Raw genomic sequence first — 57,671 nt, 5'->3', positions numbered from 1 at the left:
TAACAGTATTCTGGAAACCGCCGACGGTACGCTGTGGCTTGGTACTTTGGCGCACGGTGTTTACCGCATTAATTTACCGGCACAATGGCAAGGCGGTAACTCGGTGCCATTGGCAGTAAAACGTTTCAGTAAAACGGAAGGTTTACCCAGCAATAACCGTAATTCTGTGCATTGGTACAAACAACAACTGCTGTTAGCGACAGTAAATGGTTTTTTTCGTTTTGACGAGGCCGGCCAGCAGTTCAAGCTGGACCCGCAGCTGGCAGCGGCCTTTAGCGGAACCCAACCCTGGGTACGTTATCCGCAAACCGACCATGAAAATAATTTGTGGTTGTTAACCTGGGATAATGACAGCGGCAGTCGTCAGGCCGGCGTTTTATTTGCAGATAACAACGGCCATTATCGCTGGCAAGCATCCGCATTGCAGCCACTGCAGGATATTCCGCTGGATACCTTGCTGATTGATCAGCAAAATGTAATCTGGTTCGGCGGCGCCGAAGGGATCTTTCGTTTTGCTATTAATGAGCATCGTCATTTACCGCCTAAACTGCCGTTGATACGTCAACTCAGAACGGCAAACGACAAGGTGTTATACAGCGGCGGCAGCATACCGCCGCGGTTGCAATTGGATGCCGCCAGCACCGCATTACGGTTTGACTATGCCAGCCCGAACTACAGCCACTTATTCTTACCACAATTTCAGGTAAAGCTGCAGGGGCACGACAAAACCTGGTCCGGCTGGAGCAATGAGCTGTATCGGGATTACACCAACCTGCCGGGCGGCGACTATCAATTTATGGTTCGCAGCCGCGATCACCTCGGTGAGTCGCAATTATCCGCCGCATTAAACATCCATATCGCTCACCCCTGGTATGCCGGAACTGCCGCCTGGTTCAGCTATATCCTGCTGACGTTGTTGTTGCTGTATTTATTGCTTAAATGGCGCACCAGACATCTGCTAAAAGAAAAACAACAACTGACCGTTATGATTGAACAACGCACGGCACACTTGCAGCACACCATGGCGCAACTGCAACATGCCAAGCAAGCGGCCGAGTCGGCTACCGTTGCTAAAAGTGAGTTTCTCGCCAATATGAGCCATGAGCTGCGCACGCCGCTTAATGCTGTGCTCGGCTTTGCCGAATTGGCGCAACAAAATGATGACTTCAGCACGCAACAAACTTATCTGGAAAAAATTCGCGCGTCAGGCCGTATTTTGCTCAGCATCATTAATGATGTGCTGGATTTTTCCAAAATTGAAGCCGGCAAACTTACGCTGGAGCACGCCCCCTTTGCGCTAAGTAGCACAGTCAACCGGGTGGTAGATATGTTCAGTGCGCAATTGGCCGAAAAAAATCTGCAGTTTACGCTACAGCAAGCTCCGGATTTACCGCAATATTTACGCGGTGATGACCTGCGCCTGAGCCAGGTATTAATTAATTTGTTGAGTAATGCGGTTAAATTTACCGACAAAGGTGAAATAATATTAAGCATCCAACCCTTAACAGCGCCTGCGGCCGGCGGTCATCTGCTGCACTTTGCGATCAGCGATACCGGTATTGGTATTTCCGAACAACAGCAGCGGCAACTGTTTACCGCCTTTAACCAGGCCGACAGCTCTATCAGCCGCAAGTTCGGCGGCACCGGGCTGGGCCTTACTATTTGTCAACGCCTGGTCAACCTGATGGGCGGTGAGATACAGCTGAATAGTCACCGCGGTATCGGCAGCACCTTTAGTTTTACCGCCCGTTTTGCCCACTGCGGGCCCGATGAACTGCCGGTTACGACTGAGCCGAAAACCAGCGCAGCAGCAAAGCCCGGCGACGCCTTAGTACACAAGGTACTGTTGGTTGAAGACAACTATTTTAATCAGGCATTGGCACAGATTATTTTGCAAAAACTGGGCTACGAGGTACTGACCGCAACAGACGGCCATCAGGCACTGCAGCTGTTAGCACAGCAAGATGTGGCGCTGGTATTAATGGACATTGAAATGCCGGGATTAAATGGCTACGACACCACCATACGGTTGCGTCAATTGCCAGGCGGCGAACGCACGCCGGTTATTGCCATGACAGCACATCACTCTGATGAAGTGCGTCAGCGCTGCACTGAGGCCGGTATGAATGATTTAATCAGCAAGCCGATAGACAGCGCCGTGTTGGCCCGTTGCATCAAGCAATGGCTGCCATCAGCAGGCCCGGGGCATTAAACATCGCCGCTTATTCGCAATAGTACTTATTCGGCAGTTGCTGATTCACCTGCATAAAGTACTTTAGTTGCAACTGCTGATACCAGGCATCCAGCGTGACACTGAGCAAGGCGCGGTCAAAGTCACGCTGCATAACCGGGTCACGAAAGGCCGCACGATAGAGGGTGGAGCTGAACAGTTCATGCATAACAACAGCGGCGGGAGCGTTGCTGTTTTGCTGGTGAAAGGTAAAAATATTCCGATCCAACACTATCGCTTGCACGCGGTTGTTAAATAACATATCAACTTGCGCCCGCTGATCAACCGTTTCACTATACTGCTGATTTAACCGGACTGCATCACGATAATCCGGCCCCAGCACTTTATTCGCTCCCTGAAACGCGACCACGCTCTTGCCGGCTAAATCGGCGGGGTGCTGCAACGTTAACTCCTCATTGCTGCGGGTAATCACCACATTTTGATAACGGATATAGGGTTGGGAGAAAAACAAGCCGGTTTCATCGGCAAGGTTTGGCTGCAGGCTGGCAATATCACCATTGCCACTTTCTAACAAAGACCGGATACGGGCATTGGGCACAAAAATAAACACCGCTTCATGTCCCATGCGCCGCACCACTTCACGCAGTAATTCTATTTCATAACCGCTTACTGCTTCCAGCCGGATATAAGGCGGTTTATTTTGCCCCACCAAAACATTTACCGGAGCCGACAACGCTTGGGCGCAACATAATAAACTGATACATAACACCAGCCACTTGATCATCCGGTACTCCTGCCACGCTTTTATTTAGTGTAGACGTTTTTACCTGACTGCAATGAACAAATGCAAGCTATTTGCTATAGCGGGAACAGTCATAGCCTGAGTGATAACAAACACTTAGCTCAGGCTGTGCGCTGTGTATAGCTAACGCAAATTCGGCGCCAGCCAGCTTTGCGCCACATCCGTGCTCCAGCCTTTTTTCGCCGCGTACTCATTAAGCTGATCAACGTCGATTTTACTGACGGCAAAATATTTACTGTCCGGGTGAGCAAAGTACCAGCCACTTACCGCTGCGCCCGGCCACATAGCATAGCTTTCGGTCAGTACGATGCCGGTTTGCGCTTCCACATCCAGCAGCTGCCACAAGGTGCCCTTTTCGCTATGCTCCGGGCAGGCCGGATAGCCAGGTGCCGGCCTGATGCCCTGATATAACTCACGAATAAGCTGCTCGTTATCAAGCGTTTCATCAGCGGCATAGCCCCAATATTCACGCCGCACTTTTAAATGCAGGTATTCGGCTAAGGCTTCGGCTAAGCGGTCCGCTAAGGCTTTAACCATGATGCTGTTGTAATCATCATGTTCGGCGGCAAACTTAGCGGCAAACTCATCTGCACCAAAGCCGGTGCTCACCGCAAAGCCGCCGATATAATCTTTTATGTCGCTGTCCACCGGCGCGATAAAATCGGCCAGGCTGCAATTGGGCGCATTGTTTCTCAGCTGTAGCTGCTGGCGCAGGTTATACAACCGGGCTTTTTCGGTCGTTCGGCTCTCGTCGGTGTACACCACTATGTCTTCACCGTCACTATTGGCCGGGAATAAACCAAAAACCGCCTTGCCTTTGACATAGCCGCCATTAATCATGGTATCAAGCATGGCATTGGCATCTTTAAACAGCTTACGCGCCTCTATACCGACTTCAGCGTGGTTTAAAATGGCCGGGTATTTACCGGACAGCTGCCAGGTTAAAAAGAACGGTGTCCAGTCGATATAATCGCGCAGAATGTTGAGATCAACCTCCTGCCATAAGTGCACGCCGGGCTGCTTCGGTGCCGGTGCAACCTTGGTTAAATCAAGCTGGAATTTATTCGCCCGGGCATCTGCAAAACTAAGCAGCTTTTCACCAGGGCGCGAGCGGGCATGTTGCTCACGCGCCACCACATATTCGTTTTTAATCCGGCTTAAATAATCAGCTTTGCTATCGGGCGTAATTAACGACTGCACCACCGACACACTGCGCGACGCATTGGGCACATACACCACGCCATTGGCATAATTCGGCTCAATTTTTACCGCAGTATGGGCTTTAGATGTAGTGGCACCGCCAATCAGCAGCGGTTGGGTAAAGCCCAGGCGCGTCATTTCTTTGGCGACATGCACCATTTCATCCAAAGACGGCGTGATAAGGCCAGATAAGCCTATTACATCGACATCGCGCTCTTTCGCTACCCTGAGCAGCTCAGCGCAAGGCACCATGACGCCAAGGTCAATCACTTCAAAGTTATTGCACTGCAGCACCACGCCGACAATATTTTTGCCGATATCGTGCACATCGCCTTTTACTGTGGCCAGCAGCACCTTGCCCTGGGCGCGGCCACCTTCTTTTTCCTGCTCAATAAAGGGCTGTAAATAGGCCACGGCTTTTTTCATTACCCGGGCTGATTTCACCACCTGCGGCAAAAACATTTTGCCCTCGCCAAATAAATCCCCTACTACGTTCATGCCGTCCATCAGCGGCCCTTCAATCACATGCAGCGGTTTTTCCGCTTGTTGCCGGGCTTCTTCGGTGTCGAGATCAATAAAGTCGGTAATGCCCTTAACCAGCGCATGTTCCAACCGCTTATTCACCGGCAGGCTGCGCCAGGCATCATCAATTTTTTCTGCCACACTGCCATCGCCTTTAAACTGGGCGGCAATTTCCAGTAAACGCTCGGTAGCATCGTCACGCCGGTTGAGGATCACATCCTCTACCCGCTCTTTTAACAGCTCAGGAATATCGTCATACACGGTAAGCTGGCCGGCATTAACAATGCCCATATCCATACCGGCGCCGATTGCATGGTATAAAAATACTGAGTGAATGGCCTCACGCACCGCGTCATTACCGCGGAACGAGAACGACACATTGGATACGCCGCCAGAGATTTTCGCATGCGGGCACAAGCGTTTAATCTCGCGGGTGGCTTCAATAAAGTCGACCGCGTAGTTATTGTGCTCTTCAATGCCGGTGGCAACGGCAAAGATATTCGGGTCAAAAATAATGTCTTCTGGCGGAAAGCCGATTTGCTCAGTCAGAATTTTATATGCGCGCTGGCAAATTTCGACTTTGCGCGCTTTGGTGTCGGCCTGACCTTGCTCGTCAAACGCCATTACCACCACGGCCGCACCATAGCGGCGCAGTAACCTTGCCTGGTGTAAAAACGGCGCTTCGCCTTCTTTTAGCGAAATAGAGTTAACAACCGCCTTGCCCTGAATGCATTTCAGCGCGGCTTCGATAACCTCCCACTTCGACGAGTCGACCATAATCGGCACCCGCGAAATATCCGGCTCGGACGCTAATAACTGCAGGTAACGCACCATGGCGGCTTTGCTGTCGAGCATCGCCTCATCCATATTGATATCGATAATTTGCGCGCCGTTTTCTACCTGCTGCCGCGCCACATCGAGTGCGGCTTCAAAATCACCATTTAAAATCAGCTTTTTAAACTTTGCCGAGCCGGTAACGTTTGTCCGCTCGCCAACGTTGATAAATCGGGCCTGTTGTCGCATTACCACTCCAGAGAAAAGGCTTCAAGGCCGGCTAAATTAAAACTATGGTTAGGTGCTTTCGGTTGGCGTGCTGGTGCATCTTTTACGGCATCAGCGATGGCTTTTATATGCTCCGGCGTGGTGCCACAGCAGCCACCAACAATATTGAGAAAACCCTGTTTGGCCCAATCAGCAATTTCAGCGGCCATCTCTACAGCGCCTAAATCATATTCGCCAAACTCATTCGGTAAACCGGCATTAGGATGCACCGACACATAAGCTTCTGACACGCCGGACAGCGTTTCGACATAAGGCCGCAGTAAATCCGGCCCCAGCGCGCAGTTAAGGCCAAAACAGACCGGCTCGACATGGGCCAGGCTGTGATAAAAGGCTTCGGTGGTCTGGCCGGACAAAGTACGGCCGGAGGCATCGGTAATAGTACCGGAGATCATCACCGGTAGTTTGAAACCGACTTCATCAAATACCTTTAACACGGCAAAAGCGGCTGCCTTGGCGTTTAGCGTATCAAAGATGGTTTCCAGCATAATAATGTCGGCGCCACCTTCAATTAGCGCGTGGGTTGATTCAGTGTAAGCATTTACTAACTCATCAAAGCTGACATTGCGAAAACCAGGATCGTTTACATCCGGTGATATCGATGCGGTGCGGTTAGTGGGCCCCAGCACGCCGGCAACAAAGCGCGGTTTATGCGGCTCCAGAGCGGTTATTTCATCACAGACTTTACGTGCCAGTGCCGCCGCTTCACGGTTAATCCGTGCTGACAGCCCTTCCATTTGGTAATCCGCCATCGCGATAGTCGTCGCGTTAAAGCTGTTGGTTTCAACAATATCGGCGCCGGCCAACAGGTACTGGCGGTGAATATCAGCAATTAAATCCGGCTGGGTCAGCACCAGTAAGTCGTTATTGCCCTTTACATCGCTGGGCCAATCGGCAAATTCGCTGCCGCGATAATCGGCTTCTTCCAGGCGGTGCTGCTGGATCATGGTGCCCATGGCGCCATCGAGAATAAAAATGCGCTGTGAGAGTAGCTGACGAAAATGCTCAGGCGTTAGTCTTGCTGTCATAAAATGCTCTTTGTAATGCTAAGTCGTTAAAAACTAAACCAGCTTAAACGCCGCGGCCAATCTGGCTTAGCTCAAACGGCGTCGCCTGATACACATAATAGTTCAGCCAGTTGCTGAACAGTAAAAAGGCATGGCTTTGCCACAGTTTCTGCGGGCCCTGCAGCGGGTCGTTATTACGGTAATAGTTTTCCGGCAGCTTCGGCGCGGCATCTGCCGCTAAGTCGCGCTGATATTCTTCATCCAGCGTAGTTAAATCATATTCCGGGTGGCCGGTAACAAATACCCGGCTGCCACTGCTGTTTTGCAATAAATAAGCGCCGGTAACATCGGCTTCGGCCAGTATATGTAAATCATCGTGCTGCTGGTACTTTTGCTTCGGCACCTGGGCATAGCGCGAGTGTGGCACTAAAAACGTATCATCAAAACCACGTACCAATGGGCACAGCGGCTGGCTTACCTGTTGCCAGTATACGCCGGACAATTTCTCGCCGCGGATTTCGCGCTGTAAACCATAGTATTGATACAAGGCGGCATGCGCAGCCCAACATAAAAACAAGGTCGAGGTGACGTTGTTATCGGCCCAGCGCAGAATATCGCCAAACTGCGCCCAGTAGGTCACGTCTTCATAGTCAACCAAGCCCAGCGGTGCGCCGGTAATAATCAAGCCATCGTACTTTTGCTGCTGTACTTCAGAGAAATAACGGTAAAAGCAGTTTAAATGGCTTGGCGGTGTGTTTTTACTGACATGATCATCAATGCGCAGTAAATCGATATCCACCTGCAACGGGCTGTTAGCCAGCAAACGCAATAGCTGAATTTCGGTGGCAATTTTATTTGGCATCAAATTTAAAATAGCAATTTTCAGCGGCCGGATATCCTGCGACTGCGCCCGGCTTTCGGTCATTACAAACACATTTTCTGCCGACAGCGCTTCTACCGCCGGCAACTGATCGATCACTTTAATAGGCATAGCCACACCCGGTTAACTGACATAAGCGCTACTTTGCGCAAAACACACGGCAAAGTCAACTTCTATACGTTTAGATGGCCAAATTGCGAATCATTATTGTCAGTTTAATCATACAGCCTTGCTGGCAATTTTGTCCGCAACAGCTAGGCTTAGCAGGCACTTAAACAACGACACCATATTGATATGCCAGAAAAAACCAGCTCCCGCCTGATACGGAATTTCCGTTTTTACCTGTTGTTAAGTGCTGTCAGTTCCATAATAGGCGTTATTGCCATTGCCGCTATGTGGTATTTAGCCGATAAAGCCTTCACACCGACCGAACATCAATTATTAACTATGAGCATGGCGCGGGAAAACCTGAAAGCCAAACTGGCACTGGCCGGTAAAGACAGTGTGCCGGAATGTGCTCAGGTTGCCACCGGCGTGTATCTGCAATCACTGAATTTCCATTCGGCTAACGATGTGCATATCAGCGGTTATATCTGGCAAAAAGTGCCGATAGCAGCCGATTGCCCGGTGCAGGCCAAAGCCGGCTTTTATTTTCCGGAAGCGGTAGAAGGTGCTAATGAGCTGCGCAAAAAGTATGAATATGTGCAGGGCAATGAAACGCTGCACGGTTGGATTTTTGAAACCACAGTGCGCCAGCCGTTTGATTACAGTAAATATCCGCTGGACCATCAAACGGTGTGGCTGCGCATCTTATCCAATGACTTCGATGGTTACAGCACGCTGATCCCGGATCTTGATGCCTATCCCGACACCGGCGTTAAAAGCTACTTTGGCCTCGACAGCGATATAGTGCTGGGCGATTGGCTGATAGACGAGACCTTTTTCGATTTTAAAACCGCCACCTATCACACTAACTTTGGTTATCAAACTGCCACCACTGAGCTGAATCCGGAGCTGCATTTTAACGTGGTACTAAAGCGTAAATTTGTTAATGCCTTTGTGGTTAACCTTATCCCCATGCTTACCGTCGCCGCTCTGTTGTTTGCCGTGCTGATGATCATCAGCCGCAAGCGCAGCACCCTGGCGTTTAATGGCTTTTCCATCATGTCGGTTATCGGCACTATTTCGGCGCTGTTTTTTGTGGTGATTTTATCGCACGTTAATACCCGCACTAAGTTTCCGGCGCAGAGTATTGTTTATATCGAGTATTTTTATCTGCTGCTGTATATCGCCATGATTTTAGTGGTGCTGTGCAGCTTTATCTTTAATGCCCCGCTAAACGTGCAGCGCAAACTGGTAATGCACGATTTTATGCTACCCAAGCTAATCTACTGGCCCAGCCTGCTACTGGCGATGGTGCTAATAAGCTATTGGGCGCTGTTTTGATGGCGGTTAAATAGCTGACTGGGCTTTGTTAGACGGGTTAACCCGTATTTGTCAGTGGCACAACTATCAGCTGTACCTATAAGTTATTGTCAGTTTTAAAAAAGCGGTGTAGTGTTCTGTACATTAAATTTACAAAAACGGGTTAACCCACGTTTAAGTGTGAGTCGCCCCGCCGAATAAGCGTTATTTTTTCCCAAGGTATTGAATTTTGGTTTATTTCAAATATATGAGTTCACCGAGATCAATTTTCGAAGATGGATTCATTCGTCTAACACAAAGATCAGCCCTAAACGATCCGTTTGAGGCCGTTTATTGTAAGGATGGTCTTGATGATCTAGTAAGTAATTTTGATTACCAAACTGCTTATGATTTTGAATATAAGGAAGTTAGCTTTCATCAATATATTGAAAAATACATTGATAAAGTTGGAGTTATTTGTCTTTCTGAATCTAAAGATAACTTACTAATGTGGGCGCATTATGCTAACGAGCATAAAGGGGTGGTTGTTGGGATTTTTGATTTCGGACCTCAGAATATTTTCGACAACCTCTTCTTGCCCAGTTTGCTAACTTCAAGGTCATTAATCGCTTACAATCCTTTTGATGGTGTAATTAGACCAATAATGTATAGAAAAGGATTGAGGTACAGAAATGACAGATTTGATTTTGACTACTCGAATGTTTGTTCAGAAGGTGGTGCTAGAGTATTAAGTGAGATATTTTTGCAGAAAAGTGAAGAGTGGATATATGAGAAGGAGCATAGAATTATTCTTAGGCTTGAGCAAGCAGATAAAGCCGTAATTTACAACCTTGATGAATTAAAAAATGAGAAAATCAAAAGTGATATTGTTTCTGCTGAATGGACTAATTTCGATAAGGTCAGTAACAGCTATGAGATTTTACTTAACAAAATAAAAGACGAAATTCTGCGTTACGTTGTGTCCTCATCCTTGGCTGATTTGAGTGGAAACAGTAAGAATGTCTATTTAATGAAGTTAGGTTCAGGTGCCGCAAGACACTGTCTATTTGGTTTGAATTGTAGCTTAGAAAAAAGCCAACTTGCGACGGAACAAGCCCAGTCATTCGGGCATTTAGAGTTCTGGAGAGCATTGAAAAACAATGATTATTATTGCCTTGAATTTGAACAAATATAACAAGGCGCAGCACTCGCGGCCTGCGGCCGCTGGGACGCCAAACCCGCGGACGCGTTTTTGTCGCCCATGTCCGCGCGTTAGCTTATTCAACACGAGATCGTATATGAATTGGAATAAAAAACTAGACTTTTCAAGCAAGTCGGAAATTCAAGAATTTGAAATAGATTTAGAAGAATTTCAGAAAAGAGAAGGAGGCCCGCCATTCCACTGGTTAAAACTTTCCGATCTTTGGTGTGAAGATAGTCCAACAGATCATGATAAGCGCATTTTTGCATGTGTTTTGGACTTACGGTTAAACGTGTCATGCCTAGAAGTAAATCTCAGTAAAATTGTAGAGTCGGCAAATAATTCTAATTTAGATACAAAAGAAAATATTTATGAAGCATTTAGGTGCTTTGAACTAAATACATCATATATAACACGATACAGATCCATTTTTGACAAAATTATGGGATTGCTAGTCCTTATAATCAGACCTGAAATGTACGATAGCTTCTCAGTCGCAAAAAAAAAGAAAAATAAATTTGTGAACATAATGAGTCTGATAGATGATGATCATAAGCACTTTGCTACGAAACTTTCAGAGTCTATCGCTTTATTTGATAACAAATATCGAACTGCAGAAGTACATGGGTCTGGCAGTGTGCGAAAATGGAACTTCGAGATGATTTATGGCCCCTCTGGCAACCAGGCTGACATGTTTTGGTCTTGGAATACATTACACCCATTGTTAACGGCACTTGGAAAATATTAAATTTACGTAGTCAAGCTAACAAACAAATACAGTCGACGCGATAAACGCGCAGCTGTTTGCGAGAGGCTGTTCACTATTCTGTGTCAGCCTGGTCACAGGTCGATATGAGCGTCTAAACGCCCCTCGAAGTGTATCGACAGCTGTGACAGTGTCAGATTCCAGTTTTGAACCGGGTGTATCCAACGCTCCGGAAAAAAGGGGCAGGGGGTCGGAGACAATTTAAGTTAATTTTAACTAATTCGTTATATTTCAGTAATTTGTGTAAGATATAGTGATTGTTAGCTCCGACCCTTTTTCTGAACAACAAATAGTTGGCTTTGTTCCGTATCGCTCCACATTATTGCCAACTATTTTTGTCCGTTTAAGCGTGCCAACACCTATCGTTCACGTCATTTCAGCTGCTAAGGCACAAGCAGCATTTCTTCTATTTTTTACTCAAATAATCTGTAATAGTTTTTACGAATGCTTCCTTTGCACGTTTTTTTGCAGATGAGTCTTTCTTAGATAAGTCTGATTTACTTGGCACTTTTGGGTAATCCGTTATCAAACAAGCTACACCAAAGTTAATGTCATCAACTGTTCTTGGACCTTTCGAACCTGTATCAGGATTTCCCATAATGCCGGCAGCAACATACCCAAATTCCATATCCACTGTCTTTATACCAAACTGAGACAATCCCTCCAATACGTTGGGGGTTTCAGATAAAGCGGATACTACACTTGAGTGCATAGATCCTTTTACAGTACTTTCACCAAACCCATGCAAAGCATTCGGGACAAAATAACCATCTGGGCGTAGTATGGATTCAGGTGTGTATATCACGTTTGATTCAAGTGCTTCTTCAGATTGTGAGTCATTCGACTTCTCAGGAAGAAGTGAGCCCGCCGACCCGCCTATAAGTATATCTTTTATGTTATTTCCAAACTCTGAGCTCAGCAGTCTTTTTATATTTTCAGCCAGTATTTCAACATGATATGAAGATACAAGATCGGAATCAAATACTGCAAAATGCAATTTACTCGATTCATGAAAATACAGGGTTCCCACCCAACCATGACCTGAAACACTATATTTGACATTCACACCATCAACGTTTTCAAAAGCACTTGCATAACCAAAAACCAGAGTTTTTGCTTCTTTAAAATTGTTATAATAGCTTTCAAAGAAAGATTTTAAGCGTTCATAATTACCCAGAACCTCACTGGTTTCCTCAAAATTTGTAGCAACTTTAATTTCTGCCCCCAATTTATTCTTTGCATAAAGCTGTAAAGCAAGAGCAAATTGCTTCATTAACCCATGCCCCTTTATATTACATATAATTAATTCCTTACCATCCTCCCCACTATATACTTTAGAATAATTACGTATAGATAGTCCGGGTCTCCTTCCTGCAGTTACCTCAGGATCAATAACTTGTTTCGTCAAATGCTGGCTAGGATTAGATCCAGTTGTTAAGAACACTGACTCAATACCAGCCATAATTTTTTCCATACCATTTAACATTTTAATCGCATATCCTAACGCCCCTTCTCCTCCCTCTTCACCAAAAGTTACCTCTTCAGGCTTATCAAATAGTTGCTCGTCAATGTTTATAGTTTTTAGAATATCTTCAGACAGTATTTCCGCATCACCTAATGGATCCGCTCCGCGCAACTTAACCCACTCCCCCCTGGTTCTTTCATTTTTCTTACCGGCATAAGCAGTATAATTTTTATTATCAACTGTAACTTTGCCTTCAAATTCAAAATACATCAAATTTGAATCTTTTATATAATACCACTGCACACTATCTAACAGCTCCCCCCACTTTAATAAGTTATCATCAACTCTCACCCAATCCCAAACAGCCTGAATAGCACTATCACTACTTGCTACTCGATTGCTAATTACTTTAATTCCACCGGAATTTTTCCCTATATTTAAGGATCTCGCCCCCATTACATCGGCTTCATGCTCTAAACCAGGATCGTCATTGATTGCTTCGCCTTTAAGCTGCGTAGTAGCCTTTACCCTACCCTGCTTTTGCTGCACTACATGCCAGGCTTCGTGTGGTAAGTGTTGCTCCTGCCCGGGTGCAAGGTGAATATCTGTGCCCTGCGCATAGGCATGCGCTTGCATTTGTGCCGGTTTGGCTGAGTTGTAATGCACTTTTACATCGTCCATGGCGTAGCCGGATAAGCTTTCAATGCCGCTTTTCAGCTGATCCGGCATACCGGTGTTGTTGCTGCTGGCTTCGGCCTGACGCTGACTAACAGCGGCAGGCTCAAACTTTCCCTGTATGGGTTCTTCTTCGTCAAGCGCCGCTTGTTGCAGTACAGCAAACTTACCCTGCAGCGGTTCCTCTTCTTCCAATGCGGCTTGTTGTACTACAGCAAACTTACCCTGCAGCGGTTCCTCTTCTTCCCACGCTGCTTGCTGCATTAGCGCAAACTTACCCTGCAGCGGGTCCTCTTCTTCCAATGCGGCTTGTTGTACTACAGCAAACTTACCCTGCAGCGGTTCCTCTTCTTCCAACGCTGCTTGCTGCATTAGCGCAAACTTACCCTGCATTGGCTCTTCTTCTTCCACGCTCATTTGCTGGCTTACTGTGCCTTGCAGCAGTTTGCGTTGCAGCAACTGCAGCGGGCTCTGCTTTATGGCACTTAGTTGCTGCGCCTGCTGCTGTTGCAACAGGCTTTGTTGCAGTACGCTACTTGCCACACCGGCCTGCACCTGCTGTACCTGGCGTTGTGACTCTTTGGTACGACCCTGAGCAAATTTCATCTTAACCATCCTTTTGCGGTGCCAAAACTGCGGCAGGAGTTTAGTGTTGCTAAGCATTTAGCCTAAAGTGTAGACCTTATTGCTACAGGCTACGGATAATGTTCACGCCGGCGTTGCTGTTGGCGAAAATACCACTGCAATGCCAGGGTAATGAGCAATGCCAGTACCAGTACCAACTCTTGGTACGGATGCCAGAACGGGTCACACCACAGGATCAGTAACAGCAAAAATGGCTGCAATAATAAAAAGTTAATAAATAAGCGCTGCTGGTACAGCACTCTTAGTTCAAATACCACTAACGATATGACACCGTACAGCGCCAACAACAGCACCACACTGAACAGCAATAAACGCGCTTGCCAGCGATTGGGGCAGATCAGATCACACAAGGCTGCAGAGGCGGTTAAATAACCGCGATAAAACTGATTATCGGTATTGGGCAGCGGCTTAAATGCGGCATTCAGTTTGCCGTACTGTACGTCAGTAAGCGGTAAGCTCCACAATGCAGCACCGCTGAAGTTCCAGTTAGCGTAGGTAAGCTCGTTAGCAAAACTGTCGGCGTCAGCAAAGTGCGACATATGAAACACCGGCAGCATTTTTTCTAATAAACGGTTGGCGTCAGCCGTTTTTTCCATAGTATCAATGGCGGTTTTCAGCTGTTTCATGCCCTGGCGAAAGCCGGACAGCCGGCTGCTGAAGGCTGGCAGCTGCATAGCGTTACTGCCGGTGCTTAGCTGAGCTTTATCATCAAAACGGATCAGCATTAAGTTGACGTACGGCGCTATGGCCAACAAATTATCCAGCGTATAAAAGCCCAGTTCCGATTCTGTTGTCAGCGCTTTGCCATCAGCCTGGCTTTGACGTAACAGCGCCGTTACCGGCACCGTCAGGTTAACAAAGTAGCTGTCAGTGTTGCTGGTTGCCCGGCCGTTGTTCAGTTGCTGCTTTAAGGTCTTGATAAAGCTGATCACACTGCCGTGTTGCTCCGGCGGCAGATTACGTAAATCCAGGTCCAGTGTAATGCCGTCGGCCACCGTGCGGCGTTCACTCAGGCCAAAGGTAACCAGTGGTTGCAGGTTATTCAGCCAAAAGCCGCGCAGTGGCTCGGTGATCAATGCCTGCATCTGTTCAATTAACGCCTCGCTGGCAACCACGTTTTGCCATAACGCATTGCTGTCGCTGCGCACCACAATATCAAGATAAGTGTCATGTGCCTGCGCCAGATTAACAAAGTCATTGTAAGGCCGCCGGTTTTGCCAGTTAGGTGGCGGCTGCAGTTTAAAGGCGCCGTCGATGCTAAAGGCATACAAGCCGATACGGTGCACACTGCCGAAATTGAGCTGTTGCGGTGTATTCAGCCAGTAAGGTTGTAAGGCGTAACTAAAGTTAACAAAGCTAGCCTGCGACGGTATGGTAGGCGCACAACCGCAACCGGCAGCAGCCTGCCAGCTAAGCGGCTGCATCGTAGCAGCCCGGCCTTGTTTAAAACTAAGCTGATATACCAGCAGCCGCTCGGGTGACGGCAGCTGAGCCGGCGCTTCGGTGTTAAAACCGGTTAAGTCCAGGGCGGTATCCAGTATGGCCTGACGGCGAAATACCGCATCTTGTAATGTCTGCAATTGCGCAAGCTGCGGCTCTGTTAACAGCACAAACTCCGGTTGCTGTTGCAGCTTTGCCAGCGCCTCAGCAGTTACCACAAAGCCCGCCGCACTATCACTGCCTTGTTGCATCGCTGCATCGCTAACCACAGCAGCGCTAACCGGGCGGACCAGCGCACTAACATAATGCTCATGGTCATGCACCAGCGGCCGCAGCAGTTGCCGCACCTCATTATCCAGCAGGTATTGCTGCGGATAAACAATATCCTGCAAAGCCAACAACTTTGCCAATTGTGCCTGGCGCTCGCCAAGCCGGCTGATATCAGCAGCGGTCAATTGATAATAACCTGACTCGCGGCTATCCAGCGGTTGCCAGACACCGGTCGTTTCGGCGCCAAGCCAGGCCGGACATAACACTATAACCATCAGCAGCCAGCGCTTCATACCATCATGCCCTCTTTGCGCCGCTCACGGCTGATGCCCTGCAGCAAATCGGCCTGGGTGAGTGCCCTGTCGTGGCGTAATACGGCGGCGATAGCGGCATAACGCACTACATTGGTGATGGCGCCGCCGGCCAGTTCAAATTCATGCGCCAGATAATGCAGATCAACATCATCGCTAAGCGCCACATGCTTACCCAAAATATGCTGCCACAGCTGGTGCCGCTCCGATACATCCGGCAGCGGGAAGTACAGCATCGACTGAAAACGCCGCGCGAAAGCTTCGTCAATATTGGCTTTAAGGTTACTGGCCAGCAGCACAACACCCGGGAAGTCTTCAATCCGTTGCAACAGGTAAGATACCTGCTGATTAGCATATCTGTCGTTACTGCTGCTGGTTTGGCTGCGTTTACCAAATAACGCATCGGCTTCGTCAAAAAATAAGATCCACTGCCTGGCTTGCGCCTGGTCAAACACGGTAGCGAGGTTTTTCTCGGTTTCGCCGATATATTTGGATACCACGGCGGATAAATCTATCCGGTATACATCGGCTCCGGTTTGCCGGCCAATTAAGGTGGCGGTCAGGGTTTTACCGGTGCCGGGCGGGCCGTAAAATAATGCGCGGTAACCGGGTTTGATACTGCGGCTCAATTGCCACTGTTGCATCACGGTGTCCTGATGCTCTGCCCAGCCGATAATATGCTGCACCTCTGCCATTACTGCCGCCGGCAATACCAAATCCTGCCAGGTTAACGGGGTAGTAAGCAGCTTGGCCGGAAAGTGAATATTGTAATCCGGCTTTTGTCTGGTACCACTGCAAAACAGCTGCAAATACTCCGCACTTACCGTTAGCTGTGCGCTTAAAAACGGCTCTTCAGCCACGTCGTGGCGCAAGTGGATAATATTATCGCGGCACAGCAGTTGGTCCGGTTGCAGCAGTTGTATAACCTGCAACCGGACTGATAAATCATTTGCGGCCAGTAAAAAAGCCGCCGTTTGCGCTGAAGGCAAAAAGCCCTGATGCTGTTTGCTGCTGCAGCCGCCAAACTCGGTAAAATTACGCGCCAGATTATCATTACGCACAAAAAAAGTGTCCAGCAGCTGTGGCTGTAAATGCGGTGCCAACGCCAGCAATAAAATCAGCCGCTGTGTTGTGGTTAACTGCTGCTTACGCACAAAGGCGGCATAGCTGCCCTGTGCGGCAGTCAGATCCGGCGCCGCAGCTTGCTGCAACAGGTCAAGCGGCTGCTGCTGAAAATAGCTGTGTAGCCTCAGCTCAATGCAACGGGCCAGCCAGTCCAGCTCGTGTTGCAGGCAAGCAGCGTTATCCGGTGTTACCTCGTCTTTCAGCCTAACCGCGCCAGTGAACATACACTTCTCCTTGCATCCAGGGGTAACGGATCAGCGAGTAAGACCAGGGCAAGCCATCCAGCAACATATCGTAAGGACCGCTGTCGGGCTGTAATTGCCAACCGCTGCCGTTGCCACTGCGCTCCAGGGTGCCGCCGCGCTGCAAAAAGCACTCGCGTAGCGTCGTTATTGAGCTGTTGGCCAACTTTGGCCATTGCGCCAATATGCCGGCTAACAAGCTATCCGCCATCGTCAGAGTGTCAGCATTCAGTTGTGGCCTGAATTCAACCGGACAAGGCGGCTGCACCCCGCTTAGCAACATTGGCAATAACCATTGCTGGCGGTAGTCTGCCGGCAATTCCGCCTGCCGCTGCCCGCTGGCCATATAGTGCAGTAACGCGCACGCCTGCCACGCATGCGCCGTGCTGATAAAGCGCTGTGCTGCTACCCACCCCAGCCGTTGCAGCAACAGCGGTATATATGGCGCTGCCAGCACGATACCGGCATTAGCAACCCGTTGCACTTGTGCCGGGTGCTCGTGCGGCTCTGCAGCGCTATGCTGATGTCTGGCATCGGCTACGGCAGCTGATGCCACACCAATCTCTGCGGCTTTTAGCCTGGCAGTTAACGCCTGTGACCTCTGCTGCTGTGGCGCGGTAGCAGAGGCGGTTAGCAGTTGCATATTTAATTGCTGCAACAGTTCGGGTTTGCGGCCTTGTGCCGCATTACCGCTGTATTGCGCCAGCTGCTGCGACAGCTGTTGCAACAGCGCCAGGCTGGCGGCACTGCCGGTTTCAGCTGCCAGCCACAGTTGTAGCTGGCGGATTAACAATGCCAATGTCAGTGGCTGGCGCTGCAAACTGGATTGCAACAGCGGTTGCCAGCGCAACTGGCGATACAACGGCAAAGGCAGGCTGATACCGCCTAAGCCCCACTGCAGTAAACCGATATAAGGTTGGATGCCGGCAAAACTGGCGGGCTGCAATTGTTGAAACAACTGCTGTAAATGCTCCTCTGCGGCATAGTCAACCAAGCGCGCCAATAAGCCTGCTGCAGACAACTGCTGGCGCAAACCGTCCAGCCACAATGTACCGGGCTGCTGCAATAACTGCCGCAGCAGCAGGTTAAACTGTCGTTGCTGCGCCAGCGTCAGTTGGCCCGCCAACAATAACTGCTGCCATTGGCGCCAGCGCCCGGCCTGATGCTGCAACGCACTGCGCTGTATCGGCCGCGCCGGCGCCAGCTGAGGTAAGGTACTTACCGGCCGGGTCAGGCGGTAGCTGAAATAGCCGGGTAAGGCCGTAAAGTTGCCGGCCAGCTCATTTGCCGGAACAGGGGCAGGCGGCGCCATGCCGGCCAGTAACTCTGTCAGTTGCAGCAGTAACGGGCTATGCCAGGCAAATAACTGACGGCTACGCTGCAAAACCAACTGCATATGCTGCACCAGGCTTTGTACAGACAGGTTGTCGTGCGCGGCCATTTGTCGCAGCAAATAATGCAGGTAACTGCGCCGGTTAAACTGGCTGCCGCGCTCAACCAGCAAATAACTCAGGCTAAGTTGCCATAAATGCCGCTGCCGTTGTTGCAAGGCCGGTGGCGGCAACGCTGATGCGATAGCTTGCGGCTGGTTTTTTGTATTAGCGGCCACCGCACTGAATAACTGCGGCTGAGCGATCAGTTGCAGCATAAAGCGCTGCTCTGACGGTGCCAGCAGTTGCAGCAGTTGCGCCTGCAGCTCAGTGCTTAAACCAAAGGCTAACACGCGGCATACGTCGCTGCTGCCGGCCAGATAACGCAATATGCTCAGCAATTCAGCCGCGTGCTGCAAATACAGTGGCCAGTGTTGCTGCAGCACGACACTGTTTGCCTGACGTAACGCCAGCGTAAGTTGCCGGCGCTGTGCTGCGCTCAGTCCATGCTGCAGGGCTTCTGCCAGCACCGTACTGTCAGGCGAAGGCAGCACTGACGCCGTGTCGGCAATGCCGGACAGCAACTCTGTCAGTTGCAGCAAAAGCGGGCTGTGTCCGGCAAACAGCTGACGGCTGTGCTGCAATGTCAGCAGCATATGCTGCACCAGGCTTTGCACGGATAAATTGTCATGAGCGGCCATTTTTCGCAGCAAATAATGCAGGTAACTGCGCCGGTTAAACCGGCTGCCACGCTCAACCAGCAGATAGCTCAGGCTAAATTGCCATAAATGCCGCTGCCGTTGCTGCAAGGCCGGCGGTGGTAAAGGCTGCGAAATGGCATAAGACCGGCTTTTGGTGTTGTGTTGCCGCACGCTGAACAGCTGCGGTTGTGCTATCAGTTGCTGTATAAAGCGCTGCTCTGACGGTGCCAGAAATTGCAGCAGTTGCACCAGCATGTCAGTGCTTAAACCAAACGCCAGCACCCGGCACAAATCACTGTTGCCGGCCAGATATTTCAGCAGGCTGAGCAATTCAGCGGCATGCTGCAAATACAGTGGCCAGTGTTGCTGCAAGGCGTTACTGTCAGCTTGCTGTAACGCACTGATCAGTTGCTGTTGTTGCACGGCAGTTAAGCCCGGCGCTTTAGCCGGCTGCGGGGCTGTCTGTTGCGGGGCTCTCTGTTGCGGGGCAGTCTGTTTCAGGGCTGTCTGCTGCGACACATCAGTTGGTGCGGTAGCGGATGGCAATAACAACCATAATTGCCGGCGCAGCGCTTCGCGAAAACAATGCTGCAGCACATAGCGATCAGCCGGTAAATGCAGTGGCGGCAGTTGCAGCTGAATTTCGTCCAGCCTTATGGCAATACCGCTGTCAAACTCGTCCAATACCTGCTGCGCTACCGGCAACAGCTCTTCAACAAACAGCCGCTCGCCACCGGCGTTAAACCACTGCGCCATGCTGGTTGAAGCGCACTGAAAATCCAGCTCAACCTGCTTTAGCTGATGCATCGGCAGCCTCCGCCGGTTGCTGCAGACGGTAAATAAACTGCGCCAGTGCACGGCGCTCGGTGTCAGCACTGTGTCGATCAGCTTTCAGTGCGGAACGCCAATATTTAAATAAGCGTTCAAACCGGTTCATTTGGGCAAAATCGAGAAAAAATACCCGGCAACATAAATGTGCCGGGCAATTCATCTGCAGTGTTTCAGTAACCAGTTGCTGAAAGCCGGCATCGGCAAAGCGTGCGGTCCAGCCCGGGCATAAGATGCTGATATGGCCGGAGTAAAAGCCAGCAGGCAGTTCGGCTGCCGTGCTTTGCTCCGGCATTAGCAGCAGATGCTCTATTACATGCAGCCCTTCTGAGGCGCGGCTGACATGAGATAAAAACAGCACCAGGCTGTTAGCCATAATCAGCGCCCGGCGATAATATCGGTAACTGCCGACCAGCCACCATTCGTCCTGCTTGCTGTGCGGTACTTTAAGCAGCACCTGATAACGGTTTTGCTGCAACAAAATGCGGTAATTACTCAGCTGAATACCGGTTTGTAACAGGATTTCCGGCAAACAGTTGCCGTCAAAACAACAGGCATCCTCCAGTTTATGCCGCAGTAACCGGCTGTCGGCGGCATAACGGATACGCAGTGGCGGTACTTGCTGCAACAACACGCCATTGCTGCTGGTTTCGTCCAGATAAAGCTGTTGCAGCTGATCGGTGTCACTGCGCAGCCGCAACTTATGCTGTAGCACCGCCGTAGTTAAAGACTGAGCCGTTTGCGCTAAGTCCAGCAGCAATGCCTGTTTGCGGACAAAGCCTCCGACGGCATCACGCCACAGCGGCGCGTAATGATCGGGCGCGGCGATACGATCTTTTGTCATAACAACAATTTGCTGCAAATAACTGACTTTTTGCTGCAACCGCCTGAGCAGCGCAGATTGAGCACTATGATAATAATCAAAGTGCTGCAGGCTGTGCTGGTGCAAGCTTTCACCATACAATGCCAGTAAATAATCCAGCAGCCGGTGTTTACGCTGCAGCACGTCGTCTAACTGTTGATACAGCTTGGCCTGAGTAGTGTTCATATCCTGATACAGCAACGCGTCCACATCACGGCTCCCGGCGTCCTGCAACGACTGATAATAGTAACTCTGCGTAAGATGTTGCGGCGAAAACAACGCCGGCAACTGCTGTAATTGGGCAAGAAAGTTTGCCAGTAATTGTTCAAACAGCAGCAAGTAGCCTTTCAGTTGTAATTGACGGGGCGAGCTTTGCGCCAGCGGCCGCTGCATGCCGTAGTTTTGCGGCAGCAAGGCCTGCACAGAGTGATAGCGGCCCGAAGCCCGGTAACGGCCGGCCGGTGGCGGGCACAATGCAGCTATATCTGTTTGCCAGCGGCTGTATTGCTGAAAACGCTTTTGCTGATAACGCTGCACAACGGCAGGCCAGTCAATGTTGATGGTCTTATTGCCCATGCTCAACCGCACCTTTGGCGGCTGCGTGGCATCCGGCAGAGCTAAATAATATACCGGCAAGCCTTGCTGCAACGGCAAATTATCGTAACAAGGCTGACCAGCGCAGCGCAGATGAAACTGCCGCAGTTGTATTACACCGTCAATATGCTGCAATGGCTGGAAAAAATCGGTGATATGCAATTGGCGCTGTTCACTTTCGCTGTGCTCCAGTACGCCACCCGGCGTCAGCGGCCCGGTAAACAACTGTTCATAATCTGCGCCTTGCGCCAACAGGTCGCTGTAACTGCGTCGGGCGCTGCTGCGTTGCAACAGTTGCCGGCAACAGCAGTAAAACTCCGCTAACAGCTCTACTGCATCGGCAGATGACTGCACATCCAGCTCCGCCACCGGCTCACAGTGCAGCGGCGCAATAATATCTATTTGGCCCAGTTGCTCCCCGAGGTTGCGCTGTGCGCTGTAGCAGCGCCGGATAGCCGCAATAAGCGGCGCCGTTGGCTGGTCCGGCTGCGTCGCCACAGCAACGGCACGGTATAAGCCCGACACGGCGCACGGCAACAGATAGATGTCTGCCAGCTGCGGCAATTGATCCAGCAGATAACGGCGGTAATCCGCAGCAGTGGTCGGCCTGCAGCTGAGAATTTGCTCCGGCGACACTAAACCCAGTGCAGCAAAATCTATTGTGCCATCCGGACTGCTGAGCAAATCCGCCATGCTGAAGTCGCAACGATACTGCAACTCTGTCAGGCTGAAACATAATTGCTCCAGCAAGGTAATGCCGGGGTCGTGCAGGTTGTAGTCGGTCCAGCGCTTACCGGCCAGTTGCTGAATATCGGCCAGCGCCTGTTGTTTTAAGGCAGTAAAACGGTCTTTTTCATGCGTTTGGCGCCGCTTAATGCTGTACTCAGCCATCACTGCCTCCGCTGCCAGCGGCGGGGTCTTGCCAGCACTGGCTCATGTCGGCGTCAAACCACAACCGGGTCAGGTAATAACTGATACGAACATTGTCACCTAAATCCGTGCGTGAGCGTAATTGCAGGCAGTAGCCCTGCTCCAGCGTCTGCCAACGTAAATCCAGCTTGCAACTGCGCGACAAATAATATGCCTGTTGCATCCTGATACGCTTTTTACGGTTAAGAAAGTTAAACCACCAGCCGGTCGGGTTGTAGGTGTTAATCGCAAAGGCTTGCAACAGGGCATAGTGGCCACTGCCTTTATCGCCGGTACCGGCCATTACTTCAAATGCCTGACAGCCTTGCAAAGGGCCACTGATATCATGCCATTGCCCGTTCGCGGGTACCTGGCGCTTGCCGGTGGGCTGATAGCCTTGCCGGCCCTGCTGCGTGATCACGCCGGCCACATCCAGCTCACTGGCCGGGGTGGCCGTGCCAATGCCCAGCCGCTGTTGCGGAGTAAGGGTTAGCAGAGCTTTACCGGCCTGCTTAAATTGCAAAGCATTGCTGCGCTCATCAAAGCTGATGCTCCACAGCGGTTGCTCGCTGAGGTTGTCACGAAAAAAACTCACCAGCTCAGTGTGCTTACCCAGCACGGTGATTTCAAAACCATAACCGGCCGATTTATCAAAACCGTCTTCCAGGGTATTCAGTGACGAATCAATCAGATCAGCAAACTCCTGCGCCGACGGCATGGCACCGTCGCGGAAAAAATTTTTCAGCGTATTACGGTTACGTTTAGCCATCGCGTGCTTCCTGCTGAATGATAAAGGTATGGCCGATTTCCAGCTCGCTAACACCGGTTGGCTGCGCCAACTCCGGCTTAGGCTGCGTCAATACACGCAAACTGTGCTGGCGCGCCGGTGTGAGTAAGTTCCATGGCCGAACCGGTTGCAATACCAGCTGCCCGGTATCGCGGTAGTTAGCGCTGTCCTGCAACTGATAGCGGCGACCGCCATACCGGCTGATATGCAGCAGCGAAAAGTCGGTCACGTAATCAATATAAGGTTGCTGCTGAATAAAAGACTGCAGCAACTGCGGCCTGAGTTGCCAACCAAAGCGGGCATCCAGCCCTTGCTCATGCCAGGGGCACAGATAATCAGACAGCGCTTGCTGCAGGCGCTGTAAGCCATCACCGCTCTGTAAAGCAGGGTTAAGCTGCACGGCACAGCGCACCTGTAACTGCTCAAAACCGGGGTTAGCCACTTCAATAGCGGCAAAAGGCGATGCCAGCGCGGCAACATACTGTTTAATTTGCCGCAGCAGCTCACCGCTTACCAGGCTGCGCTGGCAGTCCTGATGCTGACAGCTTTGCGGTTTAGCCAACACAATAAGCAACAAACGGCCGGGCTGCAGGTCATTTTGTTCCAGCGCGGCGTTAGGAAAACACTTTACTTTGCTCAGCTGCGGAAAGGCCTGCAGTACCAGGCGTTCAAAATCCCACGCCGTGCCGGCTCGTTGTTTATGGCTTAAGCGCTCAGCGATACGTTGTATTCTGGCCGGGTTGCTTTCTTCATAGCCCGGTTGCTGTAATGCCGGCAAATAACCGGTAACACTAATGCCGGGCTGCTTACTCAACAGTGTCCATTGCAATGTACTTTGGCTTAGCATAGCGGTATCCGGCAATGCCTCTGCCGCCTTCAGCCGGACGGCATTTGGCAGAACACGCCGCAACCGGCCATAGCGCCGGCTTTGTCCGGCACAACACAACCGCAGCCAGGCCAGGCCACACGGCATTAACTGATGCTGTTGCTGCAAAGCATGCGGCAATTGCAATAACACGGCGCCGCTTGAGGTCAGGCCGCGGCTGCTGTCGGCCAACAGCGCCTGGTCGTTAAGATCCAGCCATTCATCATCATGCAGATACTGCCAGTGCAGCGCATTTTCCGGTACGGTGTTACTACTGCCGGCGGCCGGTTCTATATCAAACAACAAGCTCAGCCGGCCGCTGACGCCGGCTCCGGCTAAACCAATAAACACATAAGCCTGATGGGCAAAATGCGGCAGCAGCCGCACGGCATCGCGCCTGGCGCTGGGATAGCTTTGGCGTTGACCGAACGGATACAGCTGCAATATGCGATCACGGCTGCCCGGGGCAGGGTCGCGGCTGGTATGAATATCACAGGCGGCGCTGTAATTTAGGCTAAGCAGTTGCAGCAGCGGCGCATAAGGCGGTTGCGGCAACGGCCGCGGTTTTTTCTGTTTCGCATTGTAAAGTAAGGTTTCACTGAGGGCGCTGCTGTAGCGACCGTGGCCAAAACCACTGACCGGCTGGCTCAGGCTGAGGCGGAAAAACCCCTGGCTGGCCGCAGGATGATACGGCTGAGCCGCCTGTGCTGCGGTTAACCTGAAGCTAGCAACAGCGCTGAAAGCCAGTTGCTGTTTGGGTTGCACCGGAGCATGGCTATGCGCAGAGGCAAACAAGCAAAACTCCGGTTGGCGCTGACGATCCTCTGTTACCCCCTGCCACTGGCCTTGCTCCAACAAGGCCAGCCTGGCTTTAAAACTGTAGTTAGTGATATCTTCACCATATGCCGCATAGTGGCCGGCCAGCCCTTCGCTTGCAACCGGCAGCTCAGCCCAGTCCAGCTCAAGCTCAAGCTGCTGTAGATGTTTGTCTTGCCAGTCACTGTGGTTAAACAACAGATAACTGCCGGGCAGTGGCACCGGGCCAAACGGCCAGAATGGTTTAGTGCTATCCAGCGGCCCCAACTGGTTGCTTAGGTTAAGGCTGCGGGCATGCTTAACCGTTACCTCCAGCCGGCAGCTTGCAATGTCAAACTGGCTGCACAGCGAATAACCACACAATTTGGCCATTGGGTTCAGCGTCAGCCGCATACCGGCATCCGTGTCGTCACAAGCGCATACAGCAGCAAAGCTACTGCTAAGCTGACAGCGCAACCGCAGCCCAAGCCCGGCACCGCTCAGCGGTTGTAAGGCGTATTCCGCCACATTGACAAAGCCGCCGGCGGTGGACAGCGACAGTAAAAACAAATCGCTGCAATAACGGTAAAACACCGTCATTCTGTCGTCACTCAACAGTTGCTGCACACACTGATAACTTTGCACATCGCCACTTTGCAAGGCCAGCTGCTCAGCTTTGGCCACGATAGCCCGGCTGTCTTTTGCCGTTAACCAGTTGTCGGGGCCAAACAGGTAATAGCTAAATACGATACCGAACAAACGACTGAATGCTTGTTGTTGCTCTGTGCGCAGCAACAACAGCAACAATACCTGCTGATAACAGGCCAGCCAGCGCGTTGCCGCCGGCATTACCGGCAGATCCGGTAAGCTGGCGGCAAGCGCGGCCGCGTCTTGCGGTAATTGTGCCGGCGGCACAGTATAATCCAGCCCGGCGCAAATGATCTCCAGCGCCTGCTGTAAGCGCTGCGGCCAGCTATAGTCAGCCCGCTGCAGTAAGGCGGTTAATCTGTTGGCCAACTGCTGTGGTGGCGTCAGGCTCAGTTGCAGTTCTATGCTGCGCTCACCCTCGCTAAGCTGTAAGGTAGGCGACACTATGGCAAAGCCGGGCATCCGTGATACACCGTCATCCGCCACAAACAAAGGGCGCTCAGCCGCCTGCGCCATAGCGGCAGCACTGCTGTAAATGCGACTGACAAAGCCCAGCTCCTGTTCGGGTGAAATGCGCTTACTACTGAGTAAACTCAGACTGTATAGCTGTTGCACCTGCACCGGCTGCAGGTAATGTGCTGCAGTAGTATCAAACAGTAATGGCTGGCCGGCGACGGTTTTACCGGCACTAAAACGGCTATTGGCCGGCAACAATACCGCTGCACTGCCCGGTTGCAGGCTGAGCCAAACGGCCGGTGCCAGCGCGCTACGCCGCGACATATTCAGACAGTCGTTGTAGTAAAAAGCCAGATGGCGCTCAGTTAACCGGTTTAGCTGTTGCTGATTGCCCTGATACAGCCGCAAAAAAGCCAGAAACAGCGCCAGCGCCGGTTCATTCTGCTGTGAGCATAATAACCGGTTGAGCTGACCGGTGGTTTGCTGCTGCAAATAGCGGCACAGCTGCAAAACCCCTGCGCCACTGCGCTGCAGCGCTTCATCTGCCCGACATGTTGCTGAGGCTACGGGCGCAAACTGCAGCAAGGCCTTAAAGTCTGTTGCGCCCTGCGAACTTGCGCCAGGCTGTTGTAACAGCGGCAAGTAAGGCGCCAGTTGAGCTTGCCAACTGCTGTGCAGTTTATCGGCCAATAACACGGCAGACTCAGAGCCCAATTGCAGCAACTGCTGATACCACAGGTGATATTGCTGCAGCAGCGTCAGCACAAAATTATATTGCCTTAACGGCGTTTGTTGCAGTAGTGCTGTCCAGTCCTGTTGCAACCGGTCGGCGTCCAGCGCGGCTATTTGTGCCAGAATAGCCGGCTCGCTGTGGTTGAATAATTGCCGCCAGTTGCCCTGCGTGCTGCCATCCGGAGCAACAAAGCGGATATTCTCCGCCAACCCGGCGGCCAGACTGAGCAATTGGTTAAAACTGAGCGTATCGGGCTGAAAATAATCGTCACGCAGCGCTGCATAACGCTGCTCAGTTTGTGCGGTACCGTCGGCATGAAACAATGCCGGCCAGTGCGCATAGGTAGTAAGGCGCGCTGTCACTGCGCCACCTCTGTGCCTTCAAGCAAATAAAACGGATACACCATATTATGCCGGCTGTTAGTACCGCGGATCAGATAACTCAGTTGCAGCATTAACACACCGTCAAACAGCTGCTGCAAATCCGCGTTTGCCTGTAATAACTGAATACGTGGCTCAAAAAACAACACCGCATGGCTGATAGCGTCAATAATATTGGCCAGTGCATGCTCATCCAACATGCTGAAAACATAGCGCTGTAATGCACAACCGTATTCCGGCTGCATTACCCGCTCGCCAGGCCGGGTTGAAAACAAAATACGCAGACTTTGCTCTATATCCTGCTGATCAGTCACCATTTCGCTATGGCAACTGCCGCGACTAAAACCGGGCGGAAAAGCCCAGCCAATACCTAAAAATGCATTATCAGGTTGCCCGGCGCTCATTCAGCCTCCTATCATTACGGTGGGTGCACCCATCACCACTGCGCCGCCGTGGGCACAGGTATCGCCCAGTCTGGCGGCCGGTTTGCCGCCAATCATCACGGTGGCCGAGCCTTTAACAATGCTGTCTGGTGGGCCAACACAAACGCAGCTATCGCCCAGCACCGCGGCCGGCAGTTTTTCAATCAACACGGTGGCGATACCGGGCCCCAGTACCGGCCCGCCAACATGTGGAACAGGCGGCAAGCCCGGGGTTTGCATCGGGCACTGGTGCATATCGGTTAAACGCGCTGCCGGTGGCATACTCTCTCCTGTTGCATAAGCTGTTGTTAATTAATCATGACCATGGCACCTTTCACCGTGGTTTGGCCGCTGGCTGACAATTCGGCGCTGGCATTGCCCTTGGCCGTAAAGCCTGCATTGGCCTGCTGACTGATATTCAGCGCTGCTGCCTTAAAATCGGCCTGCGCCGCCAGTTCAATGTTATTTACCGCCTGCAGGCTGATTTTGCCTTTGGCGTTTAAGCTGATGTCTTTCGGGCTGTCGAGCAAAATGCCGCTGTCAGACAGCTCTACCTTATTGCCATGCTGGTCTTGCAGCAGAATGGTTTTACTGTCGTCATCCAGCACCGCTTTATTACCGGCGGGGGTCAGAATACTGATTTTTTTCTTCTCTTCGTCATATTCCAGCGTCAGCTTAGTGCGGCTGACAAAGGCTTTAATATTGTTTTCTGCCTCCGGCTCGTAAGCCGGTTTGCGCTTGCTGCTGTATACGCTGCCAAGGATCACCGGATAACAGGGATCATTGTTCAGGTAACCGAGGATCACCTCGTCACCAATCTCCGGCAGGCAAAACTGGCCAAAGCCGGAAGAGGCATAAAAGCTGAGTAACCGCGCCCAGATACCGGCGGTTTCTGCCTGCAATACCGGTACATTGACCTGAATGCGATAGGCATTGTCGGGGTCAGCATCCAGTTTCATCACCACACCGATTTGCAAACCGTTAACCCCCGGTAACACCCCGCCGGCCAGCGGCGCGCTGATATCAGCACTTTGAGCAAACCATTGCGGCGACATGCCAAAGCTCACCTGCGATATCCAGTCACCGTCAGCGATAATATGCCGCACCTGAGCGACAAACACTTTGCCATTAAAACGTTCGCCGACACCGTTTACCTCCAGCAGTACACCGGGTTTCAGCAGTGCCGATCCCTGACAACGCAGCTCACCGCGAATACGTGCCAGCGCAGATTTCAGCTGCTGTGCTTTAGCCCAACCGGTTAAGCCGGCATCGCTCAGCGGTACCGTGCTTTGTAAACGAAACTCCGGTACTGCGGCCACCTGAGCCAGGGTGCTGCCGCTGATATTGCCCTGTGCTGTCAGGGCAATACCGGCCGCTTCGCTGTGTTGTATTTGCTGGCTGTTGTGATCCCAACTGACACTTTTTACGCTGTCGAATTGCTGGCTGGCATCCAGGCTGGCGTTAAAGCTGAGTAAATCATCGCCATACGTGACTTTAAGTACGGCATCGGCCGCTACATCCGGCGCGGCTATGTCCAGCTTGCCATCGTCCACTGCCACCACCATGCCATTTACTTCGGCGCGCAGCAGCATAAAGTCCCAGTCGGTACAGTAGTACTGCACTAATTCGGCCTGGGTTTCAGTGGTAGCAGCAACGGTTGCGCTGACCGGATATTTAGCGCTTATCTGTTGTAAAATTTCGCTGTCGGTCTGGTTGATATAGTTAGCATTGTTGCGCGCCAGCGTGGCGGCAAAAATAGCGTCGCGACATTCAATTACCAGCTTTGCCTGATTGTCGCCACTGACCGCCAGGCTGTGTTTTACCACTACCCCGCTAAAGATTTGTTGTTCGTCATCACCATAACCGGCGCTGATCACCAGTTGGGCACCGGGTGCCAGAGCTGCCTGATTAGACAACGGAAAATCTTTAGCCGGCATATCGCCGTCACTAAAAGTCAGCACTGCCAGCGGCACACGGTTTAACGCTTTGCTGATATCGACACTGATGATACTGATGCTGTCTGCCAGCGCGTTGCCATCGCTGGTTACACTAAGCCGCACCGGCCCATCGGCCCCTTGTAACGGAGAATTGGCCATAGCTTACCTCAGCGGTGGAAAATACAACTGGCGGCCGGGCGTCAGCACGCTGACACTGTCCAGTTGATTAAATTCAGCTACCGCCAGGTAGTAGCTGCTGTCACGGTAAATGCGGTAACACAGATTGGGCAGCGTATCACCGGCTTTCACCAATACCTGATGGGTGAGATCAGGCGATTGCCGGTCAGCTTTCAGTGCTTCCTGTTTATTTGACATATAGCTGCCGAAATTCAGCTTTATCTTCGCCCGTAGCGGGTCGCCACCGGGTTTAAACAAGGTGTAATCCAGCGTCATGCTGGTTAACCGGCCGATAAAACTGAAGCTCTGGCCCCACTGCAACTTAACAATACTGGGTTCGTGTTTTTCACCGACATAGTGGTACACCACGTTTTTCAGCTGCTTTACCTGCTTACTGACATCGATCAGCTGTTGCCCGGCTACCGGCACCACGCCGGTGCCGTCCAGCACCAGCTCAAAGCTGAGCTTTTCCTGCTGATACTGGCTCAGCTTGCTTTCCACTGCCGATTTACCGACCGGCAAGTTGCTGCTGTTATCGGTGTTATAACTGATGCCCAACTGATGGTTCAGGCTGGCAGGATTAATCATCGCCTGAAACTGCCCTTCACCGGTGGGCTGGCCATTGTTGTCACAACAGCTGATGGTTAACAGCGACTTACTGCCACTCATCAGCGCGGCCTCTGCTCATACTGCGCCTGCTGCAACAAACGCTGGCATTCCTGCAGGATGTCTTGCTTCAATTGTTGTAACTCGTGGCGCGGATAAGGCTGGCGCGCCTGGCTGTCACTTTGCGGCTCCAGCAAGGTCGATTTTACAATCAGTTTAGTGACTTCAATCGGCATAATATTAGCGCTCCCGGTTTACGTACTGATAGCTGAACTCCAGCTTTTCTATGGCTACCTCGTTTTTACCGGCGTTAAAACCTTCAATCTGCCAGCTGACGGGGTAAGCATTAACAAAAGACCAACTGCGGGCCGGCTGCCCGGTGTTGTCCAGTAATTCTACGGTGATGGTCATCGGTGTAATAATGATGTCCACGCCCTGCTCAAAGACCTTAATGCACCACTGCACCAGCTCAGAGCTGTTGGGGGCTATACCGCGCTTTAGCACCAGGTTGCCGTGCTTTACCGCTTTGGGCAGTTTATGCACAAAACGGTTTTCGCCACCTTCTGCTACGTCTTCAGTATCCAGTTGTGCACCGATGCCCGACACCTCCTGAAAGGCGGTGTCGGCGCTATCGCCGGATGAAGCAAACTTCACCCGGAAATAAAACGCCGGTAACGGATACTCTGATGCGGCCAACTCACTCATCTGCAGTTACCTGTTACGGGTTATCTATGCTGATGCCTTCGTGCACAATTTCGATGGTTTCTATTGCCACCTCATTGCCGTCGGATTTTAGATCAGTGCCGGTGATCTTAGTCGGCCAGGCATTGGTCAGCGTCCATACCATAGTGGTGCCGCCGGCTTCGTCCAACAAACTGATGGTGATCGGCAAACGCTTGATGGTGTTCATCTTGATCTGACTAAACCAGGCCCAGAATTTGTTATCCGATTTATACACACCCTTTTTCATAGTTACATTGCCGGATTTTTTCAGCCCCGGCATCTTGGTAGCAGAAAACACCGGATTGTCGCCGGCACGGTATTCAATAATTTGCGCTTCTATATCCAGCCCGGATACTTCCTGAAACGACATTACCTCGGAGTCCCATTTCACCTGGAAATAAAACTTCGGTAAGGGCCACACCGACGTGGATTGAGTTGAACCGTCATCAGCCATTGTTAAGCTCCTTGTATTCGTTTAATAAGCTGCTTAGTTAATTAAGACTTCTGCATTTGCTGCTGGAAGGTAATTTCAATAAACTCGGCCGGCCGGATCAGCGCTACCAATACTGTGACCCGCAAAATGCCTTCCAGAATATCTTCTGAGGTCATGGTTTCTCCCAGCCCGACACTGACACTGAACGCATCTTCCGGTGACGCACCGGCCAGGCCGCCGCGTTTCCAGATACCGGTAAGAAAATTGCGGATCATGCTTTTAATGGTGACCCAGGTGCTGGCGGTATTGTTTTCAAACACATAGGCCTTGGTGCCCAGCCGGATAGACTCTTCCAGCATAATCATGGTGCGCCGCACACTGATATAGCGCCAGTCGAGGCTGTTGCCGTCCAGCGTGCGGGCGCCCCATACCAGAGTGCCTTCGCCGATAAAGGTACGGATAGCATTAACGGATTTACCCTGGGTACTGACGTTTAAATCTTCCTGCTCATCGTGGGTAATGTTCACGGCCGGCGATATCACCGCGCTTAAACTGACATTGGCCGGTGCTTTCCACACGCCCTTGGTATTGTCGACCATGGTATAAATACCGGCCATCGCCGCTGCCGGCGGTAGCAGGTTTAAGATGGCACGCATCTGGCTGATAAGCTGACTGTACAGCGGGCTGATAGCCTTTAAACTTTTATGCAGCAGCATTTGCTTGGCCACCCGCCCGGCGCTGTCCAATGTGCTCCAGTCGGCGCTGATATCCGCTATCGCATCCAGTTGCTGTTGCAATTTCAACTGTGCAGCTTTATCGGCGGCGGTGGCTTTGTCATCAAGCTTAGGTAATTCATCCGGCAGGTTGCGCTCTTGTTTCAGTAACTGTTGCAGCAGTTCTGCCGGTGCCAGATTCTGATAACTCAGATCACGTTCCTGCACTATGCTGGTGTTCAGCCACGGATAATAGGCGGTGGCAAAATCGAGGTAATTAATGCCCAGTTTGCCACGAAAGTTGTCGATGCAATCGCCCTCCGGGTGCTGGCGGGGTTTATACCCCTGCCACACGTCTAAAATGGCGACACGGTTACGCATCTTACCGCCACAATGCGCCAACGCAGCCTGCTGCACCGCGATACAATCGTCTTCTGTCAGCAACACGGCTTCGGGGATCACCAGCATGGTGGGTTCCTGCTCTTTGATCAGTTGATCAATACCGGCCATCAACTTAGCGCCTTCAACATCATCGCCGTAATTGCCCACGGACACGATATAACAGGGGCCGCCACCGTTTTGATAGAACAGCATCATGGCGAAATACAACAGGTTTTTGCCGCTGTCGTGGCTAAGCTGATACGATTTAGCGCCGACACTAAAGCTGTTGTCATCCGGTGCCTTGGCTTCGGCCAAACCAAACATTGGTGTCGGTGCAAAGCCAAAGTAGTTGTGAAACTCTGACATTGAACTGATACGCATTGGCTGGTTAGTCAACGATTTAGTACCATTCAGTGCTTTTTCGGTATAGCCGATAAAAGCCGGCACTGCTGTTGCCACTTCCACTACCGAATTGGGAAAGGCATTTTTTTCTACGATATAAACGCCAGGCGTTTTCATCTGCCCCATGATTGGATCCTTTCTGGTTAATAGTTAAGGTAAATTTCCGACACGTTGCTTTCTACTCCGTTTACTACCGCTCTATCGAACTGCCCGGCTGCCGCTACCGGCAACCGTTTGATCAGAATTTTTTCCATGCTGTCAGCCCGGCTCACCAACGCAAACCGGTACGGGCTGAACTGTGTCAACATTAACGGCTGGCCGGATTCAAACACCCTGGCAAGCCGGCCGTTTGGCAACCTGGTATCGGCTCGCTGCACAAACTGTTGCTGTTGCGCCATATCGGCAATGTGCAGCGACGCCGCGTTAAAGCTGCTGCCACAAAGGTAGTAGCGCCAAATGCTGTGCCGGCAGCCAAATTGCACTGAATACGCCGCAGCGTTATCTGCGGTAAGTTGTTCAACCGCCGCACGATTGATAGCCAGCGCCAGCACCAATACCGGCAGTGGCCGGCGTTTAAGCTGCGATAACGCGGCAAGCTCCGCCGCACTGATATCCATCAGCTCTGCACTAGCAAGCTGCGGCCCGGCATGCAAAGCTCCTGAGGCCTGCGGCTGGCGGTTATCGCAATACAACAGCTGATCTGCTGTAACTGACGGGGCGCTGTAACTGCCAAACTGCGGATCCTTGCTGTACAACAACAAATACAGGGTTAACACCGGGTCACAACATGCCGCGGTAATATCGCGCCGGTCGCTGTCCAGCAGCAACAGGCCACCTTGTTTGGTCGGTTTAAACAACAGCTGCGCATTCTGTAGTGCAGCTTTAGATTCGCCGGCAACAACAAGCTCGCCTTGCTGCAACAGGCCATCGCTGAAATACTGATGATTTAAGGTAATACTGCAAAGGGTCAGGTAGCTCATGGCTGGCTACCAATATCGCTGACGGGTTTGCGTAACAGGCTGCTTTGACTGTAAATATCAGCGCCGTCAAAACTAACCATGCGCACTTTATACAACACCGAGGGTAAATATTTGCCGCTCAGCATGCCCCATAAGCTGCCGGCGTCCTGAATGCTGAGGTTTTCCATATCTAACGCCAGCCGTTCAATAGCAGGGTCTAACCCCGGCAAATTTTGCTGCGTAAAAAGCGGATTGCGTTGAAAAAAGCTGATGCAGGCCGACAGTAAAGTTAATGCATCGCTATAGTTGGCGCCGTTAAAGTTAGCCGCCAGCATTAAATATAAATTCAGGTGCAGTGGCGGTGCGCTGTTGCCGCTACGGGCAAAACCGGCATCAAGCAGTGGCATTTTACTGCGCGAAGCGGTTTCTTTTTCCACGCCGACCAAAAACAGCGCCAGTTTATTGTTTACCTGAGTACAAGCACTGCCGTCGGCCTCATTTAAGTTCGACACCAGCACAATATCTTCGTCCAACTTAAAATTATGTCGTAAGAAGCGATTAAGCTGCAGCGCCAGTTGCGACAACGTCTTTGCTATCATATTGCGGTTTCTTCCTGCCAAACGAACACCACACAGCCTTCATGGCTGTGAACGATAATTCAGGGTAACGACTACTGTAAGATACTTTGCTAAGTACCCGGGCTGTGCCCTTAGTCTCCAACGGCAGTAAAAACAAATAACAAAAACAAACAACTGATTATTTATACGAGGAGTATTGCCCAACGCATTTAAAGATAGTGTTTGATTGCAACAATGCAAACATATCGGAAATTTATCAAATAAAAGCCGCTTTCATCGAAATAAAACCAACATCCGACAGCCACAACTAACAGCAGCATTGAGTAAAGCCGCCGGCTCTGTAACAATAGCCAACACTGTTGTTTATGCTATCGGAATTGTTAATGCGCGTTGTTTTTTATCTGTTGCAGCAGGCGTTATATGCTCTGCCGGCTGCTTTAATGTTGTTAGCTCCGGCTCCGGCGCAGGCGCAGTGGCAACGTGAAGCCTTTGACACCCTGGGTACCCGCGCTTATATCGAGTTTTGGAGTGAAGATAACGCCAAAGCCAAACAACTGATATTGGATGTGCAAGCCGAGTTTGAGCGGATAAATCAGTTGATGAGCCCTTACATAGAAAGCAGCGAGCTTAGCTTGTTAAACCGCAGCGCTGCCAAAGCACCGGTAACAGTCTGCAGCGAGTTTTATCAGTTATTGCAGCAAGCGAAACATATTTCTGAGCTGAGTAACGGCGCTTTTGATATTACGTTTGCCTCAGTGGGGTTTTATTATGATTACCGCGCCCGCAAAAAGCCCGATGCCACTCAGTTGCGCCAGGCCCGGCAGTTTGTAAACTATCAAAGCATTGAATTGCTGCCCGGCAATAAGGTGCGCTACAGCCAGCCCGGCGTAAAAATAGATTTGGGCGGTATTGCTAAAGGCTACGCGGTAGAGCGCGGCATTGCGCTGTTGGCACAGCAGGGGATCCGCCATGCACAACTCACCGCCGGTGGCGACAGTCGTCTGCTGGGTGATAAACGCGGCAAACCCTGGCTGGTCGCCATAAAGCATCCGCGTCAGGACGATAAATATGCCGCCCGGTTGCCGCTACAAGACAGTGCCGTCAGCACCTCCGGCGACTATGAACGCTACTTTATTGAGGATGGTGTGCGTTATCATCACATCATCGATCCAAAAACCGGCGTCAGTGCCACCGGCTTGCTCAGCGTTACCGTTACCGGCGCTGACACCACCAAAACCGATGCTTTATCCACCACGTTATTCGTATTGGGCCTGCAACAAGGCATGGAGCTGATTGAGCGTATTGACGGTTACGACGCTATCTTTATTGATGCTAACCTTAAAATGCACTTTTCCGCCGGCTTAACACAATAAGCCGTGGCGGCACCTTACCGCTGCAGATAACACATGCATTAAACCCGTTGTTCAGCTACATTCACTAACTGTAGATACTAACCGGCCGGATATTACGTATTATGAAGTCTGTGTTATACCGCAGCGGGCTATTGTTGATGTTATTGCAGCTGTTGTTTGCGGCCAGCGCCGAGCAACCCTGTGTCTTGCGTATGGCAGCAGAAACAGACTTTCCACCGCATTTAATTCAACGCGACGACCAATGGGGCGGTTTAAGTGTTGAGCTGCTGCAGCGGCTGGCCAGCGAAGTAAATTGTCAGGTCAGTTTTATTAACAGCCCCTGGCTGCGCTCATTACAACAAAGCGAAAGCGGCGACTTAGATGTGCTGAGCCATTTATCTGTCAGCCCGCAGCGTAAAAACCATTTTGCTTTTATCGGCCCGCATCATATTGAAGCTATTTACCTGATTGGCGATCCCACTGTGCTGCCGGCATTGGATAACCTGCAGCAGCTGACACAAGACAAAGATTTAGGCGCTATCGCCAGCCTGCATGGTGCTTACTACGGCGAGGAATTCAGCCGGTTAAGCCAACACCCGGTGCTGGCGCGCCAGTTAGTTAGTATCAGCAGCATTCAGGATAAACTGGCGCTGCTGCGCGCCGGGCGCGTTAACGCTATCTTGGAGGACTTGTCGGTGCTGCATTATTGGCAACAGCACAGCTATCCGATGGCAGAGAAATACCAGCCACTGTTATTGGTATATGAAAGCCCGGTGTATTTCGGCCTGAGTAAAGCGGCATTATCAGCGCAGCAAATTCAGCAGTTAGCTGACGCCTGGCAAAAATTGTATCAAAGCGGCGAGCTGGCAAAAATTTATCACAAATACCACTTAGACCCTGCACGCTTGATACCACAAACAGTAACAGATTAATGCCCCCTCTTGCGTTATCAGTCCGGTGCCGCCGTTTCCGGCAATACTGAGTCGGGCGACGGCAGGCTGAATTGATAATGTTCCAGTTGATACTTTGCGACTATCGCTTGCAGGCTGCCATCCTGATAGCGCTTATTCCAGGCCGCAGAGAGTTGCTGCAGTTGCTCAACACTCAGCGTTTTGCGGTTAAAGCCAAAATACACCAGGCTTTCATACACTTTAAACAGTGGCTGATATTGCTCTGCCGGCACGGTGGCTGAGTGCTGCCAGTAATGAAACGCGGTAATATCCTCCAGCAAGCCATGCACACGGCCGTTAAGCAGCAGCGCCAGCTTATCTTCATTGCCGCGGATAAACACAAACAGCGAGCGGTTGTTGGCATCATTTAAAATACTGTCCAGCTCATCACCGTAATAAGCGCCATTTAGCAGCGCAATAATGCCTTTACTGCCCTGACGCTTTAACTGACGCATATCGGTCAGCCCTTCAAAAGCCTCTGCTGACCCCACCAGATAGATGCTCTCTAACTGGTGCGGGCCGATAAAGGCAAACTGAGCACTGCGCTCAGTGTTGTAAGTCAGGTGGCTTAATACATCCAACTCGCCCTGCTCTATCAGTTTTAATGAGCGCAGCCAGGGGCTGTGAATAAACTCCAACCCGCAGCCAATATCCTGCACCAGCAGTTGCAACAACTCGACATTTAAGCCGCGCCAGCTGTCGCCTTGCTGCACTATATAAGGCGGAAAGCTGGTTTCTATGCCCATCCGCAGATTACAACTGTACCCTGAGAAACTGCTTAGCGATAAAATTAACCACAGCATGCTGTATTTCATACGGCCTCCGCTACAGCGAAACAGCTGTTTACACTATATACGCCGGGTTAAAATACGCCAGCGCGCAGTACTGTCCAGGGATACTGTCGCACAGTACTGTCGCACAGTACTATCGCAAAGTGCCGGCGTTAAATTATCGGCGCAAACGCCGTTAAACGGTCAATACTGGCGGCGTTACCCAAGCCGTGAAACGGTGCCACTTCACTCAGACGCCCCTGCTCTCCGTGCAATGCCAGATAATTCAGCATCACCGTTTGCACCAGTAAGTTGACGTTATTGGCCGCAACGGACGAGCCGGTTTCCACTGAAGCATCCGGTCGCATAAAACCAATTTGTTGATGCCGCGCCTGCTCTGCTGTTGTGCCCCCCAGCAAGGACGGGCGGCCGTTAGGGCTGTAAACCAACATAAAAGACGCCGCGGTGGACGAGTTATCGCCGGTCCACTCGCCTTTGCCACGGCCAAACTCTGAGTCATCTATGCGGCCGTTGCTGGCTACCGAGCCATCGCTGTATACATACACCATCAGCGGTTGGTTCATGCGGGCGGCATACTCCAGGCATGCGCCGATACAGCGACCGGCGCGTAAGTCGCGCAGTTCTCCGGTACCGCGCTCGCCGGTATGGTAATCATAGCCGCCGATAGTAATGGAGCCGGCACCGGCAAAGCCGTTTACCACCAGCTTCATCACCGATGCTGTTTTACGAAACTCCGCGTCAGCATTAAACTCATCGGCACTGAAAATGCCGGCGGCACCGACGATGTCCGGGTCTGCTGCCGGGTCCAGCGTCGCCGGGTTACCGAAACGATCTGCCAGGTCAGCACTTTTAACATAGCCGCAGCGGATCAACTCTTTAATCACTGCATCGCGGCTGATATTGGTATTAACCCGGCTCAGTTTACTGTCGCTGATGCGCTGCACTGACTCCATCACTGCTACGGCATCATTCTGATTTAACAAACTGAATAAATCGCCCACATCCACCAACCCGGTAACATCCGACGGCCGGTCAATTTTGGTTGGCCGCAGCTCAGGGTTATAAAACTCCATCGGCATCATGGAGTTAGCACCGGAGTCAGAGTTACGCGAGCCAATCAGTGGCATTAACGAACCGCTGGCACCGGCTTTGGCAATAGCATACATCGGGTTATGCGGGTTATTACCGGTATCGTTTTCTGAACGCGACGGTAACACAGCACCGTTAGTCATGGCTTGAGTAGCCATCGTGGTGCGCTCTAAAATACCGGCCAGCATTTGTGAGTCACTGTGAAACGCCAGGCCCAGCTGACTGTTAACAAAGCCACCGGCCGGGTTGGCGGCATTTACCGCGGTCGGCACCATATCGGCCGGCAGCCCTAACTTGCTGTACCCCTGCACCGATAAAAAGTCGAGCTGACCTCCTTCCCCGCCTACCAACACATTAGAACCGGCAATGTTGGCGCCGCCGGCTAAATCAAAACAAATAAACGGAATTTTACCGGCGCCCTGCACGTTTATACCGCACAGCTGCTTTAACGCTTCCAGATCCGGTGACAACTGGGCATAGGCTTTACCCGGGTTGGCAAACAAACCGAATACCGACCCTGTTGTCAGCACCGCAGCGCCATAGCCCATACCGCAGGCAATAAAATCGCGCCGGCTTACCGGCTTACTGTGGCAGGCATGAAATAACGGGCTGTCCGGGTGCAAAGGTGTTTTACGTTTCATAACTCTTCTCCTACTGCACCAGCAGTTCAGCACTGGCCAGTACCGAAGTACAGGCCGCTTTGGCAATGGTGGTACTGCGATCGGCGCTACAGGCCCCGCCACAGTTACTTAACCGCGTAATCAGCGCCTCAAGTTCAGTTTCAACATCTGCGCGCAGCGCCGAGCTTTGCGGCGCCAGCGGTATCAGCTGATCCAGTAAGGGTTGCATAAACAATGGCCGGTTGGCCAGGCTATAAGTAGTTGCCGGGCCGGCACTGAAATCCACCGCCGGGAACCAGCTCTGGCGGATACTGTTATCACTTATCGCGGCATTACAGTAGGCAATAGCCAGTTGGGTAATGCCCATTTGCTGCGCTGAAACAAAGGTGTCAATGCTGTCAGCCGCCGGCAGTTGCCGTTGGATGGTTTGGTACACCGCTGACACTGCACTTTGTTGCTGCGCCACGCCGGTTAATGCACTCATCGAGGCGTGAATTTCTGCAAAGGTGCGTAAGCCAATCTCACTGGTACTGGTGGCCGCCGCAATAATTTGCTGCACCGGCACACTAATGCCGGTGCGCACATTTTCAAATTCACCAATCCGGCCAAAGGATAAGAAAAACTCGTCTGCCGCCGCGCCCAACTCAGTGCCGATAATGGTGCCCTGCGCGGATAACGCAGCACCTTCGGTCAAGGCGGTGCCGGCTGCGAGGTTAAATTGCTGTTTTAACCAGGCCTGACCGGTCACCACTTCCTTGCCGTTCAGGCCCAGCGCCATACCACTGATCGTTAAGTCTTGCGGCAAGCTGCTGCCGGCCAGATTCACCAGATACGGTGCATTAAACAGGTAGGAATAGTTGTCAAACTGCGCCACTTCAAACACGATATAGCTGTCGGCCAGATTAATCAGCTCACCGATACCAAACAGCAAATAGAATTTTTGCCCGACACCCACTTCATAATTTTGCTGAATTTGCGTCGTGCTTAACGCTTTGTTGTGCAGCGCCAACAGCCGTATCGTGCCCTGCCATTGCCGGTTGCCGTTGGCCTCATTACCGACAATCAGCGCATAGCTGCTATCCCAGTTGCGAATAGCAGCGGCTTCTTCACGCACGCCGGTGTCCTGACCGTTGACATAAATGCGCCGGCCGTTCACCGGGTCCTGGGTTAGCACCACATGTTGCAACGTAGCTTGTAATACTTCATCAGCATCAGGTGTGCTCAGCGCTGGCAAACCGGCAAAATCACCCGCGCCGGATCGCAGTAAAAAGTCGTAGTTGTATTGGCTTTGCCCCAACGTAAAGTTGCGCTCACTGCTACTGCCGGCGTAACTGACAATAGCCGCCGGACCTTCCTGCACCACATTAGCCGGCACCACCCAGGCCTCGACACTCATTTCGCCGGTGGCGCTCATCAGTTGCGCCAGCTTGGCACTGTTTTGCGTGCTGGCCTGGGCGCGGCCACTGTTTAGCTGAATACCCCAGCCGGTTACCCAGTTGATGTCGCCCTGCAAGCTTAAATTTGCTGCCGGCTCTACCCCTGAGGTGTCATAAGCGATAACACCTTCGCCGGTTTTAAATTGGTAGAAAGCGATTTGGTTGGCTTCAAAGCGGCCGCCACTGGAGGCAACAATACCGTCTTCCAGACGCAGTGCTTTAGACGGCACCAGCGCCGGATCCAGCGCGGTCAGCTCAACGTTGTCGGCTATTTGTCTGATAGCGGCCAGCATCTCTGCCGCATCAGCATCACAGTTGGACCAACAGTTATGAAATTCACCACCGAGCCTGGCCACAAAACGCGACAATTGCGGGTTATCAAGGTTAATCAATTTACGGCTGGCCTCGTACGCCGCTGCCAGATTGCTGTCGGCAAAGAACGGCGACTGGGTTTGCGCCGCATCGGGCGCATGACAATTAACACAGTACTGGCGCAGCAGCGGGTACACGCTGTTGCTGAATAATGCCGGGTCCTGTGGCAGCACTTTGCTGCTACCGGGCTCACGCACCGGCGGTGCCACCAGCACCACAGTGGCGCTTTCGGTGTCGGTACTGTTAGCCCAGTTGCGCAGCCACTGCGCCATAGTGTCGGCACACGCCGTGTCGCTTGCCAGCCAACAGTTATGCCCGCCGGCCAGCTTGGTGACTAATAACGATTGTGCCGGGTCGGCCAGGTTCACCAGCGGTACGGCAGCAGCATACGCCTGATTAATATCATCATTGCGGGCAAAATACGGTGCCGTATTGCCTTGCACATGGCAGGCACCACAGCGGTTAGCGCCGGCGATATTGTCCCACAACGTTAGCTTAAATAGCTGAATATCATCAGTTTGTGGTGCAGGCCCGGTGTAATTAGTGTTATCTTCCTGTACCGGTGGCGGCGGGTTTTGCTCTACCTCAGCACCGCCACAACCGGCTAATAACAGGCTTAACGTCAGTAGCGGGAGTAAATATAATTTCATCACTAGTCTCCCATACAATAAGTGGCAGTGTCAGCGAATACCTGCTTCAACAGATAACCCCCGGCCCGAAAATCGTCAGTCACAGTGTGCAGCATATTCACATCGGCCAGGCTTTCCGGCTCGCGTAAGCATACGGTACGAAACACTTTTTTTACCTGGCACTGAGCAAAAGCGGTACTGTTGGCCAGCTCTTCTCCCAAACTTCTGGCGCCGCTGCCACTGCCTGGCAAGCTGTTATCCCAGCCCAAAGACTGGTTTTGGCCTTCGCGCCAATAATTGCTCCAGCTATCATCCGGGGTGCGAAAGCCGTACGGGAAACTACCGGCGTTAATATGGTATTTAGGTTGCACGCGGCTTTGCGTTATATCGTTTTGTGTGCCGCTTTGCTGATAAAAAATCCGGCCGTTACTGCCGTCTTCATCAGTAAACTGATAATCATAATAAGCAAAAGCCTGAGCCAGTGGATCCATGCCGGCATGACAACCAACACAACGGTTATTAAAAATTCGGCTGTCGCCGCCCGGGCTGCGGCTGACATCCTGACGAATACGATCTGTCGGCAGGGTGATATCCTGTAGCGGCTCCAAATCGGTACAGAGCTGGTTCATCAGTGTAAAACGGAACATGGCCCGGTTGGTGCCGAGGTAGAAAAACGCTTTGGCCGCCGCTCGGCTGGTCATCACGCCGGCAGCGGCCTCAGAGGGAATGCCGTTCAGTGTGCTTTGTGCTCTGGGTTGTAAATGCTGCGCTAAATCTACCGCCTGGCGCTCCAGCGCCAGATAATGCTCATTGTTGTTGCTCTGATACGGCGGCAAGCCCAGGCTGTCGGCCCCGACATATAAAATGTCGGTTTGCAGTAACTGGCGAAAATCCACCTCATCCCGCACCAGGCCGATAACGGTAGCACTGTAGTCATTCAGCGGCTCAAACACATCCTGATCGCGGTTAGTGGCTGCGGCAGCAAACAGCTTGAGTGTGGTACGGTAAAAATCCGGGTGCTGCATTGCCAACTCAGCGGCGGCTGTTGCATTACCGCCGTCAATCAGTGCCTGCATCTGGCTTAGTGTCGCAGCATCAGCCGGCACGCCGGCAATACGGTCATGCAGCCGCTTGGCCTGCTCCAGTGAGCCGGCCGCTGCGGTTGGGCTTAGCAGCAGGCTGCCAAACGCCAGCAAAAGGGCATAGGGTAAATAACGCATTTGTATCACCTCCGGCTGCTATCAGCCCGGTAAAAACTCAACCGTCCACTGCGAACGGGTTAAGGCTACTGCCTCGGCACCAAAATTGACTGAGCGTAAGCGTAACGTTAGTTGCCGCTCCAGCTTGCTGTCGTTCAGCTCACTTTGCACGATATTCACTTCGGCCAAACTGCCGTCCGGACGGATCACCAACTCAAACACCACCTTGCCCTTTAACAGCGGGTTAGCCCGCAGCGCCCGGCTGTACAGGGTATATAAACTGCTTTTATTGGCTTCCAGCACACGGCGGATTGTGGCCTCCGAACGTCCCTGCGGCCCGCCACTGCTATCAGCAGTGCTGCGGCTTTGTTGCTGCTGCGGCGCATTGGCAGACAAGCCTTTTAGCTCAGTTTCTGCCAGCCGGGTACTGCCGGTGTCGGCCAGCTCTGAACGGGCAATATCACCGGCTACCGCGGCAGCTTCGGCGCTGGCAAAGCTTTTTGCTGCCTCATTGCGCAGCAGTTTACGCTCGACCTGAGTGGCTTGCTGTTCACCGCGGCTTTTTACCTGCGGTGTACTGTTATTCAGCTGGAAACTTTGCCGCAGTGCCGCCAAATCATCGCGCATCGCCATCAAACCGGCTTGCTCTGCTTGTTGGCGTGCCTGTTGCGGATCGGGTTTAACCTGCTCCGGTGTGGCAGCCACCGGCTCGGGCACCGGTTCCGGTTTCACCGGCTCTGTTACTTGCTCAGGCACCGGCTCCGGCTCAGGTGGTGGTGGCGCTTTGCGCTCCTCCAACATGACCCGCGCTAACTGCGGCGGCAGTTGCTCCTGCAGCTGGCGGCTACGTTCAGGTACCGTCAACGCCGGTATCAATACAGCAAACAGCAGCCATAACACAAAACCCAGCCATAACAGGCGGTAAAAACGTTTATCTTCAAACTGCGGCGTGTCAAAGCCCGCCATGGTCAGCGTGGTCATGGAGCCTCCGCTGCAGTGCTGGCTGGCATGGTTTCTACGGCCAGCGATAAATCGCGATATTCAGTCGCAGCGCAGATCGCCATCAATTGCCGCAGCAATGCATACGGCGTAGCGGCATCGCCCAATATTGTTAACGCACGACCGTTTGGCTGTTGTGCTTCAGGCAAGGGCCCGGCGCGACCGGACAGATAATTCAGTTCTGTTGTCAGCGCGTTGGTCAGGTCGGTCAACCACAGGCTGCTGTCTTGCCGCCAGTCGCCCTGCCATACCGGCTTACCCTGCACCAGAATGCCGTTAGCGGTAATGGTTAACATGACTTTCTCGCCAGGCAACTGCTCTGACACCGAGCGTGGCAGGCTGATGTCTTTATTGCTTTGCAACACTTTAACTTCAGACTGGTTTACCATTAAAAAAAACACCAGGATGGTAAAAATATCCATCAGCGCCACCAGGTTCAGCTTGCTGGCCTGCGCCAGGCGCTGGTTTTGCCGCTCCAGCCGTTTGGCACGAAATGACATTTTCATTCTGCACCCTCCGTTGCCGGTAACTGGCCAAGCGAGATTTGCGGAAACAGTTCAGCATCTACCACCTGCGCCACCACAACAGCTTTAAACGAACGCACTGTGTCCATTGCCGTTACCAACGTTTGGTAGTCCAACTCATCCGGCGCCAGAATAGTAATGTCCTGCTTTTCAATATTCTTCTGCTGAAAGGTCAGCTTTAAATCCTGCAGATACAGGCTTAACGCCGCAAAATCCAGCTGGCCCTGCTCTGTCAGTTCAAATACCCGCAACGGCTCGCCGGCAGGATAATTAAGCCGTAACCGGTCGGCATGAATTTCCAGCTCCAGTTGCTGTGGCTGTTCTTGCTCTTGCTGCAGTTGCTGTTCGCTTAACGGCGGCAGCTGAATGTTCAGCACGCGAATTTGCGCAAACACCAGGCTTAGCAGCAATACCGGTACCAGCACGATCATCAGGTTCATAAAGGACGTGATATCAAGCTCGGCATCGGCAAGGGGTGCTTTACGCCTTTTTATCATCCGCGCCACCATCAGTTTGTTTGGCAATACTGTTCATCAGTTTAATACCGACCATTTCCATGGTATCGATAATACTGGCGGTTTTTCCCTGCAATAAGGCATGCACAAATACCAGCGGAATAGCGGTAATTAAACCAAAGGCCGTAGTATTCATCGCCACTGAAATACTCGAAGACAGTAAGCTGGCTTTCTCGGACGGGTCGGCATTGGCTACTGCCGAGAACGCGGCGATTAACCCCATAATAGTACCCAGTAAGCCCAGCAACGTGGCCACGTTGGCCAAAGTGGCTAAAAACGGCGTACGTTTTTGCAAGCGCAAACTGTATTCCAGCACCACTTCTTCCATGGCGTATTCCATATCTTCCCGCCGTGACGAAGAGCGTAAGCGGTTTACACCGCTGGCCAGCATAGTCAACAACGGTGCAGCGCTATTGGCCGCTAACTGCAGAATACGCGCGGTATCGGCCTGGCCTACAGCGCTTTGTACCTGCGCCATGGCGCGTTGGTTTACGCCATATACACTGCGTAAAAACCACCAGCGTTCAACGGCGATCACTATGCCAAGCACCAGGATAAACGCGATGGGGTATATAAACACACCGCCTTCCTGTAAAAACCGTACTATGCCGTTAAAAAAATCCATGAAAAACATCCTCTTATTGCTCTTTTGAGTTAACTGATTGTGTTGTTGGTAATGTCGTATTGCTTTGTTGTACGGCAATAAAACGTAAAAACTGGCTGCGATCCAGCGGCGATACCGTTGCCGCCGGCGGCTGTAACGGCTGGCCGGGAATGCGGATCAGGCTTACCGGACTTTGCCACGGCAGTACATAAATGGTTTTCGGCTGTTCCTGATTGCCACTGATAGTGCTCTCCAGCTGTACGGTTTGTTCCCGTTGCTGCGCGCATAATCCGCTGCTGAGCAGTAACAAAGCTGACACTAATAAAGCGTTATTCATCATCCGGCTCCTTCGCTGACTGCTCCGGCACTTGATCCAGTTCCTGCTCCAGCAAGGCCAGCCACACTTTAACCTGTTCGTCCTGCGTTAAGGCATAGTACTGCTGATAATGATAATGCGCCTGCAATGGCTCACCTAAATACAGCTCGTACAAAAAGGCGAGGTTTTTATGCGCCGCGGCATACCCGGCATCCGCTTGTAACGCGCGTTGAAAATGGCGCTCTGCCTGGCGAAAATTGCCTTGCTGCCTGGCCAGTATGCCGGACAAATTGTGGCCGTCACTGAACTGCGGCGAAGCGGCCAGCAGCTGCGCTAAACTTTTCTGTGCTGCGCTGATATCACCGCCCTGCCATTGGCTGAGCGCCAGGTTATAGCTGATACCGGTTAGCTTGGGCAACTGCGCGGCTAACGGCTGCAATAAGGCGCTGGCGGATGCAAAATTACCGGCATTCAGCTGCTGCTTTGCCTGCTCAAACTGCTGTTGTTGTACCGCCGTCAATGCCGGTTGGTTAATAGCAGCGGTGGTCTCTGCCGGCTGCAGCACCGGTGTTGGCGGCACAGCTGTTGGCAAGCTGCAGCCGCTTAGCCACAAAACTGCCAGCGCCAGACTGACCTTAATTCGCTTCATCGGCCACCCCGCTGTAGGCTTCGGTTTTATTAAATTTAGCCGGTAACAATACCGCCAGCCGCGAAAAACTTTGCCGGATCCACTCATCCCACAACTGTTGTCGGGTTAAACGGGTGTTCTGCTGATAAATAGCAATGGCTTGCTCTTCAAACGGATAGGCCTGCTCTTCCAGCAGCAACTCATATTCTTCCAGTGCCAGCTCGTCCAAGCCCTTGGGCCGGTCAGAATCGAGCAGCGCTTTGGCCATTTGTTGATAGAGTTCAGCCACGCGAAACTGCGCTTCGCTGAGTAAACCGGCAATACCGTACTGCATGCTTTGCTCATAGCGTTTAATGGCAGCAGCCATATGTAAACGTTTTTTCTTCAGGCTTTGTGCCAGCGGATGTGCCAGCCGCACCGCAGCAAACAAGTTGCTTTCATGCCGGCCCAGCTCCAGCAACGCCTGCGCTGCCAATTGCTGTGTACGCTCGTTACCCGCCTCGGCAAATTGCTGCTCAAATGCCGCTATTTTGTCGCGCCAAAAATGCTGCCGGTACACATCATTCTGCTGTTGATACAACTGCACCAATTGATAGCGCGCTTCCTGCGCCAATAAGTGCGGCTGCGGATAGCGGTTGGCGTAGCTGCGCCAGTTATCCAGTGCCTTGCTGTTATCACCGCTGCGCTGATAATACTGCGCCGCAAGATACAGCGCTTCGCGTTGCTGCTCCGGCTCAGCTGCGCTGCCGGCCAATTTTGTCAATTCTGCTGCGGCTTTATCCCACTGTTCTGACTGTTCATAGCTGTCGAGTAACTGCGCTTTGGCTGCCACACCGCGCTCCGTTTGCGGGTAACGCTGAATAAACGCGCTTAACAGCGGTATCGCTGCAGCCCAGCTTTTTGCACTAAGCAGCAAGCTGATTTGCTGATAGGCGGCAGCTTCGTGATAGGCCGAATCCGGCAGGACGGTTAGCAAGCGCTGCAGATGACCTTGCACGGCTTCCGTGGAGGCGCCGGGCTGCTGTGCTTGCTGATAAATAGCCGAGGCCAGCTGCTCTGTCAGTAAGCTGCGGCGCGGCTTATCCAATTGCTTGGTTAACAGCAGACTAATGCTTTGCTCTGCTGCCGCATACTGCTGCAGGGCCAGCTCACTTTGACTGTGTAAAAACTGTGCTTCAAGCACTAATGCCGGCTGGCTTTGCGCCGCCACCGGCCAGGCGGTCACCTGCTGGCTGTGCAACAGCACGCCCTGATAATCTTGTTCGCTGTAACGCTGCTGCAATTGCTGCAATGCCACTTGTTGCGCCGCCGGATGGCTGCTGTGCTGCTTGACAAAGTCGCTTTGCTGCTGCCATAACCGCAGTGCATTGGCTTCGCTTACCGCTGCCAGCTCTGCACTTAGCAATAACGCTTTATAAGCAGCATCCTGTGGGGTAAACAAGCTGGCATCGGCAGCCGCCGGGCCATAACCCAGCTCAGTGTACAGTGCCAGCGCTTGCTCCTGGCTGGCTGCACCGGCATAGGACTCGGCCAGTAAATAGCGGATATCCGCTACCGAATAGCCGGGCAAGGCGGTCTGTTGCAACAAGGGGTCTTGTAGTACGGCCAGCATTTGCAGCCATAAACCGGCCGCAGCATCAAAGGCATCCGCCGCTGTCGCTACCGGCAATGCCCCTGCCGCTGCATATTGTTTGCGGGCAAAGTAATCCAGATACTGCAACAACTGCGGTTGCACTTCTGCCAGTTCTTCACGCCGTGCCAGGCGCCAAAATTCAGACTGCGGGCCAAACAGCGCGATATAACGCTGCTGTGCAGCCAATGCCTGCTCTGCATCAGCATGGGTTAAATAGTGCTGAATAATATGCAATTGAAAACGCGCGGCAATTAAATTGTGCGGGTAATCAGCAATAAACAACCGGTACGTATCGAGGCTGGCGGCTGTTAAATCTTTTGCCGCCAGAAACTCTGCCAACCCCTGATACAATTCGGCCAGCAAAGCCAGCGGCCGTTCACCACGCTGATAGTGCACCCGCTTTAACAGCGACTGTAAGCTTTGGCCCTGCTGCTGATAGCTTAACGAAATGCTTAAGGTACGCAGCACTTCATCACGCAGGCTTTGCTGCGGCTGTTGTTGTTCTGTCAGCAGCAGTTCGCTGTAGCTTTGGTCTAACACCTGTAAAAACTGCTCGTCAGCTTGTTCAAATCGTTGCAGCTTAAAGTAACTCCAACCGGCCATATAACGACCATGCTGCGCCAAAGCGGCATCAGAGCCGTTTAATACCGCTAAAAAGGCCGGTAGTGCCGCGTCATAATCGCCCTGACTGTAATGAATATCGGCCTTGCGAAACCAGACTTCAGCAGCAAACACCGAAGCAGGATAATGCTGTAACAACATATCCAGCTGCTGCAGGCACGCCTGTTGCTGGCCGAGTAAATCATAGCTGCGCGCTAACTGATAGCGGATCAGCTCGTTGTTCGGATCCTGCGGATAGTCGCTGAGTAATTGCCGGTAGCGCGCCACTAACTGCAACAATGCTGCCTGCTCTGCTTCAGGCGGCAGCTCTGCCCGCTCCAGTTGATTGGTGTGCATTTGCGACAAGCGGTATAAAATTTTCTGCCGTGTTTGCGCCGCCGGTTGCAGCGCCAAAATTTGCTGATACAAGGCATCCAGTTGTTGCTCTGTCACGGCAACATCCTGTGCCAAAATACTACGGTCAAATGCCGGCAGATCGGCCAATCGCTGCCGGTTTGCTGAGGTGTCATTGCTACTGCAGCCGGGCAACAGCGCGCTGCAGCACAGCAGCAAGGCAGCCGCTTTATAAGATGATACCGTTCGTGGTGTGGTACTGATCGCACGCGTCATGGCCTTGCTCCGTCACCGCCGGTGTCGGCCATTAGCAATACCCGCTCCATCACGCGAGCCATGGACTCTTTATTGTGCCGTTGCAGCTGCGTTAACTCTGCCAGTTGCTGGCGGCGTATTTGCTGTAACTGCTGATTTAACTGCGCCAGTAGCTGTTGCTGCTGGCTTAACAGCGCCAGGTTAAGCTGTTGCTGCTGCTGCGTTAACTGTGTCAACCGTTGTTGTAGTTGCTGCAGCCTTGCTGCTTTACCGCCTTTTTGCTGTAACGCGCCAAGTTGTTGCTCCAGCGCCGTTAATGCTGTGGCCACCTGCTGTTGCAGGCGCTGTAACTGCCAGCGCCGCTGTGCTGCCGTATCAGTGTATTGCCATTGCAGCAAGCCGCGCAGCCGTTGCAGACGTTGCCGGTATGGCTCTGCTGCCTGGCCGCTTTGCTCCAGCTGCTGCAGCCGCTGCTCAGCACGCTCTAACATCACCAATTGCTGATAAGGTTCGCCCTGCCATAACGCCAACGCCATCGGCGCCGCAGATGCCTCTGTCAGCTGCTGCTGAATTTCTGTATAGCGCTGGTTAAGTTGCTGCTTACGTTCGACTAACAGCGGTAGTTGCTCTGTCAGCAATTGCTGTTGCTGCGTCAGTTTATACGCCGTGACATCCTGTAACTGCAACAGGCGTTGTTGCCGCTGTGGCGCCGCATTCAGTTGCTGTTGCAACGCCAGTGCATCCTGCTGCAAACGATGCAGATTGTTGTCATTGCTCAGCTGTAGCCTTTGCCACTGCGACATACCGTGTTGCAGCTGGTCTACCTGCAGCGGCGTGGCCTGTTGGTTTATCAGCTGTGTTTGTTGCTGATAATATTGCTCTGCCCAGTGGTAAGCTGCCAGCGCATCCCGCGGCTGCAGCGCCCGCTCTAATTGCTCACCAATGCGCGTGGCCGCTTGCCAGGCCGTGTGACTGAACGGCTGTTGTTTAATTTGTTGCTGCAGTACCGCCAATAAGGTTGGAATATGGCGCTGCTCGGTCAAAATATAGCTGTATAACTGCAAGGCACTGCTGCTGAGCACACTGTCGGCGGCAAAGTTAGCCAGAATGCGGTCTGCCGCGGCTAAATCCTGTTGTTCTATCAGTAACTGCGCTTGTGTCAGCTGAATATAATCGTCCAGCGCGCGCTGCTCTTGCTGCGGGTAAATAAACCCCTGTGGCCGTGATTGCAGCGGCCACTGACCACTGAACAACAGCTGCCAGAAGCCTTGCGGCGCAGCCACCGTCACCTGTTGTTGCAACCGGCTAAGCCACTGTAACGCTTTTTCCGGTTGCTGCTTTGCCAACACCAGCGCCTGATTACTGATGACATACGGCATTTCGGCTTGCTGCGCCAGCCCGGCAAAATCCGGCTGTGATGGTATGTCAATGTCCGGCCAATTGATCAGCTGGCTAAGCAACTGCTGCTGGCCCAGCCAGGCACCATCAGGGGTAATGTCTGCCAGAGCTAAATACTGTCGCGCGGCCGCTTTATCGCCCAGCTCCAGCTGGTACCTGGCAAACTGCAGCAAGGCAATATTACGCAATGCTTTGGGTAAGGTATTTTCGCCGGCGTCCGGGTTGGCTAACAGCGCCGACAACACCTCAGCGGCGTGTTGCGGCATCATCAGCTGCAGATATAAACCGGCTTCAAGCAGTCGCGTGCGTTGATCTTGCTGCGGTGCCAACTGCAGCGCCTCTAACGCCGGCATTGGCTGCTGCTGATAAAACGCCCACGCGGCCTGGCGGTAGTGTTTTTCTGTTAACAGCTGCTGTTTGTCGCTGAATGTTGCCTGCGCTGCCGCTGTTGTCAGCGGCAGTGACAACATCAGTGCAAATAACATGCTGTAAATCAGTCGTTCGACCATGGCTGCACAATAAAATCGGGTTGATAGTCGCTGCTGCGGTCATTTACCTGCAGCTCCAGCAAAACAGCGTCGTCTGCTTTGGCAAAGCGGTAATTCACCGCACGGCGGTAGTCGCGGTTATCGGGGCCTTTACCGACAAACACCGCAGTAAGATTATGCTCACCGGCTTTAACATTACCTTTATACAAGGGTTGAATAGCACCGCGTTGTAAGGCTTCACGTTGCAAAGCGGTGTACAAAAACGCCCCTACCGGCTTATCGTTCAGGATCAGCTCTACGCTGTCGATCTGAAAAAACTTGCCGCTGTCGACAGATAAAAACACCGCCAGTTGGGTTTCCGGTGGAAACAGCAATTCTTCTTCCAATAAAAACAGTTCGCGGTTTAACTGGATCACCTGCTGCTTCAACTGCTCTAACTGCGAGCTAACCGGTGCCGTATCAGCACTGGCTAAAGCGCTTAGCCATAACAATCCACTTAGTATCAGCGTTCTCATTGGTGTGTCCTGTTAAAAGTAAATACTGAAAAACGCCCGCAACACATTGGCATCCAGGCTGTACAGCGGCTCAAGCCCGGCAACGGCATCTGTGATGGTGACATTGCGGAAATTTTTATAATTAAAACGAATATGATCCCACTGCACATTCAGCTCAGGCTTTGCCCCGGGCCAAAAGCTCCACAGCGGTAACCGGTAGCCGGCGCCCAGGCCTAAGGTCAGGTTGTCAAATTCGCTGAGCTCTTTGTCCCGCGCCATAAAATTCTGTTGGTCGGCAAAATCAAATAAATCGCGGTAAAACCCGGCTTGGCCCTGACTGTACCAGCGTAATTTGGCTTCCAGCGTCCATTGTTCTGTCAGCGGATGCACATATTCCACTTCGGCATCAAAGGCACGAATATCCCAGCTGTCCTGATAATGCCGCAGATTCAGGCTCAGCGCCGCGCGGTAAGGTAAATACACTTTATTTACCAGCGACACGGCAAAGCTATTACGGGTTTCGGGGTACACCTCGCGCTGATAGCCATAACCCAGCGGTTCGCTGACATCGCGAAAACGGACACTGCGATAGGGGTTATTTAAAAAACCTTCGTCTAAGTCGACCTGCATATTCAGCGCCGCTATCCAGCGGCTGCTGAGTACCTGAGTCCAGCCAAACTTATAATTAAAACGTTTTACACCGGCACTGAAGCTTTCATCACCGTTGCGGCCGACGGTGTCATCACCCAGCCCGGCTTCCAGGCTCAGCGTTGTCATACCGCCAAATGTATCGTGCGCTATACCGAATGACACCGACTTAGCGTTGTAGTCATCTTCATCACTTTGGGCGTAATTCAGACTTAAAATACTGTTGCCGGCCAGATAATCGATGCCGACGCGCTTTTCATGCCGGGTTTCGGTGTAGGCCGAGGCAGTAGCCTCTACATCAATCGATGCGCCCGATACAGTATCAATGTAGTAATAAGCCGACAGCGACACCGACTGGCCGGCTTTTTTACGCAGCATAACCGCCGGGCCATCAATAGACACGCCGCCGCCCTGATAACCGTGATACATCAAATCGGCTCTGTCTTCAGGCAATACCGCTGCCTGCACCAGCACAGTGCATAGCAGCAATAAGGCTGCGGCAATGACGTTAATTACAGCCACAACCACCGCCCCCGCTGCCGTTAGCACCCTTTGCTGCTTCACGTGAGTCCTGCACGTGCGCCACATGCTGCAGCGCTACCGGATGACGGCCAAATGCCATGATCGGATCGGCCAGTTTGTCGCGCTCATAGGGCTTTACCCAGGGCTCAATACTGCTGCAACCCGCAAGCAACACTAATGCCGCCGGCAACAGCAGGCGTATAGCAGCCGCTAAGCGCTTGTTCACACTGCTATTCACGAAGCAGGGTTTTAATATCGTCTTCATATTTTTTCTCATAACCGGGCTTATAACCGCGATGCACAGTGCGAACCTTGCCGTCTTTGTCCAGGATCACCGTGGTGGGCATAGCTTCTACGCTGTAGTCTTTTGATACGCTGTTATCGACATCAAACAAAATAGGAAAGGCTACCTGCACCTTGCTCAAATAGGCTTTGGCCGCTGAGCTGTCGTTTTCCACGTTAACGCCCCATACCTGCACGCCCATCATTTGGTACTTTTGCGCCAGTTTATCCAACGCCGGCATTTCCTGAATACAGGGGCCGCACCAACTGGCCCAAAAATTAATCAGCATAATGTCGCCGCGCTGCTCGGCCAGCCGCAGGTTATTACCGTCTAATGCCTTTAAGGTAAAATCCGGTGCTGTTTGTGCCTGCACCGCCAAACCTAAGCTACAGGCCAGTACCAGCGCCAATTGTTGTATCCGTTGTTTCATTACTACCTCTGCTGTTCGCATCGCTAAAAATACACTGCTACACCCAGCGCCAGGCTGAGGTTATGTGTGGTTTTACTGCGCGCTAAAATGGTGGTTTCAAAAATGTAATCGCTGAATGTCAGCTCAAGTGCCAGCCAATCGGTGGCATATAAACGAAACTGACTGCCCATCTGCAGCGCAAACACTTTGTCACCGGCAAAATCCACATTACCGCCTCCGATAAACAGCGACAGCCCGCTGTTCATCGCGTAGTTTTTGCTTAAAAAAGCTTCTCCCGGCAGCACCATGTAACCCAAATGCGCACCGTAATAACGCCACTCCCGCTCACTGTCGGTTAACAGTGGCGCTGCGCCGCTTAATTCCTCAAACGAGGTACGCCCGGCCTTGGCCTGCGCATACTCAGCCGTTAAATAAAAGTCTTCGTTGATGTGATAACTCAGCTGCAGTGCCAGCAGCGCGCTGCTGCCAAAATCTTCAATACTCAGCACCCCAACGCGGGCACCCAGCAGCCAGTTTTCGCTGTCGAGCACATCCTCGCTCACCACGTCGACGGCGATATCCGGTTCAACCTGCTGTGCTACTGCAGCAGCGGAGGTTAAACTCAGGGCTAAAAAAATACGCTGAAGCCAAGTTTCCATGTATCAATCTCTTCATTGTCGTTACGGTCAGTGACGATAACACTGCGCCGGTATCCGGCACGGGCGATAAAATTACGGCTCAGGTAATAGCGCAAGCCCAGCTCGGCACTGGCCAGGCTATTATTGCGATCCGGCGTTTGTACCAATACCGTGCGTGGCGAGGTGCGCAACACCCCGCCGCCAATACCAAAATAAGGCGATAGCCGCCAGTGTGGCCACGGGCTTAAATATACACTCAGCTCAGCAGAGACATTATCTGCCTGATCGCCATTGGCCTGACTTAGCGCCAGCTCTGTTTGCACATAGGGACTAAACAGATACGCCAGCGACAGCTGGTACATACTGCTGCCGTTGAAATCACCAAACTGTAAGCCAGCCTCCAGCGTGCGCGCTTCATAAGCGGCCATCTTGTCAGCGGAAACATCAAACGGCTGCTGTTGCAAAGTAACAACCTGTACCAGGTCGGCACGCGCCAACCAGTATGGTTGCTGCTTAAACTCTACCTGAACCCAATCATGCCGTCGTGTCAGCAGCGTTAAACGCTCACCTTTAATGGCTACCTGCACTATCGGATAACCGCGGCCGGCGCCGGAATGTAAATTGACAAAGTCGGCGCTGACAGTAACTTCAACCGGATCGGCCACAACGGCAAAGCTGAACAGACTGAGACAGAGCAGCATAAACCTGATCATCTATTGCTCCGGCACTGCAAAAGGCGAGTTGTAATACTGCGCACCAATATCCAGCCATTCAGCCAGCAGCTTCAGTTCTGCAGCCGACAAATAGCTCTGATGTGAACCACCGGCACTAAACAAATCAAAAAAAGCGCTACTGCCCAGTGCATTGCCGGCACGAAGTGCTGGCGTAATATTTACCGTGACCATCACCGGAATAGGGTTGCCGCTGTCATCTAAAATTAAATCGCCGTTCTCGTCGGTGAGAAACAGCAGGTTACCGTCAGCATCGGTAGCTTGTACCAACCGGTCGACCAACACGCCGCCGACTAACTCCTGCTCATTATCAGCGCTTAACAGTTCGCGGTAACTGCGGTAATGCTCTGCTGCCAAATCCGACGCTTCGCTGTCCAGTTCCAACTGCGCCAACGGCACGCGGCCATTGCCGTTAGCATCGGTACGGCTATGGCAGCTGACGCAGGTATGATCCGCAATTAGTTCGTTGCTGTCGGGGTCAAACCGGCGCCGGTCCAACTGCCATAACGGCTGAATATGGCTGGGGTAGTCGATGCGCAGACGGCAACTGGCCAGCCACTGCGTAAAGCACTCCACCCCGGCTGGCAATGGCGTAGTCAGATCCTGCAAGCTTAGCTGCACAGCGGCATCCGGGGCGCGTCTGGCCGGGTCGGTCCAGATATCTAAATATTGCAGCGCTTCGCTAAGCTCTGGTGTGCCGTTTAGCCTGGCCGCAGTTTGCGCCATGGTTTCGCCGGCCTGAGCAATAAGTTGCGGGTTGGTATTGGGGAAGTTACCATCACTGGCCAGGCCGGCATTGGCCGTTGGCGCTTCGCCGCTTAAGCGGCCATGCGGCGCTGTGCTTTGCGCAGTATGGCAACCATTACAACTGCGCGTTTCGCCCGGCCGCAATGTGATCCATTGTTGATGCAATGGCGAAATAGCCTGGCCCTGCGCATTAAGCACCGCCAGATTAAACGGCACATTAGCCGGCACTTTTACCTGCACTGAGCCATCGGGCTCTATTGCTACACTGCCGAGAATTTCCCGCATCAGCTGACGGCGGCTTACACCAAAAGCGGTATCGGGTACATCCAGCACCTCATCCGGTGGCATAGGTACGCCACGCACCAGACGTAAAAACCGTGCCGGTCGCTCGTCCGCCGTGCTTTGCATCGGGTCGGCTAACTGCGCTATGTTGACGCTGGCGCTGCCGGCAAAGTCATACACGCTGCGAATATCCAGTACAGCAGCATTTTCGGCGGCCAGCTCTGCATCCAATAACGGGTTCTGTGGTAAAAACGCACCGGCGGTGTAAGGTTGCAGCACCACAGGTTCACCAACCAACAGCCCTTCTGTGCCCGGTCTTACCGGTACCTGAGTTTGTTTCTCAGTATCAAATAACCATAAGCCATATAAGGGGGCAGCCAGCGCCAACTCACTGACATCCTCTACCTGAGCACAGCTGAACGCCACCTCTTCAACCAGCACCCGGCACGGTGACCAGCTTACTAAAAAACGACCGCTGCCATCTTTTAACGGCGCGTAACTGTGCACCGCACCGGCCAGTTCGGTACGCTCTGTGTTATCAAAGGCCCACGGGAACAGCGGGGTTTGCGCCGGCAGGTTCAGCGTTTCGCCAAATAATGCTTGCTCATTATCACTGGCCAGCGCCAGGGCTATTTGTTGTGGCCAGCTGTTGTAGTAAGGCGCGTTGTTGCCGGCCAGCGCAACGCTAACCGAACCATCGTCAAGCACTATGGCTTTAGTAAATTCGACCCTGGATAAACCGGCGCCACTGTTGTGCGAGTGCCAACCATAAACTAACTGGTTTTCACTGCCATCGGGCTGCATTTGGTACCAGTTAAACATCGAGCGATCGCTCTGGTTATCCCAGCGGCTATACAAAATATTGCCATCATCCAACACCACCGGATCCACATCATGGCTCAGGTTAAAGCTTAGTTGTTCAATGCCGCTGCCATCCGCATTCATCACATGCAGATTAAATGCCGGTGCATCCAGGTCTTCGTCCAGCGCGGTATATTGCGGTTTAAATTCATCCAGCAGAATTTGCCGTGAGGTGGTCTGGCGGGTCGAGCTGAAAATAATCCGGCCATCCGGTAAAAATGCAGGGCTGATATCGTGGCCGCGTTGTGCCAACTGAGGGTCACCAATCAGTGGGCTGACGGTTTTACTTTGCACATCATAGCGCCACAGATCCCACTTTGGTTGCAGTTCATCAGCAACATTTTCCAGCGCCGGTGCCCGTAAAGCAAACAGCAAGGTTAAGCCATCGGCTGAGGCACTGAGATCTTTGACGTCATATAAAGCATTTTCAGCAAACAAAGCGCTGGTAAGATCAGTCTCTGCCGATTGCGCAAAGGCATTTTGTTTCAGCAGCAAACGGGCACCGGGATTAAACGCCGAGGGATCTGTCAGGTCGGTTTGATAAAACTCATCTTCGTTAAGCAACAGCGCACGTTCAACAAAGGCCAGCGCAATTTCCTGCACTACAGGATCTGTCGGTTCATCCTGCACGCTGATATCCGCTTTGCACGCTACCAGCGCCATACAGACTACTGTAAGGCATAGCCTTGTTATTATTATCATTATTCTGACACCGGCTACTGTTTACTGCTTGTTTACGTTTTCGAGCCAAACAAAATGGCGAAGTCAACAGCTTATCGCCGCATTGACAGCAGAGCAAGTTAAAATTTATTGTAAAAATCCACCTCCATAGGAGGTGGC

The 57,671-nt window shown here is 52.1% G+C and carries 46 protein-coding genes (1 of these 46 running past the window's edge); 6 read left to right on the top strand and 40 right to left on the bottom strand.

All coding sequences use genetic code 11. The features are described from left to right. Nucleotides 1–2,212, top strand: partial view of a hybrid sensor histidine kinase/response regulator gene (locus HRH59_RS14775; protein ID WP_173502050.1) — the 3' portion only. 1,373 nt of this gene lie to the left of the window's left edge; the window shows 2,212 of its 3,585 coding nt (coding positions 1,374–3,585); the start codon falls outside the window, past its left edge; its stop codon occupies nt 2,210–2,212. 10 nt (nt 2,213–2,222) lie between these two features. Here the strand turns inward: HRH59_RS14775 and HRH59_RS14770 are convergent, their stop codons facing one another. The 4 genes from HRH59_RS14770 to HRH59_RS14755 all read right to left on the bottom strand — a co-directional run bounded on the left by HRH59_RS14770 (nt 2,223) and on the right by HRH59_RS14755 (nt 7,772). After that, nucleotides 2,223–2,975 (bottom strand): substrate-binding periplasmic protein, encoded by a 753-nt coding sequence (locus HRH59_RS14770; RefSeq protein ID WP_173502049.1) that lies wholly within the window; start codon nt 2,973–2,975, stop codon nt 2,223–2,225. 141 nt (nt 2,976–3,116) lie between these two features. Further along, the gene (gene metH / locus HRH59_RS14765; RefSeq protein ID WP_173502048.1) at nt 3,117–5,738 is read right to left on the bottom strand and encodes a methionine synthase; all 2,622 of its coding nucleotides are present in this window, start codon (nt 5,736–5,738) and stop codon (nt 3,117–3,119) included. Then, nucleotides 5,738–6,802, bottom strand: a complete 1,065-nt coding sequence (locus HRH59_RS19570; protein ID WP_173502047.1) for a homocysteine S-methyltransferase family protein — start codon at nt 6,800–6,802, stop codon at nt 5,738–5,740. The genes metH and HRH59_RS19570 overlap by 1 nt, the downstream gene beginning before the upstream one ends. 43 nt (nt 6,803–6,845) lie before the next feature. Further along, the gene (locus tag HRH59_RS14755; protein WP_173502046.1) at nt 6,846–7,772 is read right to left on the bottom strand and encodes a homoserine O-succinyltransferase; all 927 of its coding nucleotides are present in this window, start codon (nt 7,770–7,772) and stop codon (nt 6,846–6,848) included. Nucleotides 7,773–7,955: 183 nt separating this feature from the next. Between HRH59_RS14755 and HRH59_RS14750 the strand changes: the two genes are divergently transcribed. The 3 genes from HRH59_RS14750 to HRH59_RS14740 all read left to right on the top strand — a co-directional run bounded on the left by HRH59_RS14750 (nt 7,956) and on the right by HRH59_RS14740 (nt 11,014). After that, nucleotides 7,956–9,107, top strand: coding sequence for a hypothetical protein (locus tag HRH59_RS14750; protein WP_173502045.1), 1,152 nt, complete (start codon nt 7,956–7,958; stop codon nt 9,105–9,107). 208 nt (nt 9,108–9,315) lie between these two features. Continuing rightward, complete coding sequence (locus HRH59_RS14745; protein ID WP_218573538.1) at nt 9,316–10,260, top strand: DUF2971 domain-containing protein; 945 nt, start codon at nt 9,316–9,318, stop codon at nt 10,258–10,260. Between the two features lie 103 nt (nt 10,261–10,363). Then, nucleotides 10,364–11,014, top strand: coding sequence for a hypothetical protein (locus tag HRH59_RS14740; RefSeq protein ID WP_173502044.1), 651 nt, complete (start codon nt 10,364–10,366; stop codon nt 11,012–11,014). A gap of 424 nt (nt 11,015–11,438) precedes the next feature. Here the strand turns inward: HRH59_RS14740 and HRH59_RS14735 are convergent, their stop codons facing one another. The 17 genes from HRH59_RS14735 to HRH59_RS14655 form a co-directional block, all read right to left on the bottom strand. Beyond that, complete coding sequence (locus tag HRH59_RS14735; RefSeq protein ID WP_218573537.1) at nt 11,439–13,778, bottom strand: eCIS core domain-containing protein; 2,340 nt, start codon at nt 13,776–13,778, stop codon at nt 11,439–11,441. An 89-nt stretch (nt 13,779–13,867) separates the two neighbouring features. Further along, nucleotides 13,868–15,820 carry a hypothetical protein gene (locus HRH59_RS14730; protein WP_173502043.1) on the bottom strand — a complete coding sequence of 651 codons (1,953 nt, stop codon included), beginning with the start codon at nt 15,818–15,820 and terminating at the stop codon, nt 13,868–13,870. After that, nucleotides 15,817–17,187: an ATP-binding protein gene (locus tag HRH59_RS14725; protein ID WP_173502042.1), complete on the bottom strand. Its 1,371-nt coding sequence runs from the start codon at nt 17,185–17,187 to the stop codon at nt 15,817–15,819. Before HRH59_RS14725 ends, HRH59_RS14730 begins: the two co-directional genes overlap by 4 nt. After that, nucleotides 17,168–20,083, bottom strand: coding sequence for a contractile injection system tape measure protein (locus HRH59_RS14720; protein ID WP_173502041.1), 2,916 nt, complete (start codon nt 20,081–20,083; stop codon nt 17,168–17,170). Before HRH59_RS14720 ends, HRH59_RS14725 begins: the two co-directional genes overlap by 20 nt. Next, complete coding sequence (locus HRH59_RS14715; protein WP_173502040.1) at nt 20,061–22,451, bottom strand: hypothetical protein; 2,391 nt, start codon at nt 22,449–22,451, stop codon at nt 20,061–20,063. The genes HRH59_RS14720 and HRH59_RS14715 overlap by 23 nt, the downstream gene beginning before the upstream one ends. Beyond that, nucleotides 22,444–23,238, bottom strand: coding sequence for a hypothetical protein (locus HRH59_RS14710; RefSeq protein WP_173502039.1), 795 nt, complete (start codon nt 23,236–23,238; stop codon nt 22,444–22,446). The genes HRH59_RS14715 and HRH59_RS14710 overlap by 8 nt, the downstream gene beginning before the upstream one ends. Beyond that, nucleotides 23,231–27,115 (bottom strand): baseplate J/gp47 family protein, encoded by a 3,885-nt coding sequence (locus HRH59_RS19565; RefSeq protein WP_173502038.1) that lies wholly within the window; start codon nt 27,113–27,115, stop codon nt 23,231–23,233. The genes HRH59_RS14710 and HRH59_RS19565 overlap by 8 nt, the downstream gene beginning before the upstream one ends. Then, complete coding sequence (locus HRH59_RS14700) at nt 27,112–27,537, bottom strand: GPW/gp25 family protein (protein WP_173502037.1); 426 nt, start codon at nt 27,535–27,537, stop codon at nt 27,112–27,114. The genes HRH59_RS19565 and HRH59_RS14700 overlap by 4 nt, the downstream gene beginning before the upstream one ends. Continuing rightward, a complete protein-coding gene (locus tag HRH59_RS14695) occupies nt 27,538–27,837 on the bottom strand; it encodes a PAAR domain-containing protein (RefSeq protein WP_173502036.1) in 300 nt (99 codons plus the stop codon). A gap of 26 nt (nt 27,838–27,863) precedes the next feature. Then, nucleotides 27,864–29,651, bottom strand: coding sequence for a type VI secretion system tip protein VgrG (gene vgrG, locus HRH59_RS14690; RefSeq protein WP_173502035.1), 1,788 nt, complete (start codon nt 29,649–29,651; stop codon nt 27,864–27,866). Nucleotides 29,652–29,654: 3 nt separating this feature from the next. Continuing rightward, on the bottom strand, nt 29,655–30,338 hold the full coding sequence (locus tag HRH59_RS14685) for a CIS tube protein (protein WP_173502034.1): 684 nt from the start codon (nt 30,336–30,338) through the stop codon (nt 29,655–29,657). Beyond that, complete coding sequence (locus tag HRH59_RS14680; RefSeq protein WP_173502033.1) at nt 30,338–30,511, bottom strand: DUF5908 family protein; 174 nt, start codon at nt 30,509–30,511, stop codon at nt 30,338–30,340. Before HRH59_RS14680 ends, HRH59_RS14685 begins: the two co-directional genes overlap by 1 nt. 4 nt (nt 30,512–30,515) lie before the next feature. Next, a complete protein-coding gene (locus HRH59_RS14675) occupies nt 30,516–30,980 on the bottom strand; it encodes a phage tail protein (RefSeq protein ID WP_173502032.1) in 465 nt (154 codons plus the stop codon). 13 nt (nt 30,981–30,993) lie between these two features. Next, nucleotides 30,994–31,452 (bottom strand): phage tail protein, encoded by a 459-nt coding sequence (locus tag HRH59_RS14670; protein WP_173502031.1) that lies wholly within the window; start codon nt 31,450–31,452, stop codon nt 30,994–30,996. A 41-nt stretch (nt 31,453–31,493) separates the two neighbouring features. Continuing rightward, nucleotides 31,494–33,053, bottom strand: coding sequence for a phage tail sheath family protein (locus HRH59_RS14665; protein WP_173502030.1), 1,560 nt, complete (start codon nt 33,051–33,053; stop codon nt 31,494–31,496). Between the two features lie 17 nt (nt 33,054–33,070). Then, nucleotides 33,071–33,907 (bottom strand): hypothetical protein, encoded by an 837-nt coding sequence (locus HRH59_RS14660; protein ID WP_173502029.1) that lies wholly within the window; start codon nt 33,905–33,907, stop codon nt 33,071–33,073. Beyond that, on the bottom strand, nt 33,904–34,485 hold the full coding sequence (locus HRH59_RS14655) for a DUF4255 domain-containing protein (RefSeq protein ID WP_173502028.1): 582 nt from the start codon (nt 34,483–34,485) through the stop codon (nt 33,904–33,906). The genes HRH59_RS14660 and HRH59_RS14655 overlap by 4 nt, the downstream gene beginning before the upstream one ends. A 362-nt stretch (nt 34,486–34,847) precedes the next feature. On the opposite strand from HRH59_RS14655, the gene HRH59_RS14650 reads away from it, so the two are divergent. Together HRH59_RS14650 and HRH59_RS14645 are read left to right on the top strand one after the other, a co-directional pair. After that, on the top strand, nt 34,848–35,837 hold the full coding sequence (locus tag HRH59_RS14650; protein ID WP_173502027.1) for an FAD:protein FMN transferase: 990 nt from the start codon (nt 34,848–34,850) through the stop codon (nt 35,835–35,837). Nucleotides 35,838–35,938: 101 nt separating this feature from the next. Next, entirely contained in the window at nt 35,939–36,748 is an 810-nt protein-coding gene (locus HRH59_RS14645; RefSeq protein WP_231702516.1) for a substrate-binding periplasmic protein, read from the top strand. Between the two features lie 17 nt (nt 36,749–36,765). On the opposite strand, the gene HRH59_RS14640 is transcribed toward HRH59_RS14645, so the two are convergent. The 19 genes from HRH59_RS14640 to HRH59_RS14550 form a co-directional block, all read right to left on the bottom strand. Next, the gene (locus HRH59_RS14640) at nt 36,766–37,581 is read right to left on the bottom strand and encodes a substrate-binding periplasmic protein (RefSeq protein ID WP_173502026.1); all 816 of its coding nucleotides are present in this window, start codon (nt 37,579–37,581) and stop codon (nt 36,766–36,768) included. Between the two features lie 128 nt (nt 37,582–37,709). Next, nucleotides 37,710–39,287, bottom strand: coding sequence for a general secretion pathway protein GspF (locus HRH59_RS14635; protein ID WP_173502025.1), 1,578 nt, complete (start codon nt 39,285–39,287; stop codon nt 37,710–37,712). A 10-nt stretch (nt 39,288–39,297) separates the two neighbouring features. After that, nucleotides 39,298–41,724 (bottom strand): LamG domain-containing protein, encoded by a 2,427-nt coding sequence (locus tag HRH59_RS14630; RefSeq protein WP_173502024.1) that lies wholly within the window; start codon nt 41,722–41,724, stop codon nt 39,298–39,300. Between the two features lie 2 nt (nt 41,725–41,726). Then, nucleotides 41,727–42,923 carry a hypothetical protein gene (locus tag HRH59_RS14625; protein WP_173502023.1) on the bottom strand — a complete coding sequence of 399 codons (1,197 nt, stop codon included), beginning with the start codon at nt 42,921–42,923 and terminating at the stop codon, nt 41,727–41,729. 21 nt (nt 42,924–42,944) lie between these two features. Next, complete coding sequence (locus HRH59_RS14620) at nt 42,945–43,883, bottom strand: AgmX/PglI C-terminal domain-containing protein (RefSeq protein ID WP_231702515.1); 939 nt, start codon at nt 43,881–43,883, stop codon at nt 42,945–42,947. Next, complete coding sequence (locus tag HRH59_RS14615; RefSeq protein WP_173502022.1) at nt 43,880–44,407, bottom strand: ExbD/TolR family protein; 528 nt, start codon at nt 44,405–44,407, stop codon at nt 43,880–43,882. Before HRH59_RS14615 ends, HRH59_RS14620 begins: the two co-directional genes overlap by 4 nt. After that, complete coding sequence (locus HRH59_RS14610) at nt 44,404–44,922, bottom strand: biopolymer transporter ExbD (protein ID WP_173502021.1); 519 nt, start codon at nt 44,920–44,922, stop codon at nt 44,404–44,406. Before HRH59_RS14610 ends, HRH59_RS14615 begins: the two co-directional genes overlap by 4 nt. Further along, on the bottom strand, nt 44,906–45,565 hold the full coding sequence (locus HRH59_RS14605; RefSeq protein ID WP_173502020.1) for a MotA/TolQ/ExbB proton channel family protein: 660 nt from the start codon (nt 45,563–45,565) through the stop codon (nt 44,906–44,908). Before HRH59_RS14605 ends, HRH59_RS14610 begins: the two co-directional genes overlap by 17 nt. A gap of 13 nt (nt 45,566–45,578) precedes the next feature. Next, nucleotides 45,579–45,884, bottom strand: coding sequence for a hypothetical protein (locus tag HRH59_RS14600; protein ID WP_173502019.1), 306 nt, complete (start codon nt 45,882–45,884; stop codon nt 45,579–45,581). Then, nucleotides 45,874–46,509: a tetratricopeptide repeat protein gene (locus HRH59_RS14595; protein ID WP_173502018.1), complete on the bottom strand. Its 636-nt coding sequence runs from the start codon at nt 46,507–46,509 to the stop codon at nt 45,874–45,876. The genes HRH59_RS14600 and HRH59_RS14595 overlap by 11 nt, the downstream gene beginning before the upstream one ends. Then, nucleotides 46,496–49,351, bottom strand: a complete 2,856-nt coding sequence (locus tag HRH59_RS14590; protein ID WP_173502017.1) for a tetratricopeptide repeat protein — start codon at nt 49,349–49,351, stop codon at nt 46,496–46,498. The genes HRH59_RS14595 and HRH59_RS14590 overlap by 14 nt, the downstream gene beginning before the upstream one ends. Beyond that, nucleotides 49,348–51,237, bottom strand: coding sequence for a hypothetical protein (locus HRH59_RS14585; RefSeq protein ID WP_173502016.1), 1,890 nt, complete (start codon nt 51,235–51,237; stop codon nt 49,348–49,350). The genes HRH59_RS14590 and HRH59_RS14585 overlap by 4 nt, the downstream gene beginning before the upstream one ends. Further along, entirely contained in the window at nt 51,222–51,731 is a 510-nt protein-coding gene (locus HRH59_RS14580) for an AraC family transcriptional regulator (RefSeq protein WP_173502015.1), read from the bottom strand. The genes HRH59_RS14585 and HRH59_RS14580 overlap by 16 nt, the downstream gene beginning before the upstream one ends. Nucleotides 51,732–51,743: 12 nt before the next feature. Then, entirely contained in the window at nt 51,744–52,880 is a 1,137-nt protein-coding gene (locus tag HRH59_RS14575; RefSeq protein ID WP_331460188.1) for a DUF3570 domain-containing protein, read from the bottom strand. Continuing rightward, nucleotides 52,867–53,106, bottom strand: a complete 240-nt coding sequence (locus tag HRH59_RS14570; RefSeq protein ID WP_173502013.1) for a DUF4266 domain-containing protein — start codon at nt 53,104–53,106, stop codon at nt 52,867–52,869. Before HRH59_RS14570 ends, HRH59_RS14575 begins: the two co-directional genes overlap by 14 nt. Nucleotides 53,107–53,110: 4 nt before the next feature. Further along, nucleotides 53,111–53,593, bottom strand: coding sequence for a TlpA family protein disulfide reductase (locus tag HRH59_RS14565; protein ID WP_173502012.1), 483 nt, complete (start codon nt 53,591–53,593; stop codon nt 53,111–53,113). Between the two features lie 23 nt (nt 53,594–53,616). Next, entirely contained in the window at nt 53,617–54,231 is a 615-nt protein-coding gene (locus HRH59_RS14560) for an outer membrane beta-barrel domain-containing protein (RefSeq protein ID WP_173502011.1), read from the bottom strand. Beyond that, a complete protein-coding gene (locus HRH59_RS14555; protein ID WP_173502010.1) occupies nt 54,201–54,923 on the bottom strand; it encodes an outer membrane beta-barrel protein in 723 nt (240 codons plus the stop codon). Before HRH59_RS14555 ends, HRH59_RS14560 begins: the two co-directional genes overlap by 31 nt. Beyond that, the gene (locus HRH59_RS14550; protein ID WP_173502009.1) at nt 54,924–57,494 is read right to left on the bottom strand and encodes an HzsA-related protein; all 2,571 of its coding nucleotides are present in this window, start codon (nt 57,492–57,494) and stop codon (nt 54,924–54,926) included. Nucleotides 57,495–57,671 lie beyond the last annotated feature (177 nt).

Source organism: Rheinheimera lutimaris, assembly GCF_013283795.1.
GTDB classification, from domain to species: domain Bacteria; phylum Pseudomonadota; class Gammaproteobacteria; order Enterobacterales; family Alteromonadaceae; genus Alishewanella; species Alishewanella lutimaris.
The sequence above is the reverse complement of the archived record's forward strand: the minus strand, read 5'-3'. Positions and strand labels throughout refer to the sequence as shown.

What these genes read in the sequence shown, in the direction of transcription:
- HRH59_RS14580 (WP_173502015.1), bottom strand. Translation starts at nt 51,731, where the DNA reads ATGAGAACGCTGATACTAAGTGGATTGTTATGGCTAAGCGCTTTAGCC.
- HRH59_RS14560 (WP_173502011.1), bottom strand. Translation starts at nt 54,231, where the DNA reads ATGGAAACTTGGCTTCAGCGTATTTTTTTAGCCCTGAGTTTAACCTCC.
- HRH59_RS14595 (WP_173502018.1), bottom strand. Translation starts at nt 46,509, where the DNA reads ATGAAGCGAATTAAGGTCAGTCTGGCGCTGGCAGTTTTGTGGCTAAGC.
- HRH59_RS14670 (WP_173502031.1), bottom strand. Translation starts at nt 31,452, where the DNA reads ATGGCTGATGACGGTTCAACTCAATCCACGTCGGTGTGGCCCTTACCG.
- HRH59_RS14610 (WP_173502021.1), bottom strand. Translation starts at nt 44,922, where the DNA reads ATGATAAAAAGGCGTAAAGCACCCCTTGCCGATGCCGAGCTTGATATC.
- HRH59_RS14700 (WP_173502037.1), bottom strand. Translation starts at nt 27,537, where the DNA reads ATGAGCGCCGGGCAACCTGATAATGCATTTTTAGGTATTGGCTGGGCT.
- HRH59_RS14565 (WP_173502012.1), bottom strand. Translation starts at nt 53,593, where the DNA reads ATGAAACAACGGATACAACAATTGGCGCTGGTACTGGCCTGTAGCTTA.
- HRH59_RS14555 (WP_173502010.1), bottom strand. Translation starts at nt 54,923, where the DNA reads ATGATCAGGTTTATGCTGCTCTGTCTCAGTCTGTTCAGCTTTGCCGTT.
- HRH59_RS14635 (WP_173502025.1), bottom strand. Translation starts at nt 39,287, where the DNA reads ATGAAACGTAAAACACCTTTGCACCCGGACAGCCCGTTATTTCATGCC.
- HRH59_RS14605 (WP_173502020.1), bottom strand. Translation starts at nt 45,565, where the DNA reads ATGGATTTTTTTAACGGCATAGTACGGTTTTTACAGGAAGGCGGTGTG.
- HRH59_RS19570 (WP_173502047.1), bottom strand. Translation starts at nt 6,802, where the DNA reads ATGACAGCAAGACTAACGCCTGAGCATTTTCGTCAGCTACTCTCACAG.
- HRH59_RS14720 (WP_173502041.1), bottom strand. Translation starts at nt 20,083, where the DNA reads ATGCATCAGCTAAAGCAGGTTGAGCTGGATTTTCAGTGCGCTTCAACC.
- HRH59_RS14730 (WP_173502043.1), bottom strand. Translation starts at nt 15,820, where the DNA reads ATGAAGCGCTGGCTGCTGATGGTTATAGTGTTATGTCCGGCCTGGCTT.
- HRH59_RS14615 (WP_173502022.1), bottom strand. Translation starts at nt 44,407, where the DNA reads ATGAAAATGTCATTTCGTGCCAAACGGCTGGAGCGGCAAAACCAGCGC.
- HRH59_RS14600 (WP_173502019.1), bottom strand. Translation starts at nt 45,884, where the DNA reads ATGATGAATAACGCTTTATTAGTGTCAGCTTTGTTACTGCTCAGCAGC.
- HRH59_RS14660 (WP_173502029.1), bottom strand. Translation starts at nt 33,907, where the DNA reads ATGAGCTACCTGACCCTTTGCAGTATTACCTTAAATCATCAGTATTTC.
- vgrG (WP_173502035.1), bottom strand. Translation starts at nt 29,651, where the DNA reads ATGGCCAATTCTCCGTTACAAGGGGCCGATGGGCCGGTGCGGCTTAGT.
- HRH59_RS14630 (WP_173502024.1), bottom strand. Translation starts at nt 41,724, where the DNA reads ATGAAATTATATTTACTCCCGCTACTGACGTTAAGCCTGTTATTAGCC.
- HRH59_RS14710 (WP_173502039.1), bottom strand. Translation starts at nt 23,238, where the DNA reads ATGGCTAAACGTAACCGTAATACGCTGAAAAATTTTTTCCGCGACGGT.
- HRH59_RS14740 (WP_173502044.1), top strand. Translation starts at nt 10,364, where the DNA reads ATGAATTGGAATAAAAAACTAGACTTTTCAAGCAAGTCGGAAATTCAA.
- HRH59_RS14640 (WP_173502026.1), bottom strand. Translation starts at nt 37,581, where the DNA reads ATGAAATACAGCATGCTGTGGTTAATTTTATCGCTAAGCAGTTTCTCA.
- HRH59_RS14770 (WP_173502049.1), bottom strand. Translation starts at nt 2,975, where the DNA reads ATGATCAAGTGGCTGGTGTTATGTATCAGTTTATTATGTTGCGCCCAA.
- HRH59_RS14735 (WP_218573537.1), bottom strand. Translation starts at nt 13,778, where the DNA reads ATGAAATTTGCTCAGGGTCGTACCAAAGAGTCACAACGCCAGGTACAG.
- HRH59_RS14715 (WP_173502040.1), bottom strand. Translation starts at nt 22,451, where the DNA reads ATGGCTGAGTACAGCATTAAGCGGCGCCAAACGCATGAAAAAGACCGT.
- HRH59_RS14650 (WP_173502027.1), top strand. Translation starts at nt 34,848, where the DNA reads ATGCGCGTTGTTTTTTATCTGTTGCAGCAGGCGTTATATGCTCTGCCG.
- HRH59_RS14620 (WP_231702515.1), bottom strand. Translation starts at nt 43,883, where the DNA reads ATGACCACGCTGACCATGGCGGGCTTTGACACGCCGCAGTTTGAAGAT.
- HRH59_RS14550 (WP_173502009.1), bottom strand. Translation starts at nt 57,494, where the DNA reads ATGGCGCTGGTAGCGTGCAAAGCGGATATCAGCGTGCAGGATGAACCG.
- HRH59_RS14695 (WP_173502036.1), bottom strand. Translation starts at nt 27,837, where the DNA reads ATGCCACCGGCAGCGCGTTTAACCGATATGCACCAGTGCCCGATGCAA.
- HRH59_RS14645 (WP_231702516.1), top strand. Translation starts at nt 35,939, where the DNA reads ATGAAGTCTGTGTTATACCGCAGCGGGCTATTGTTGATGTTATTGCAG.
- HRH59_RS14675 (WP_173502032.1), bottom strand. Translation starts at nt 30,980, where the DNA reads ATGAGTGAGTTGGCCGCATCAGAGTATCCGTTACCGGCGTTTTATTTC.
- HRH59_RS14590 (WP_173502017.1), bottom strand. Translation starts at nt 49,351, where the DNA reads ATGACGCGTGCGATCAGTACCACACCACGAACGGTATCATCTTATAAA.
- metH (WP_173502048.1), bottom strand. Translation starts at nt 5,738, where the DNA reads ATGCGACAACAGGCCCGATTTATCAACGTTGGCGAGCGGACAAACGTT.
- HRH59_RS14665 (WP_173502030.1), bottom strand. Translation starts at nt 33,053, where the DNA reads ATGGGGCAGATGAAAACGCCTGGCGTTTATATCGTAGAAAAAAATGCC.
- HRH59_RS14685 (WP_173502034.1), bottom strand. Translation starts at nt 30,338, where the DNA reads ATGAGTGGCAGTAAGTCGCTGTTAACCATCAGCTGTTGTGACAACAAT.
- HRH59_RS14680 (WP_173502033.1), bottom strand. Translation starts at nt 30,511, where the DNA reads ATGCCGATTGAAGTCACTAAACTGATTGTAAAATCGACCTTGCTGGAG.
- HRH59_RS14725 (WP_173502042.1), bottom strand. Translation starts at nt 17,187, where the DNA reads ATGTTCACTGGCGCGGTTAGGCTGAAAGACGAGGTAACACCGGATAAC.
- HRH59_RS14585 (WP_173502016.1), bottom strand. Translation starts at nt 51,237, where the DNA reads ATGGTCGAACGACTGATTTACAGCATGTTATTTGCACTGATGTTGTCA.
- HRH59_RS14655 (WP_173502028.1), bottom strand. Translation starts at nt 34,485, where the DNA reads ATGATAGCAAAGACGTTGTCGCAACTGGCGCTGCAGCTTAATCGCTTC.
- HRH59_RS14750 (WP_173502045.1), top strand. Translation starts at nt 7,956, where the DNA reads ATGCCAGAAAAAACCAGCTCCCGCCTGATACGGAATTTCCGTTTTTAC.
- HRH59_RS14755 (WP_173502046.1), bottom strand. Translation starts at nt 7,772, where the DNA reads ATGCCTATTAAAGTGATCGATCAGTTGCCGGCGGTAGAAGCGCTGTCG.
- HRH59_RS14625 (WP_173502023.1), bottom strand. Translation starts at nt 42,923, where the DNA reads ATGCGTTATTTACCCTATGCCCTTTTGCTGGCGTTTGGCAGCCTGCTG.